A 57,671-nucleotide genomic window follows, 5' to 3' on the forward strand; every position below is an offset into this window, starting at 1 on the left:
TGTGAAAATAAAGGTTAATATCACTTTCGACAAAGGAGGGCTTTTATGGCAATCATTAAAGTGTCTACCTCTATCTTTTCAGCAATCAAGACAATTGAGCGTGCAATGACAAAGGCAAAACGGGGCGATGAAATTCATTTAGCGTCCGGTCAATATAAAGAGTCCATTCAGTTCCATGAAACGGTTGCGATGAAGGGGAAAAATAATAGAGATACAATAATAGAAGGGCTTTTTATCGTTCCAGAGCATACAACTATAACATTCGAGCAGCTGACGATTATCCCGACTGCCCAGTTTTTTATTGAAGGAAGGGCTGTTTTTAAAAACTGTCTTTTTCAAGGTGCCCAAACAAACGTAATTCTCTCCGTAAGCAATGGAGAAGTCGAGCTTGAAGACTGTACCATTGAGCAGGCAAAGGATGTCGGCTTGGCGTTATTTAATAAAAGTGAGGCAACGATTACAAACTGTTTGTTTAACGGAAACGGGAAATCCCATCTCTTGCTAGAAAATTCACATTTGACGATAGAGAACAGCGAACTGACAGATGCTGTACACAGTATGTGGCTGAAGGATGAGGCGACGATAAAAAGTGTCGGAAATCACATTCATCATCACAGCGGAACGCAAATTGTCGTACAGGAACGTTCAGCATGGATAGATTCTTCCAGCACCCTTTCCCATGGCAAAGGCAACGGCGTTTACGCAACAGGGGAATCGACCGTAACATTGCTTGGCTCATACATGCACCACCAGCAGCTGCCACAGATCTGGATGCAGGAAAGTGAGTTACATGCCAAAAATTGCACGATTGAAGATGGTGAGGAGTCGGCTATTATGCTGCGGGAGCATGCTTCTGCTGAAATTGTCAAATGCACCATTGGCAATCACAAAATTGCGAATGTGCAGGCAACGAAGGAATCTCGCCTGAATATTGAATCCTCACAGCTGCATAGCTGCGAAGGAGTCGGTGTGCAGCTGAGGGAAAAATCGATCGCGAATTTCTTGGATACAACTTTTAAAGACCATGTACTGTCACAGCTTTTTATTACAGAACAATCGATCGCCTCTATTAAGGGGTGTAAATTCACGGATGGAAAGCAAGTAGGTATCCTGATGGAAAAAGGCAGCAGCTGCACAATTGCAGATAGCTCCCTTGCCGGTCATCAGAATACGGCGATCACGGTAATGGAGGGAGAGCTGACAGCGCTGGATTGCGAGCTGGCGTATAATGACGGGAACGGTATATTAGCTGTTACAAATGCAAAGGTACAGGTAGAGGGCTGCCGGATGTATGAAAATGAGATGCCGCATATTGCAGGTAAAGCGAATGCTTCGATCACTATCCATCAAACGGAATTCTATAAAGGAAAAAGTCTGTATATAATTGACCAGTCCACCCTTACTGCCTCCGATTGCAAAATACACCAAAGTGACGGAGTGCAGATAGAGATCAGTGATCAGACAGAGGCAAACTTAACACGATGTGCCATTTCAAATGGTAAGACAAATGGCTTCAAAGTGTTACGCAATTCACATTTAGAGCTAAATGACTGTCAAATTTCAAACCACGCCTTACCGCAAATTGTATTAAATGATAGTTCCCTTACGATGAAAAACAGCGAGCTATTAAATGGCGAGCGCAATGGATTGATTGTCGAAAATAACAGCGAAGCATATATCCAGGATTCTTTCATTACAAAGCATATTTTCCCTCAAATATGGATTGATCTTGCATCCTCGGTTGAACTAAAAGATACCCAGCTTACTGAAGGCGCTGAATCAGATATATACGTCCAGAATAAATCATCCCTTCATGCATCTAACTGCATTATCCGGAACGACCGGTTCCAGTACAATGTGCAGGCAGTGAATTATTCAAACATTACATTAGAAGATACACTTGTAGAAAACTCTTTCGGAAAAATATTTTACAGTGAAAATAATAGTGTCATCACCCACTCTTTAGATGAGGTGAACGACTAGTTGGTGAACGGATTTAGGACTGCCTGTAAAAGGAACAGTTTGCTAAATCCGTTTTTCTAATTTTGCGACTAATGGAAAGCTATAGTCGCCCACATAAATTTATGAGAAAATAGATTGTATGAAAGGAAGATTACAATGATAACAATGCCTCAAATCACTCCAAGTTATGATCCGTGGGAAGCTTATTTAGATGTAGAAAAGCACGGTGGACTAACTTTATCCAATATTGAATTTACAACAACAACACTCTGTAATATGCGCTGCGCCCATTGTGCAGTCGGCTATACACTACAAACAAAGGACCCCGATGCCTTACCGATCGAACTGATGTTAAAACGATTGGACGAAATACCAAACTTGAAAACCCTCTCTATTACAGGGGGTGAGCCGATGATGTCGAAGAAATCGGTGCGCGGCTATGTGCTGCCTATTTTGAAATACGCGCACGAACGCGGCGTACGGACACAAATCAATTCAAACCTGACAATCGATGGGGACCGTTATATGGAAATTGCCCCGTATTTAGATGTTTTACATATTTCACATAACTGGGGAACAATCGAGGAATTCGTTGAAACTGGCTTTGCGATGATGGAACGTAAACCGACGTTCGAACAGCGTGCTGCCCTCTTTCAGCGCATGATCGATAATTCCCGGATGCTTGCGGAAAATGGTGTCATGGTATCGGCCGAGACGATGCTGAATAAAAAAACGCTGCCGTATTTGGAACATATCCATCATCAAATCGTACATGAAATGAAATGTGCACGGCACGAGATTCACCCTATGTACCCATCAGATTTTGCCAGTGCGCTTACTTCACTTTCACTACAGGAAACACGTGAGGCAATCCATCATCTGCTCGATATTCGACACAAGGATACTTGGATGCTGTTTGGTACATTACCATTTTACCCTTGCAGTATGAATGAAGAGGATCAGCAACTTTTAAAACGTCTCCGTGAAACGGAAAAGGTGACATTACGTAATGATCCGGACGGCCGCTCCCGACTAAATATTAATATTTTCTCCGGGGAAGTGATCGTTACGGATTTTGGCGATGCACCGCCTCTTGGCAATATTCAAACAGATACCCTGCCTGATGTGTTCGATCGATGGCTTGAGAGCGATCTGGCGAAAAGCTTGAACTGCCACTGCCCTGCCGTGAAATGCCTCGGCCCAAATGTACTCGTGAAAGACATGTATTATAAGGACGAGAAATTTATTAGCGGTTCTGTAAAATAATTTGAAACTTTTTCCTATGCCCTCCGTATCTATAAGTAATTAGATAAGGAGGGCATATAATATGTCTATTTTTAACAAAGTACTTGCAAGCGTCGGGATCGGGGCTGCAACCGTTGATACAAAACTGGATAGTTCACGCTACACGGCAGGTGATGTGATCCGTGGAAATGTGGAAATCATGGGTGGCAATGTTGAGCAAAACATCGACGCGATTTACCTGACACTTTACACTACCTATATCCGGGAAGCGGATGATAAAAAATATACTGACCATGCAGCCATTACGAAATTTAAGGTAAATGAGCCTTTTGTAATCGGTGCAGGTGAACGAAAATCCATTCCATTTTCCTTTAACCTTCCGTATACGACACCCGTTACATCCGGAAAAACACGCGTCTGGGTACAAACAGGTCTTGATATAAAAATGGCAGTCGACCCATCGGATAAAGACTATATTGAAGTAAAGGCAGCACCACTTGCTAACGAAGTATTACGTGCTGTGGAGGCACTTGGCTTCCGCCTGAAAAAGGTAGATTGCGAGACAGCACCAAAACGCTTCCACACACCGCACGTATTTATCCAGGAGTTTGAATTCGCAGCGACAAACCCGGCATATAGAAGCCGCCTCGATGAATTGGAAGTCACATTCCTGAACCAATCATCCGGCAGCGTCGAAGTCCTGCTTCAAATCGACCGCCGTGCACGCGGGCTGGCAAGCTTCCTGTCAGAGGCACTTGAAATGGATGAAAGCTTTGTCCGCCTTACATTTACAGACCGGGACATTCCGATGATGCAATCGACAATCAAACAGGCGATTGAGCGGAATATATAATATTTGAAAAGCAGCTTCTAACTTGCATCATCTTTTCATCAAAAACATAACAAGCCTTCTACTGCTTATACGAAGCGGCAGAAGGCTTTAATTTCATGGATTGTGCAGCATTGAATTTCCCAACTTTCTATTTATGTCTGTTAACCTCTCACTTTTTCGTTGACGATGGAAAACAAGATGATTACTTACCTATTGCGGAGGTATTGATATGTCAAAACTATTCGGTAATCCATGAAAAAATACGATAACATTTAGCGAGGTGCTGATCTATGAAGAAAATATATCTATATCTTCCCCTCTTTTTCACGCTGGCCGCCTGCGGGGAAGAAAATGCTAATCCGCCAAAGACATTTTTATCCTCATTCTTTACGCCTTCTGAACAGGATGTTGTAAATAAACATGGGAAGATTACAAATTTAACACGCTTCGAGGAATTCTTCGAAAATGTGCAGTACTCGAGGAAGGATGCTGTCCGAATCGTCGCTTATACAATTGAAGGGGATGCTATTATTACAGAACTCCAATTTGACGGCAGCACAATAGAATATATCCTTGATACAACACGGGATGCATATGGTCAACAGGAAGTAATCACAACGAATTGTACGTCTATCGAAAAGCTTGAGACCGAAGAAACAATCGAATATCAAATAGCCGGCTGTGAAAATGAAACAGATGGAACTCTGCTAATTGTGGATCAATAACTTGCATTAAAGGATATAAAAAAGGAGGCGCAGCTTTACTAGACATTCCCTCCACTTAATTTTCCCCTCTTTTTTCCATTTTTCGATTGCTTTTTCATAGCCTGTAGGTTTCTTGTCACGATGGAAAAATACTATGGGCTAGTTTCAATGGAGATTGTTTATTCAGGTAATAGTCTTCAGCAACCCAATATCTCTCTTCATATTTTTTCACTCTCTCTGGTATATTTCCTATATACGTATCCCTCTGAAGCACACGGTCGTATCTAATCTCCTTCGGGCAATCTAAAAAAATAATATAATCATAATAATTTTTCCATTCCTCTCTCAATAGAAAAACCCCTTCGATTATTACGATCTGATCAGGGCGTAGATGAATTGTTTTATTCACACAAGTATCTAGATCTTTTCTATAGAACGGTAAACGTAACTGCCGTTCATTTTCATGAATCCTCTTGTAAAGGTGTTCTTCCAAAAAAATAGTATCCCACTGTAACTGATAATATTCATACCATTGGGCATGCCCTGTACCATACCGCTTTTGACGCTCAACAATATGATCGTCTATATGTATAACCACTATATTCTCCAGCTTATCCTTTAATTGATTGACAAAAGTCGTTTTACCCGCCCCGCTTAAGCCATCAATCGCAATGATGAAAGGCCTGTTTACATAATGTTTATTATGTAAAGTTAATATGTGCTGTTTTATATGCTCAAGATCGTGTTGTTCCACTTTGCTATGTCCTCCTTTCATTTAATAGAGTGATGCCTCGTTACTCAGCAGTTCTTGCAGCATTTCAGCATCTTCCGGATAAAGAAGCTCTATAGTATGAAGTTGTTCTTTACTTTTCCAGTCTACTTCCTCAATCAAACCGTCTGGATCATGATACCGTATCGTCCCGCCTATATATGTACACATAAAATAATAGGTCGTCACATCATAATTTTCTTTTACTGCCTTTTTAACAAATAATGAACTTTCTACTTTTACACGATAGCCGGTTTCTTCCCATACTTCCCGACAACACGCAGCCTTTGCGGTTTCGTTATCTTCTATGCCGCCGGAAGGAATCGACCAGGCAGAGCTGCCCTTTGCTCTCACCATCAGCAACCTTCCCTCTTTTATGACAACGGCTGCCGATCCATCCCATTTTTTCAAAGTGGTCTCCCCTTTTCTTTTCTATCTTGTTTTTACTCTTCCAATTACCGAATAACAATATTCCCAACATATTGGGCGCTTCCATTATGATTTGTATCAATGTCAACCACTAGTATATATTCACCTTTTTCTTTCGGTAAGTAGAAGTCCTGGCTGCTTTTTTGGTATTCTAAATCAATCTTTTTTTCTCCTTGCCAAAGGGAAACATGTATCCCATCCGGGTGATAATCTCCATCCTCAAAGTTTATAGCAACCAGCTCTCCTGCATTAAAATATATAACGTTTTGTTTTATTGCTAATGACTGAATATCCTTCGTTTCTTTATTGTATTTTTCATCATAACTCCAATCGATGTTTGCTTCTGTTAAAGTTTCGTCGTTGTTAGTACCGTTTGGAGTAAAGACGGTAACAGTAGGTGGAGAAAAATCATAATCTTCTCCTATACATCCGGTTAATAAAAAGACGAATAGTAACGCTATACACCGCTTAAAAAATGTGTCCATATCTCTTCGCTCCTTCACATATGCTGTTTCATTAATTTTGATGCTTCAAGCACGCTTGTTCTGCCAAAGCCCGGGTAATAGTTCTTTCTAAAATATTTAATGGGCTCTTTGAAGCGGGCTGCTTTTATAATCATTATAAACTTTTATAAGGAGAAAATAGGTAAAAATGTTAGTTAAGTAGCCGGCCGGAAAGCGGTTTTTCCCTAAAGGAACGGATATGATTGGGATGGATTACTGCAGAGGGTTTAATAACTTAATGTTAAAGGATTGATAATAAATAAACAAAGCCCGATTTTCTCGGTTTAGCAAGGGAGAAATCAGGCTTCTTCATTTAAATGGCAGGCGTTGTTTGGTATATTCTATCATTGGTTACAGTCTAATTTTCACCTCGGTACCGTCCTTCGCCTTTACATCTACGAGCACGATTCCTTTATAATTTTTCAGTTCCTTGACGATTGGCTTAAGCATTTTTTTATCTATGTGCGGAAAGGCAAAATCGATATTATTTTTTTCGAAGTGTTCCTTTGTCCATTTGTTTGCATTTTGCTGTATAAATTTTGATGTCAAAATGGAGATTGCAATATTTAAAATAGCGTATGGAATAGGGATTGTAAAACGAACATCTTTCGCTTTCACTTTTACATTCATCATAGGCAGATCACTACTCAATGAAGACTGAAACGATATCGCCGTTTGCCGATTTAATATCAACAATTTGGCCGTCTAATTCGTTTTCAATGGCTTCCATAATAAGGCTGATGTCTATATCCTTTACGTACTTTTCGGATTGGGGAATACTCGCTGCGATGCTGTGGCCCGCCATTAAGACTACCTTAACAAGCTTTATCGGCAAATTCACCGTAACGTTATCGTTTTCGGCGGAGATGACCCGGATTTTCAATGTCTTATCCAAATATTTAACAGGTTTTTCTAAAAACTTATTACTTGTTTCTTCTTTATCCTTTAAAATTTGAATCAACTCTGAACCTTTATCTGCATCAATTTTCCCTTCCTGCACCATCGTCAAGACTTTTGTGATTTCCTCTTTCATAAATAAACTCCTCCCTATTCCTCTTTTAAAAGCTTAATCGCTTCTTCGGGCGTAATTTCACCATTCTCCAGCATCGTCACAACTTTTTTCTCATCTACTTCATTTTTCTTCTTCTCTTCATATCCTAACGATGAAATGATGTCTGCCAGCTTGCCTCGCACCGTTGGATACGAAATACCAAGCTCCTTTTCAACATCTTTAATATTCCCTCTGCAAAGTAAAAATACCTCCACGAAATGAAGCTGTTCTTGAGATAAGGAGGCCAGCTTAGAAAATTCAAACTCATTTTCAATCGTAGTGTGGCAATGGGAGCAATGCAGCTTTGTAATTTTTAATTTATCATTGCAGACAGGACAATTTGTGATTACTTTATAGGCCATATTGAAATTCCTTTCTTTAGGTTAACTTAATTATACAATAAACAATTTTAAAAAGTAAATAACAAAAATTAATTTTATTTAAATTAAAAATTAATTATTTTAATTATACGTTTGTTATTATTAATTTAATCATCTAATCGTTCATTACCTGGGCCAACCTTCTTTCGAAAAGTACATACTTACATAATGGATACCACCCTTGACACTTTAGACGACTGATTATTTTTACGTTGCTTCACGGACATACTCTTTTATAGACCGAAGTAAACAGCCATATGTTTTAACCCCGCTCTAAATGCAGAGCGGGGTTATGTCTGTTTTACGTATGAAATTTAATTACTTGATCGTTTACGTTGCCCGGTCATTTTCAAGCTGAATTCTCGTGGCTTTCATTGCTTCCTGACTTTTAGAAATATGGTATACGGCAACAATATCTAATAAAATTCATCATACTCTGAGCAGAACCTTTCTATCTTCCTATCGGATAGCTTAAAGAACGTATTGTGGGCTACCTCTAAAACTAAGGATTGTTCTTTTGGTAAACCTAGATATACTCCTCTAATTATTCTACCTGTTAGTCCATGTGACATCACAATTACTTTTTCCTTATGGCGTATAGAATGCAGCCATTCTGATACCCTTTTTACAACTGAATCATAGCTTTCTCCATCAGGAGATTGAAAATACCAATTGTAGCCATTCGCGTTTTTCATAAGTTCCGGCCAAGATTTTTCGATTTCTTTTATAGTCAAACCTGCCCATTTACCGACAGAAACTTCCTTTAATCGATCATCCGTTATTACGTTGCCTTTATCAAAACCGTTCACCTGGCACATTATCTCAGTGCTTTGCTGCGCTCTTCCTAATGGGCTTGAAAATAACTCCCACTCTCCGGGTTTGTCTATAAGCATTTTCAGCAATCTTGCATTATGTTCTACCTGTTCAATACCATTAGCCGTTAATGGTGAATCAAGCTCTCCTTGATACCGGTCCTCTGTATTAAATTCAGTTTCTCCATGTCTAAGTAAATAAATGGTTTGTTTCAAATCCATAGCCTCCAATAGGGGTTCGTCTTGCGTATTCACATTCCCGTCAAATACGAAGTGATTACGTAGTACCATGAACGTTAATACCGAAAAATCATACTACGCTAAACTCATCTGGCACTTTTTCTTTCTTTGACAATCTATTTTTTCAACACCTGCTCAATTATTATATGTATCTGCTGACATATTTATATAATACTGAAAACGCTCTAGCTTTATCTGATATCCGCCCTTTACGTTTCTCTATTCAATACGTACTCTTTTCGATTATTTTCTTCATCCCACACTACTTACTATAGCACGTTATTTTCCCGTTTTTTTCTATTCAATTTCACTAAACTTTGCTTTTCTGAGTAAAAAGAAATTCATGAGTACCGCTAATGCGGAGATGATGAAAATAAATGGCACAGGCCATACTTCCGCCCACATACCGCCGATCATCAAGCCGAGTGGAATAACTAATTTCATAAGCATGGAGGAGGTACCGGCTACTCTTCCAAGTAAATGATTCGGCGTCGTTTCCTGTCTGATTGCTAAATAGATGATGTTTGTCATCACGCTTATACATGTTCTGAGTGCAAGCAGGATACCGAGCAGCCACCAGCTGTGAGCGAAGAAGAATACGGTAAGCACGATTGCTTCGATAAGAACTAGAGAACAGTAAATCTGTCCGCGCCTGAAGCGGTTGCGCAGCGGTTTCATCAGCTTGGCCCCGAATATGCCTCCGATAGCTGCAATTGTATACATCAGGCCGAGCTGTTCCTTTGTATTTCCTAAAATATCAATCACATAAAATGTCATCACACCAATAATTAAGCTGGATGCAAAATTACTGATGAGAATCGTGATTGTCGGTGTGAACAACTGCTTGTTACCGACAAGCTCCGTTACTCCTTCTTTTATATCTGCCCATATCGATTGCTGCTGCGGGTGTACGGGGGTCTCTGTCTTTTCAATCCTACAGGCAATCAGCCAGCTGCCTCCCATACAAATGACATACAGCCATAAAAAAGCATCATAGTTGAACCAGACTAGCAGCATTCCGGCAATGGAAGGGCCGACAATGGAGCTGATCGTAAATATAAGCGAGAATTTCGCTTGAATATCTGTCATCAATGACTTTTCAAATAACTGCGGGGTAATGGCGTTTGAAGCATTCCCTACTGTATAGCCGAGCGTCGAAAGCAAAAAGCCGAGAACATATAAATGCCAGACTGTCGTTTGTTCAGCAGAAATTGAAAGAAGTAAGCATATCGAAAGAACAAATCGAATGAAGCCCCCGTAGATAAGCATAATATTACGGTTTAACCTGTCGACGATGACTCCTACAATCATCCCCAATAAGACATTTGGCAAAAATTCCATCATTCGCATCGTACTCATTGCTAGGGCTGATTTCGTCAGATCATATAGCACGAGTGGAATGATGAATGTATAAATCGTGGAGCTTACAGCTGCGAGTATATTCATGCTGTATAGCTGGCGGAATGTCTTATTTGTGTAAAAATTCATCTTGAATCACCTCTTTTTCAAGGGTACAGTAGAAAAAAGAGAACAAAAAGTGTTCACTTCTAAATATTGTGTTCACCTTTTTAGAAAAGGAGCCCGCTATGCATTATGAATTAGCGCTTTATTCACATTTTCCTGAACAGCAGCCAACGTATACCTCCATCGAGGAACTTGCTGCTATTTGGTCCTGTTCGACCCGTTATGCAAAAACCATTATCCAGCGTCTGGCCAATGAAAAGGCCGTATCATGGGAGGCTTTCCGCGGCAGAGGAAAAAAACCGATTCTAACGTTGAAACGGACAAAGCTTGAGGCTATTCACCATGTGTTTGATTCTCTTTGGCAACAGGAGCATTTTCACGAGGCTTATACATTATTGATGTCCCAGCAGCTATTACATCACCCCGTTGCTGAAAAATGGCTAATGGATCGGTATGGTGTCCAGCAGCTTCCGACAAACGAGCATATTTTCCGGCAGCCCTTTTACAAAGTTGATGTGAATTTTGATCCATTAAACGGACTGTCGCGTCATGACCGACACTTTGCAAAGCAGCTGCATGAAACGCTTTTTTCCTACAATCCAGCATCGAAAACGGCAGAGGCCAACCTTTTATTTCATTATGAAACAGAAGATAACCGGACTTGGCGGTTCATCGTAAGGAAGGGTGTCTATTTCCACAACAATCAGCAGCTTACAGCACATGATATCAAATGGTCCCTTGAAAGAGCAGCCTCCTTTACGGATTCCTTTTTTACATATGAGCAGATAGACGTCCTGCATGATTATGAGTGTATTATCACCCTTACGAAAGCTTTTCCATTGTTGCCGAGATGTCTGGCCAGCTACCGGACGGCTATTCTCCCGCGCTTTCAGGAGCAAGGGAAAATCGGCTGCGGTCCTTTTAAGTTTGTAACGGAGACAGATGAGAAACTGCGGCTGAACGTCTTTCCAAACTATTTTAAGCAGCGTCCATGGATTGACGGAATTGAAATTCTCTACACTGATTCAGATGCCGGGTTTGGTATTTCGTTTACACCTTTTCACGAAGCAACACCATCAACTGAACTCGTTTTTAACGAAGACGGAGCTGACTTCATTTCCCTCAATATGAGAACAGGTCCTCTAGCCGATCCACTGTATCGTGAAACGATTTACGCCCTTATTGACGAGCATGAATATCTTATTAAAGAACGGCGGGAAATTCCTGCCTATAGTTGGGAATACGGAAAAATTCTAAAAACAAAGGCAGCAAAGGTACGTATCCCCGCCGAACAGTTCCCTCCATTAAAAATCGGCTTCCAGCAAATTCGTGACGGTGTCAATCATGAACGGGAAGCGCGAATTTTTCAAAAGGTACTTGAAAACTATGGCATTGAAAGCACATTGGAGCTTGTCGATCTCAGACTGCCTTTAACCGATGTATCTTTCTGCTATGATGTATTCGTTGGGGGCTATGCGCTCGGTCCAGATGTTTTGCTAGCGTTAATCGCCCTTTATACAGGTTCATCTACAACCATACTTGATATGGCAACAGATGAACTGCAGGAAATGATAACAGAGCTCAGCGAGAAAGTAGCACATCAGGACGAGACTAACGAAATGATGGACAGCATCTGTTCTATTGAAGCAGAACTGCGAAATGCGTATTGCCTGAAATTATTGAATCACCGTTCACACCGCCAATACATTCGTCGGAACCTTCATTACGAGAATATCCAATTTGACTCCCATGGGCGGATTGATTACAAGCGAATCTGGATGTAGCAGGTTTTTCGATAAAAGAAGACTATCTTAATGAGTTTATAAAATTTATGTATAAAAGATAATTACCGAACTAGAAGCAATAATTATCCAAATTTATTTGAAACTTTATATATTTCCACTCGTAAGTAATAATAAACAATCCACTTTAGGAGGTTTTTGGTAATGAATAAACTTAAGAAAAATTCAATGTATTTATTGTTTCTCAGTTTGATTCTTTTATTAGCAGCATGCACCAGCAAACCTACACCTGAAAATGAAGCCTATATCGCTAAAGCTAGTGATTTTGAAGACAACGTTTTTACCAGCAGCCAAAACCAAAGCATAGGGTTATTTGGTAATGACTTGAGGATTACAGGTATCTATGATAAAGAAGCTAAAAGAAAATCCAGCCTTGATAGTATCATTTCCTCGATAAGCGGCGGAACCGGTAAACAGATTGAAAAAATTTTCACTAATGCAAAAGTAAAAACAGAAGGCGCTAAATATTATATTACGGCTGATGAAGGAGTTTCACTTACTTTCACAAAAGTCGGAGAACGAATAATTAAAGATGAAGAAGGAATTGAATATAGTACCCCTGTTCACTCTAAATAACTACTAAAAACGACTCAGATATCTGAGTCGTTTTTACGTTTCATTGAGAATGTTAGATGCCTTTTAGCTCTTCTATTTTTCATATTCCATTGCCAACTTTGCCGTCTCCTCTTCAATCAACTGGACATCCAAACGTTCATAAAGGGGATATACAGCGTTCAACCGCTGAGGAAGCTGTTCCTGAATGACCCAAGAGTATTCATTTACTTGAAGCATTTGCTTTACATTCCCTACAGCAAAAGGAAGAAATGGCTGCAACAGCTGTGCGAGGTTACAGATAATAAATGTACATGCAGCCATTGTCTGCTCGCAGCCTTTACTGTCTTCCTTTATTTGAATCCACGGCTGGCGTTCGTCGAAATAGCGGTTGGCAGCCCTCACATATTCAAAGATAGATTCCAACGCCTGCTTGAAATGCCCTTTTTCAATGAAGTCCCCCGCTGTTTGATACAGAGCGCGGGTACTATGCAATATGTTTTCATCAATGTCTGCCTGGGGTACTGTACTGTTGAAAGATTTTTCGATAAACTTCAATGTACGGTTTACAAAGTTGCCAAACGCCCCAAGAAGCTCGCTATTATGGCTGTAGATGAATTCCCGCCAGGAAAAATCGGTATCCCGGTTTTCCGGAGCGTTCATAATAAGAAAATAACGAACCGTATCCGGATTGTAGCGTTCCAGCAGTTCAGGTACCCAAACCGCCCAGTTTCTGCTCGTCGAAATTTTTTTCTTTTCCAATGTCATATATTCATTGGAAATAATACGGGACGGTAGGGCTGGAGTACCAATGCCCATTAAAATGGCCGGCCAGATAACCGTATGGAACGGGATATTATCCTTTCCGTGTACATAATAGGAAGCGGCGTCTTTTCCCCACCACTGTTTGATATCTTCCCCGTGCTGTCTTGCCCATTCTACGCTCGCTGTATAATAACCGGCGACTGCCTCAATCCACACATAGATTTTCTTTCCTTCAAAGCCCGGCACCGGAACATCTACTCCGTTTGGCAAGTCTCTTGTGACGGCCCTGTCCGGGATGCCTTCTGCCAAATAGCGCTTCGTAAGCAGCAAGGCATTTTCCCGCCATCGTTTTTCCGATTCTGCTTTTGCTACATATTGCTCAAGCCTTTTCTGGAACGCACTAAAGGAGAAATAAAAATGCTCTGTCTCCCGGATTTCCGGTGTACTTCCACAGATTTTACAACGCTTGTCTAGCAAATCAAGCGGATCGAGGATTTTTGAGCATTGATCACACTGGTCTCCCCTCGCTGTTGCCCCGCAGTTCGGGCAGATTCCTTCGACAAAACGGTCCGGTAAAAACTGCTGATCATTCGGACAATACGCCTGTTCTATCTTTTTCTTGTAGAGATAGCCCTGTTCTAAAAGTATTAAAAACATTTCCTGTACCGTTTTGTGATGATGGGTTTCATCGGTCCTTGTATACAGGTCATAGGTGAACCCTAACTTCTCAAACGTTTCGGTGAATTCCCGGTGGTATTTATCAGCAATTGCCTTCACTGTCGTATGCTCCTCATTTGCCCGAATCGATATCGGCGTCCCATTACAGTCACTGCCCGAAACATACAGAACCTGCTCCCCTTTCTGCCGGTAATACCTTGCTAAAATATCGCCCGGCAATAACGCCGCAATATGGCCGATATGTAATGATCCATTCGCATATGGCCATGCTCCTCCAATAAAAATACTCATAGTTTCCCCCCCTAAAAATAAAAAACGCCCTAACCGTATCATTACGATTAGGACGAATAGTTTCGTGTTACCACCTAAATTCACAAATAGCTCACACTATTTGCCTCTGTCAGTACGTGTTCATACTGCCGCTGTTGTAACGAGTGCCTTTCTCGTCGCAGCCTACACCAATTGGTTCGGTACGCAGCTCCAAGGTCATTTTCGGTAAGGTTCATCTGCTTCATTTCCACCATCAGAAGCTCTCTATCAAACTACCTCTTACGTACTTTCCTTTTCAACGCCTTTAGAATGTATTGGGTATAACTTTATCACTTTTTTTATTAGCTGACAATTATGTATTCACAAAATATTACAGAAAATTCGGTAGCGATCAGAGACTTTGATTGTTTTACTGGGATCTTGTTCGGTTCTTTCATTGGTCGGTATGAGGCATTCAGCCCTTTTAATCTATCCGATATTGAAAAAAATATATTTTCACTATAGGAATTTATAATTTTATAATAAGTCTGAAAAGTTGAAACCTTCTAAGATGATCCTACGTAACAGTATAATAGGAAGGGAGCGTTATACGATGAAATACGTGGCTGCCATATTTATATTTCTGTTATGTACAGCTGTGGGACTATTCATCTGGCAAATCAACAAGTCGAATCCCGCTTTAATTTATGAACATGTTAAAAAACAGGAAGAGAGCGGCCAGGCCGCTTTGGTCATAAAACGAAATGGTGAAGTAATCGTTGAAGTAAATCCAACAAAAACCTTACCGCTCGCTAGTACAGTTAAATTTATCGTAGCGATTGCCTATGCGGAAGCAGTCGCTGATGGATTACTGGATGCAGGGGAAAGCGTGCCCATTGCCAAACTACAGAATTTTTATATTCCCAAAACAGATGGCGGGGCACATCAAGCCTGGCTGGACAGCCTAGGTAAAGTCAACAGTATTCCGTTAAAAGAAGTTGCTAACGGCATGATGCTGTATAGCTCAAATGCCAATACGGATTATTTGATTTATAAAATCGGTTTGGAGAATATAAACAATCTTATAAAAAAACTTGGCCTTTCGCAGCATGAGGAACTTTACCCTCTTGTCAGCGCCCTTTATATTCCGGTACAGCTCATACAAGAACGCGGTATAGAAAAAAAGCAGCTGGCAGCAGCACTGGAGAAGATGGACATGGAAGAATACAGGAAACGTGCTATGGACATTCATACAAATTGGCTTACCCAGTCTCCAAGCAAGGAGGATATTAAGCACATCCAGCAATACTTAACAGCTGACGTACAAAAGGTATGGTCGGATCGTTTACCCCGTGCGACAGCTGCAGAGTATGCTTCTTTAATGGCCAAATTAAATAGCAAAGATTATTTCCCTCCGAAAGTACATGCCAATTTAGACCCGATTACCGAACAGCTTATGCAAAATCCGCAAAACCAATCATGGCTTCGACACGCCGGTCAAAAGGGTGGTTCCACCAAGTTTGTTTTGACGAAGGCAATGTATGCGACAGACAAGCAGGAAAATCAAACAGAGATCGTTTTATTACTGAATGAATTATCTTTCTTTGAGCAAATTATACTGTCCCGTAATCTGAACGCATTTCAGCTAAAGGTGCTAAGTGATCCGGCATTTATCAAGAAAATGAAGAAGACTATTGAAAACCGCCCTCCTTCAGACTGAGGGCGGTTTTTTAATCCGGCATTATTCTCCAGCAGTACGGCTAACGAGCATCGCCAACCATATTCCTATACCTAAAAGAACGATACTTCCCATAAGAACAACAGGTCTTAGTCCAACTTGTTCAGCTGCTGCCCCGAATACCAGTACGAGCAAAAGAGCACCTACTGATTCTAAAAAACTAAAGCTACTCGTAAACCTTCCAAGAAGCGCCGTCGGTACTGCCCGCTGGATATATGTTAAAAAACCGATATTTACATAACAATGGGCAAATGTGAGGATGAAAAAACCAATGGCTGCAGTAGAAAATTGCCGTGATCCTGCGTACGTCAAATAACCTATTGCTATGAAGATCGCCCCATATTTCATTGACAAACGCGGACTACACGTCCATTTCGCATTGATAAGAGAACCTACTATAAACCCAACACCAGCCATACTTACTAACAGCCCATATTTTGGCTCCGTCAAGCCTACTTCTGTTTGAGCAAATGCTGCTTCAATGGAATCTAAGGCAGTCATACACACAATCATAAGGCTGACTAAACTATAAATACTGCCAACAAACCAGTTCGCTTTAGTGTAATGAAATACACTCTTCCAATCTTGGAAGATTACCTGTATCGTAACCTTCTCGTATATGGCATGCTCCCCTTTTCCTTTTGGCAGGCGACATAGCACCACCGCTGATATAATTAGAGCTATTGCATTCACTACGATTGCCAGCTGAGGAATGCCGGTTAAAAATAATAGACCTGCTATACTAGGGCCGAGGATAAATCCCGAGGATTGAACAAAATTTTTCCAAGCATTAAAACGCTGCTGCTCGGAAGGTGGAATTAAGTGCGTCATGTATACAAAAGAAGCAGTTGTAAAAAAGGCGTTTTGCATTTGCAGAATAAATGAAATCCCGTAAATCAGCGGTAGATTTGCAGTAGTAGATAAAAGGAGAACAAAAATAGCCCTGCTTATATTGAGAAAAACCAATATTTTTTTTGTATCAATCCTGTCAATAAGTGTACCAGCCCAGCTGTTGGTCATCAGAGCCGCCATTGGTGTAAGCATGTATAAAATACTGACGGCAAACGGCGAATCGGTAAGGCGCAGGACAATCATATTCAGGGCAATAAAGTAAACCCATTCACCAACATTGGATATCCACATACTTAATAGCAGCAATATTTTTACACGTGTCATCATTCAAGCCCCTTTCTTAATTTGAGCAATAAAAAATCCACCCCCAAGATTCTCATCTTAGGGACGGATTCGAATAATCGACACGTGTTGCCACCCTATTTCACCAGGATATTACTATCCATAGCCTCAATCAGTACGGCCGTTACGGGCTTATACTGCTTCTCTATAACGGGAGAGCCCGTCGCATGATCACTCTTTCGAAATCCCATGCGCTACTCCAAGACTTGCTTCACACTGGTCCGCCCTGCCCGCTTTCACCTAACCGGGCTCTCTGCAAGAACATTACAATGCTACTCTTCTCTTCCTTGTATTTATTCGATTCTATAATAACAAGGAATTTTTTACAATAAAATGTATGTTCTTTCATCACTTTTTTTACTGGTATGAAGACTATAGCTGCCTATTATTTTATTTAATATCATCAGCTCTATTTATTGAGCAGATCATCAATTGCCTGAACAGCCCGTTCCAATGATTTTATTCTTCTTTCTAGAAGTGTTCTTTGAGGACTGCCTGCCTTTGATTTAGCATAAATGTTCTGAATTGACGGGAATAAACCAGTAAGAATCTTGCGGGCCTCTGCAATCTCTTCTCGTGAATATTGGTGAGGTTTTTCGTTCCAAATGTTTTCCAGCAATGCCAAGCCTATATAAAGGGCATTGAGCCGTTTTGTTAACAGCGTAGTATTGGCTCCTTTTTGAGTCATCTGAGCTAAGGCATTTTCGCATTTCCGTATTGTTGAATCGAGGGATGTTATTGATTCTGCTTTTTCTGCATTTGATATGTGATCCATTATGGGGCTGTCCTTTCTTTGTTTATGAATTATTGGCTTGATTATCCGTAACACCATTAAATCTCTCATTATTTTATCATAGAACACCAGCTTTCACTGCAGGAGCATAAGCATTTCAATCCTGCATCGAATCCCATACTGAACTATGTACAATAATTAACCTCTCCAAACACAAAAACGGCACAAACCACGTTTAGGGTTTGCACCGTTTTCTTATACGTGCAGTGGTACTGGCGGTTCCGGAATATCTGATACGACATCCGCCTCTGTTAAACTTAATGGGTATACCGTAATGCCAGCATCGAATTCCTCGGAAAGCGTTAAATCTTCTGCTTGACCAGGCGGTAGCTTGACTTCTTCCTGTGATAGATCGACTGCTAGAATTTTATCCACCATATGTTCAATCATTACTTCCTGCTTTCCAGACAGGCCAAGCGTCCCATTCAGTAAATAGGGCTTGATTGCTTCAGCGATAAAGCGCTGAGCATCCTCCAAACAACTGAATTCCAACACCTTTTCAATTGAGGATCTTATTTCTTTCTTTTCACGCTTGCGCTGTCCGTTCAAATCCTCCACTTGGCGGAGAATACCGGAAAGCCTTTTTTGTGCGAGCTCAACTAAATGGTTTTGAGTACTGTATAAATTCTCCAGCACAATTGCCTCATGCCTTTTTATTGTGTTATAAAGCGCCGCGCACTTTGTTTGCAGCTCATCTAGCAGGCGTTTCTCCCGCATCACCGAAATATTGTCGCTATACTGGGCGGGGCTCCCCTTTTCAATGCCTTTGCCGAATGCTTTCCGGTGCTGTGTGTCAAGCACTCCATATGCCTGCATATACTCCACATGAAGCTTTCGGTATTCACGGACGGACTGCTGATAGTGGAGCGCATAATATTCGAATTCTTCAATCTTCTCATCGCGCAAATAAAGTTCGCTCGTCAGCTTTTGCAACAGCTGATAGAGCGTTTCGACAGATTTAAATACATTGCACACCTGCTGGCATTCCTGCTTATAGGCGCTTAATAAAGCAATATCGCGCTGCTGCCGGGTATATTCAAATTCTTCGTCGCCAGCATACTGCTTTAAGCTGGCTATAGCGGACTGGAATGGCTCTCTTTCTTTGATGCATTCGATTTCCTTATAAAAATACCCGAGCCAATTAATGAACCGGTCGATTATATGCTCTATCTTTTTCCCTTTATTTTCTGATAAAGCTGCAATCAATTCCATGAGCTCCAAATAGCCTGACTCCTCAAGCAGCTTTGAATCCTGCGTCAGTCCGGCCAGCAATGCCCTTTTCGCAGAAACAGGATACATATAACCTGCTTGATCACCATAGCGGATCTTTTCAGATGCAACAAAATCATCCGCATCCCCGTTATCGATTGCATTAATAATGAAATGAGGCTTTATCTGGCGCTGGTTGTATTTTTCTAACAGCGCGAGCTCTGCATAGGTAGCCTCCTCCCCATTCCGAATGACCCAAAAGATTTCATCTGTCCGTTCAACAAGGGTCTCCGAAAAATAAGCGGAATGCTCAGTTGGCATTTCTAAAGGAACGGAATCTATAAACGTGACATTTTTTAAAAATTCATGATCAATATAAACCTCGACATAATCAATATATTCACGGATTATTTGGGCAACTTCTGCATCCGAAGTAGTTAATAACTCCATTCTATCAATATCAAACGTAGCTACCATGCCATCGAGAAATACCGCTTTGATACATTCTTCCTTTCCGTATCTGATAAACGTATTTGCACTTGTAGACAGCTCATTATGTACGGATAGAACTTCCCGGCCTAATAGCCCGTTAATTATCGTAGATTTTCCTGCCCTCTCTTTTCCGATCACTAGGAACGTAGTAGGAGTGTTTGCATCATCAATAATTCTTTTTAAGCGTTGTGATGTATCTTTAATATACGTATTTTGGCTTATGAGGCCATGTAACGATTTGATTCTTTCAATTAATTGCTGCAAGGGAATAGATGAAGTGATTGATTCGGCTTCTACCTCTTTAATTTGTCCTATCATGCAATCAACTCCTTTCCTCATTCTATTTCTATTATAAGGCAAGCGTTTTCCTCCATAAATATGGAAATGGCTGAAACGACAAATTCGGTTCTTGTTGCTTATAAAAATTATCCAAAATTAGGCATAAGAACACAGGACTTAAGAACGCCTCTCTTCAAATCCTCCACTTTTGGACTACATACAGATCAATAAATTAACAGTTTACATGGAAGAGAAGCATGACATAAAAAGTGGCACCTCCCCGAAGACATGGCTGAATCTCGGGCTAATCGTTTTTTGTCACAAAATATAATAAACCTCTTTTTAGTTATCCAATGAGGCGCATATACGAAAATTATTTGCTTCCGGTAATCGTCTGCGCAATTTATATACACTTGTAAGGATTTTTACTATATCGCCTGCCTTTGCCGATAATGTTTTTCCCCCCGCTGAACATCCAAAAAGAAATAAAACCGGAATTTTCATGCTTATAATCGAATATGTATGTTGTATTGTAGAGAGTCCAGACAAGCTGTGCGGTGCATCCGTACTCCTAAACACAATACAACAAAGGGGATCGGTATGAAATTTTGTACAAACTGTGGTACCGGCTTGAAACATACAGTCCGCTACTGTTTAACTTGCGGAATTGAAATTATGGACGAACAGCCTAAACAGCCGCAACCATCGTCTGCCTGGCAAAAATTGCGGACAAAGCAAGGTTATATGCTGTTGAGCCTTGTAGTACTCTGTGCTGTCATCGGGCATCTTGTTCTCTCCACTTTGGCAGATCCCGAAAAGAAGATTCGGTCATTTGAGCAGGTGCTGCAAAAAAAGGATGCAGATGCATTATATGAACTGCTCGTAAAAGAGCCGGATATACAAGGTTCGCCCGAACAGCTGCTCCGATTTCTTAGCTCTGAGGATATCCCGGCATCCATCGATGATCTGTTAAACACTGCAGAACGTGTCGCTAAAACAAAAACTGATGAGCTTTGGGGCAGCAGTCAGTTTGCATCAGGCGATTTATTGGTACTTAAGCATACGAAGCTGCTGTTCTATAACTCGGTTGACATCGCTCCGCTGCTAGTGGAAACTGAGATCTCCCTGCCTAAAGATGCGGCTATTACGGTGGCTGGCAAAGAATACTCAGCATCTAAAGAACAGCTTGTGAAAGTGGGTACCTTCATTCCCGGCGACTATCCTATTTCATATGATGCACAATTTACCATTCTGCCTGTACAAGGTGAAGGAACTTTCACTGTCCCTTCTTCAATGGGAAAAAAACAGTCGGTGAAATTAGAAGAAATTATACAAGGTGAAACAGTAAAACTCCGATCAGATTACGATGGACTGCTTTATATTAACGGAAAATCAACAAATCAGTATATTTCGCAGATTGAGTCGTTATCCCCGGTGTCATTTAATGAAAAGCTGAAGCTGAAAATTGTAGCGAAAGATGAAAACGGTAATGAACTGCATTCAAACGAACTCCCACTAACGAGCAATGAGCTTGTATTTGAATTTCCTGGGGTTAAAGAGCGTAAAAAAGGTCAATGGAATATACACACGTTAAAGGATCAGGTAGATGCTGTATGGAGTCAATTACAGGAAGATTATCAAAAGGTTCTAAAGACCATCGATTTCTTTATTCCTTAAATCCGCTCCTGCCAGTGCTCTATGAAAAAATGTAGAAAGAGGTTGAAAGAATGCAAAATTGCCAGGCTTGCGGCTATGAACAGCAGCAAGGTAACTTTTGTGGAGGCTGCGGCACCGCTTTACTTGTCGGCATTGACCAGAATATGAACTCTTCTCCGGTTCCTGCTACAGAATCAGCCACAAGATATCAGCCGAAAAGACGGTCCAGCAGGCAGCAGATTGACTCACAGCCAAACAGATTCCAAGTGGAGGTGCAGGACTATATCGCATATTTCAAGACAACATTAAAAAATCCGACAGAATCACTTGCCGCACCACCTGCTACGAAAACTTTTATCATTACACTCATTCTTTTGCTGCTTTCTGCTGTCCTTGCTGCCTATGCCATTACCGAAGATGTACTTGGGGTATTGGTGAATAAAGGAACCTTCCTCCTTTCGATGAGTCTGCTTTACAGCTTGTTTATCGTCATGAGCTTCGCTGCTGCTTTTTTAGTTATGTATTTCTTTTCCGAAACGAAAGGAATTCTAGGAACATGTAAAACGATATCAGGCTTTTATCCTGCTGTTGTGATGCTGAATGTAACATCCTTACTGTTAGGAATTGTCGGTGCTACAAAATTGGCTATTTTCTTCTTTGGTATGGCTGTTATGCTTGTCTGCCTATTGATCGGCGCCTTTGTAATAGTCGATGCAGTGCGGCAATTTTCCCGATCCGTCAACGGCTTTTACGCCTACATAGTCTACTTCATACTTTCATTTATGATGCTATTCTATGTTTCCTCCACACTTGCACGCTCTATTCTAGATCACTTCCTCACAAGTGTTGCCTTTTGGTAATAGAACGGAATTAACTCAATAGATAATTTGCCAGCCTTTTGCGGGAGGCTGGCTTTCCCGTATTTTCACTTCAATAGGCAAAGCATGATTTTGCACTAAAATTGAAATACAGCTCTGAGGATTCCTTATAATAGCGAAAGTAAAATAGCTCGATTTTTCCTGTTCTGTTATTAGGAATGCTTTTCCAGCTATTCGTAAAATACAATCTCTTCTATATCGGAAAGCCATTCCGTTGCCTCTGTACCATCCGAATTGGCCTTCCAAAGATTTCTCTTCGTCTCAATGAATGAGGAACCCCTTAGCCAAACGAGCTTCTGAATGGTTGAGACAAACTGTGGGGCATAATCCCCATACCCTTTTGGAGGATTGGTTATTTTTGTTTGTTTATTCGTGTCAATATCAATGGAATATAACACGGGAAGCGGATGCTTACTGAAGTCGTTTGTCCAATCCTGTTCTTTTATTCTCGAGGCTACGAGTAATTTATCAGTAATCCAATTAAAATCAAGATCTGCGAAATTGTCAGGCGTATATGTCCCTGAAACAGGCATCTCCTTTACCTTTAAGTCCTTGTTTTTAAAACCAAAAACAATTCTTCCGCCCCCAGCGATATACGCCAGCGTATCAGTTGACGGTGCCCACTTAGGCTGGCCTACCTGTAAAATCATCTCGTCTAATACTTCGAAATTTTCCCCTTCCTTATCAATGATGCAAACCATATCGCTATCCATAGACCATGAGGCAGTTGGGGTCACTACAAAGGAAATCCAATTGCCGCTCGGGGAGTAGTTTAGCTGCTCGGCATATACGGCAATTAGTTTGTTCTTTTCGGTTGTCCCGATTTCCCTTGGCAATGTAAAGAAAGGTTCCACTCCGCCAAAAAGAACAATGTCTTCATAATTATCGCCGACTTTTTTTGTGAACAAAGCAGCGCTTGACCATCCATCGGGGCGAAGAGTGCCGGATGAAGAAAGGAGAAAACCGCTACCGTCCGGAAGCCACGTAAAATCATTGACTCCGGTTGCGATATTATAGAAGCGCTTGAAATCTGATATATCCAATATCCCTCGGTCATTATAAGCGATGACGTTTTTATGGGGTGCCCATTTTGGCGAAGAGCCATCATAAAAAATTTTCTTCTTCTCCCCCGTTTTCATATTGTAGGTCCATAATTCGGACTGTGATTCACCCTTATAAATTATAGAAGGTGCTTCAACTTGATACACCAGCAGGTTTCCATCTTTCGACCATTGCGGTTTGGCGAACACCTTACCCGAATCTGTCACCTGTTTTTCTTGATTACCTATTAAGGTCCACAAATTCCCCTCCCTAATAAAGGCAGCTTTTACCTGTTTTTCCAGATCCGCTGATGGGACTGAAGGAAATAGAATAACAAGAAGTATTATGAAAAGAAAAGTCCGTTTCATGTCCCTTTCTCCTTTCATGGATTGTGTTCTTATTATCTTTCCAAACAGCTTTTTTATGTGAACAAGGCCGCCTTTACTAATGAAGAGTAAGAAAGAAATTCATTATTGCACCCCTAACGAAAAGACGCACTGTTCGGGCGTTTTACATAGCCAATCTGCATTTCTCTCTTGCGATGACAGCCCTCATTGTTTTTTGAAGTAATATTGTTTCTATACAAAAACTGTACTTCTTAGAAAGAGATGTTTAATTTTTTTAGAGCAAAATAAAGGAGAGGCTACTAAAAATGCGGCCTCTCCTTTCATTGTTATTGAAAACTATTTATTTCGTAAAGAGCTATTTACTGTTCTGACTCATCTATTTGTGTAACCAGTAAGGAGATCATCTACATAAAAGCGATTGCTTCATACTTTTAATGATTCCCATATGCAGGTTTTCATGGTTCATATGAAAAATGACCATATCCCCTAATGTTCTCATACCTAAAAAAGATGCTGTAAGTGGTTCATCAAGGTGTCCCCTGCACGCCTGCTCAATAAGGGCAGGCTGTTCTTCCAGCTTCTTTATTAGTTCCTTCATCGATGGCGGCTGCTCTGACCAATCTCCTGGTTTACTCCCACTGGGAAATAGTAAATGGTAGGAAAGAGGCAATTGTCTTTCCATATTAACAGCCCGGAACATCGTATTATCCCACCCTACCAAGATATGACCAGTGTTCCAGCGGATGCTGTTTTGGTGACCAGGCGGAATTTCATCTGCTAACTCCACGGGTATAGTGCGAAGAAATTCCACAGTCCATTTACGCCACATTTTCATTTGTTCAAATAATTGTTCTTCCCTCATCCTCATCCCCCTATTTCCCTAATTTTTTGTATAAAACCATTTAATACCGTCACAATATTCTTGTGTAAAGCGATCCATCTATAGCAATAGAAATCAGCTTACCAGGTGATTTAACTAATGATAAAAGAGTAATCAAGATGACCTACAAAGAATTTTGCCCCTTTATTAGCATCATACCAAAATCAGCGTATAGATCAATGGCGGAAAGTCTATTCTATCATCAAGGAAGGAGCTAGGACTGTACATGTTTGGAAAGAAAAAACAGAATGATCACATACCGTCCGATGATGACAAAGGATTAGATATAAATGGTACCTTTTCTCCGATAAAACAGGAATTTATTGATGAAATAAAGAAAATTACCCATTCTCCTGCTGATTTAATTATTAAAGAAGTGACAGAAAGTATTGTGATTGCTTTTATAGAAAATTTAGTGGACAAAAGGATATTGGAGGAACACCTCATTACGGTAGTAGAACATACAGAGCCTATTACGCCTACAGAGCTGCAACGAATTTTGCCCATTCCAAGGCTTAAGCTGACAGAGCAAAAAAAAGAGATTATATATGATATGCTAGCCGGCACTGTCATCATTTATATAGACGGATATTGTGAAGTTGGACTGGCAAATATCGCCAGCATCCAAAATCGTTCATTATCTGCACCGGAAAATGAGTCACAGGTAATTGGTTCCCAAGTAGGGTTTAACGAAAGTCTGGGCACGAATGTATCACTTGTCCGTAGCTTTATCCGAAACCCCAATCTTTGTATAGAAGAGTTTTCGGTAGGGAAGCAGACAAATACGGTATTTTCGATGATTTATGTAAATTCCATTGCCTCAGAGCAAAATATCCGAATTGTACGTGAAAGAATAAACAACCTTAATATTAATGATTTAATCGATAGTGCTATGCTGGCTGAATTAATTGAGGATAATTCCTACTCTATTTTCCCTCAAATGCTTTTAACAGAACGGCCCGACCGTTTTTGCGACGGCCTGCTGAACGGAAAAATCGGGATTATTGTAAATGGGAGTTCGATGGCTATTCTATGCCCTACCTCCTTTTTAGAATTTTTCCATAGTAGAGAAGAGCAAAACCTTCGGTGGCAGCTGGCTACGTTTATCCGGTTATTGAGATTTAACGCGGTTTTTTTATCGATCTATTTAACGCCTTTATATGTCGCGTCATTAACATTTCACTATGAAATCATACCTCAGCCCCTTCTAGTACCGTTAAGTGAATCAAGAGCCATTGTTCCCTTTCCGCCGATTATCGAGGCTCTTATTTTGGAATTGATTATTGAGCTGCTAAGGGAAGCAGGAGCAAGGTTACCGACAAAGGTAGGTCAAACAATCGGGATTGTAGGCGGGATTGTAATCGGCACAGCAGCAGTTCAGGCGGGGATTACGAGTAACATCCTCATCATTATTATTGCGCTTTGTGCTTTAGCATCGTTTACAACACCAAATTACATGATGGGTAATGTCATTAGGCTCTTAAGATTTCCGATCATTTTTTTAGCAGGCTTCTGGGGATATTACGGGATTATGTTATCTCTTTGCTTGTTGATCATTCACCTATTAAGACAATCCAGCTTAGGTGCGCCTTATTTATCACCTTTATATCCACCGCGGATTCTTGATTGGGGAACGGCAATTATCCGATTGCCAATCGGATTATTAAAAACAAGAGCTACGAGCAATGGAACATTTAACCGAGAAGTGATGCAAGAAAAAGACAAGCCACAAAGAGATGATGTGATGAAAGAATGAAAAGTAAAGCCTCTATTAGTCCGCCCCAACAAATCAATGCCTTTTTGATTGTAGCTGTCATTTGTTCCAATCAGGTTGGTGTGGGTGTCATGGGATTCCAGCAGCAACTATACCTCCATGCAAAGCAGGATGCCTGGATTTCGGTGCTCGTTAGCTTTATACTTGCACATTTATCGGCCATTATTATGATCAAAACTCTGGAGCTATACCAAACTAAAGATCTTTATGAAATCAATCAAGATGTATTCGGAAAATTGATCGGCAATTTCCTTACTATATTATACATTTCCTATAGTGGTTCTATATTTTTTCTTATATTGAAAATGTACATTGAAGTAATCAATACATGGGTTTTCTATAATTTAAGCCCTTGGTTTTTAGCAGCTACGTTACTGTTGCTTCTTGTATATGCCTTTTTAGGGGATTTTAGAGTAATTGTCGGTGTTAGCTTTTTTAGCTTTGTGCTGACATTTTTCTGGCTGTTCTCGCTCATCCCCCCGCTTAAATATGCTAATATCGATTATTTACTGCCTGTTTTTCAAAGCGATATTTTAAGCATATTGAAAGGCACTTACTCCATGACATTTACAATTGTGGGGTTTGAGATCATTAATATCATTTACCCTTTTATAAAAGATAAAAAGAACGTAAAACGCTATACCCATTTAAGTTTATTCGCCACATTGCTCATTTATTTTCCAATTTTACTCGTGTCATTAGTCTATTTCAGCGGGGAGCAACTTTCAAAAACACTCTGGGCTACGCTGACAATGCTGAGTGTAGTACGTTTACCGTTTGTTGAGCGTATAGATATCTTTATGATCTGTTTTGGCGTGATCATTATCTTACCAAATCTTTGCTTATATGCATGGGCTGTCTACCGGGGAATAAACAGTATTGTTAAAATACGTTTGGCTACATTCATTTGGCCTTTTAGCGGGTTAATGTTTATCCTTTCATTCTTTGCCAAAACAGTTACGCAGTTAGATGAAGTTAACAGAATTTTTATGCATGTCGGCTTTATTGCGGTCTTTATCTATCCTATTCTTTTATATTTCCTCGCCCTGCTCAGAAGGAAATTTAGGAAAACACAGGTGATCCAATAATGAAAAAGAGAAAAAGTTGGCTTCTCATTTTAAGCTTTCTCGTCATATTAGCAGGATGTGCAGAGCAAAAGATTCTTGAAAGATTAAGCTTAACAACACTTATTGGCTATGATTTTGGAGATGATGATGAGGTTAATTCTACTGTTATCGTTAGGCAGATCAACCCTGAATTCCAAAGTAATGTAGTAACGATTTCAGCACACGCGAAAACGAGTAAAGGAACACGAGAAGAAATCGGTTTGCAGGCCTCAAAAAAAGTAGCTTCAGGACAGTTAAGGGTCGTCCTCTTCGGAGAAGAATTAGCAGAAGCCGGTATTGGACAATATCTCTATAATTTATTGATGAATCCGGAGATCAGTAATGGCGCTTATTTAAGCATTGTCGAAGAGAAAGCAAAAGACTTTCTTGAATATCAATATCAAAACATCCCGGATATAAGCCAGCACGTTTTCAATTTACTGAAGCATAATATTGAACAGGAAAAATCAACATCCTCCACTCTTCACGAGACAGCACGGGATTATTATTCACCCAACCATGAGCTTGTGCTGCCAATCATTAAAAGAAAAGAGGAAGTAATAGAAATGTCAGGCATTGCTTTTTTTAAAAAGGATGTCATGGTTGGACGCCTTCCGGCTGAGGATATTTTTTATGTAAAAATGATTAGAGATGATTACGATAAAGGTACCTTTGAACTTGCGTTGGACGGGGAAAATCTAACTTCTGTCTCTAAGGGGGATTTACCAGAAGAAGTACCAATCGCGCTTGATGCGATAAATTCTAAACATAAAATTTCATTAGCTGATAAAACTACACCTGAATTTGATTTAACTATTAAATTAAATGTTCGCTTGACTGAGATTGATCAGGCTGTTCAAATTGAGAAAAAAGAAGCATTACAATTGCTTGAAAAAGAAATAAGCAAAAAAATAGAGAAAGAACTTTCCCGTATTATTTCATATACCCAAGATATAAATTCAGATATTTTCGGGTTTAGGGAGTATTATGATAATCATGTTAGAAATGCTGCTACTGATGGTGAAGATCGAGAAACAATGTATCCTAGTGTAAAAGTGAATGTTCATGTCACGAGCAAAATCATCCGCGATGGTGTATTTGGGCAATAATGGATTTTCTAAAGAATAATGCTGATTCATCCCTTAATTCTACGAGATGAATCAGCATTTTGCTGTCGTTACACTTCGGACATCTTCAATTAAAGCAATGCTTATAAAAACTGTTTTACCCTATGGCCGAAATTTTGTTTCAGTGCATTCGTATCGTTCTCATACAGAGAGAATGCTGCTGCCGAAATAGTACTATATTCTTTTTTAGCCCACATCGAAGCCTCCTTTTCCACTTCTTTTTCAAATACAAGACGTGACAGGTTATTTAGTATCCGGTATGACGCAAAAGGATGAGGAAACTGCGGATCATTTTTTGCCTCCAGCAAAAATTTATTCAGCACTTGATGATCGGCGGAATAAATAAGTTCCACTAACTTAGCGCGGTATTCAAGATCTGCCGGCGTTAGATGGGGAAAATGTAAAAAGTCATCCATATGCTGAGCTTCATGCTTTAAATAGGAAATTTGAAATTCCGCCGCCTGCAAATCCTTATAGCATATGGCGTTGCAGAACAATGCATTATCCTTTGCCCAGCCGCCGACATGTTTGTTTTCACACGTTGCAAAACCGATCCAGCTTTCAAGCAGGAAATCAGACATCATATGTACAGTAACGGACCGTTTAGCAAAAGGTAATTCCACTTCAAATTCCAGTACTCTTTCCTCCCGCCAAATATAAGGGCCCCTGAAAGGAGGAGTAACCCCTCCCAGAAAATGATAGCCTCTTTCTTTAAACGCAGCTGCAAGTGCTTCTTCTAATGAATCGATTGTCGCAGATGAAGGAGCATGCAGAATCCGGCTGATTTTATTAACCAGTTCCATTTCAGCTTCTTCTGCTGTTGTCTGATTAGTTAATACCGCTCGAAAATAATCGTGATAACAATAAATAACATTTCTAACAAAATCATCGCTAGCTGAAATTTCCACGTGAGGCGGTGAGAAAAACCGACTAGCAAAACGGGCTTCTAACGCTTCCATTTCTTCAGTTTTTGATGGAACAGAGCGCAAAAAAGCAACCGCACTATTGACATCTCCTTGAAGGCATAACGAATAAAATTGTGCTAATTCTTTACTCATCCCTGCATTCCCTCTCTACTTAACAAGTTTTTCTACAACTTCTAACGGTACAACTGGATGATTGCCAAGCTCAGGTATGTGAACCCATACAAGCTCATACGTCCCCTCACCTGTTGTAAATTCTTCAGCTGTCCCCGTTCCGAGCACTCCGCCTGTAATGGAGGCAAGATAATAAAATTGCCTTACACCATTAAAATCAAGCTCAAAAAAGCAAGTCTCGAGCTCGACCTGTACACCGAGCTCTTCATATGCCTCACGTATTGCGGTCATCTCGGGCGTTTCTCCTGCTTCTGCTTTGCCGCCAGGGAATACATAATAAACTTGTTCCTTTTTTGTCCGTTTGATCAGTAAAACATGGTCGTTTTCAAGTATGATGACTCTCCCTGAATGTTTCATTTCTTTCCTCCTACTTATCTAAAAGCCGCTCATCCACCTTAATGGACGGATTTCTTTCGGTAAGCACCCGGACAAACATCTGCCTGTCCTGCGGTGAGATAAGGGCGATTCCCATTCCCTTGTTATATAGCACCTCTATCCGATTCAAAGATAGTGCCGGTGCTGAAGCAGGATTATAGGTTTTCGTCAGCTTATAAATCGAAGCAATCGGTATAACTGCTTTAGTAAAGCCGGTTTTCACAATGAGCTCCTCCTCCGTCACCTCATAGCCTGTCTTACACCAGGCCCAGCCAAAAAATGCTCCTAGGATTGCTGTAATGAGTAAAGCGGTGAAACTGCCCTCCATAAAAAAAGGAAGTGAGCATGCCACAACTGCTCCCCATACAATCATTCCCACCAAAACATCCTTTTTTGAAGTAAAGTACATGGTAACCCCCTGTTTATCCAATTTCTACTAACTATACTATATCGCAAACACCCGATATTTGACATGGCAAGATGAAAATCGCTACTGTTAATATAGTAGGAGGTAATTCAAATGAAAATTGCAATTATCGGCGCAGGCATTGGCGGATTATCTGCTGCTCTTGCCTTACATGGCCATGAACTATATATATTCGAGAAACGATCTACATTTGAACCGCTTGGTACAGGAATTGGGATTGGTTCAAATGCCATGCAAGCACTTGACAGCATTGGGCTGGCTGATTGGGTCCAGGAGTACGGACACCCGCTTGCCCTTCAGAAATTTCTAGACACAAAAGGCAGAGTTTTAAAAACAATTGATTTCGGCGAATTCAAACGCCGCTATGGCCAGGAAAATATTACAATCCACCGTGGGGATCTACATCAAGTATTATATGATGCCTGCCCGAAAATCAATCTGACTTTCAATAAGAAATGCATTTCCGTCCATCAGCAAAACAATAAAGTCCACGTCTGTTTTGATGACGGCTCGTCAGACCATTTTGATCTGTTAATTGCAGCAGATGGCATTTACTCGAAAATACGGCAAACCATTTACCCTCATATAACACCTAAATATGCCGGCTATACGTGCTGGCGCGGCATTGCCAAACAACCGGCCGGCTTAAAACAGCATACGTCTGTTGAAGTTTGGGGTACGGGAAAACGCTTTGGCTATGCTCCGCTCACAAACGGTTCATTTTATTGGTTTGCCTGCATCAATGCACGGCAGAATGATATTTTTTATCAAAACTTGTCTCAGCGGGAAGTTGCCTATTTATTTTCTGACTTCCCTACCGAAGTGCAGGATCTAGTACATTCCACACCAGATGGGGCATTTCTTCATCATGATTTGTATGATATTTCCCCACCAAACAGCTATGTCGATGGGCATATCGTGCTGCTTGGTGATGCTGCGCACGCGACAACACCCAATATGGGCCAGGGAGCCGGGCAGGCAATCGAGGACGCAGTGACACTCGGTTCTCTCATCAATACCTATCCACTTGACGAAGCGCTGGAACATTATAACAAAGCACGCGTATCCCATACGAAAAAAGTCGTCCGAGTATCAAGGCAGATCGGCAAGCTCTCGCAGCTTACATCCCCGCTGCTTTCAAATGGACGCAATGTCTTGACTCCCTTTATTCCTTCTCGTCTCTTGTTCTGGAGACTGAAGTTTCTGTTTGAAAAATGAAGAGATGCTGCTAGGTGTTCAGAAAAATATAAAAACGCTTGGATGGAAATTTCCAAGCGTTTTTTAGTATTTATTTCTGTTACCGGCATTCCGTCAATAACAACTTCCAGTACATTACTGCTTACAGTGTCATGTTTAAAAAAAGTCACAGTGTACAGCCCACTCCTGTGTTGCCTCATTAAAGAAGAAATAAAAACTGCCGCTATCCACTATGTTAAACTGTGCTTTTTCATCAGAGCTTATTTGAAAAACAAAGTGATAGTCTTCGCCGAATGAAACGCCGCTCTGTACATAAGATGCATATCCACCGATCTTATGCATCGGATATACCTCCTCCACGACATCTTCATGGTAGTCGAGCACGTTTTCCGACTCAAGGCGCACGATTTCATCTTCAATCTCCGGATCAAAATCAGCTGAATCCCACGCAGGCGCATCATTATCAACAAGGGAAGGTATTAACGGAAACGGTTTAATCCTGATAGATTGGTCATTTACTTTATGTAATCCGTCTAGCGTCGTATAACAATTTATTTTGAAAAACGGTGCTAGATTTTCCCTCGTCAGCTCGTTAAATACATTGTAATCCATATAAACTGTTATCAGTTGATAGCTCTCCAGTTCTTTCGGACAGTAGGGCGATTTTTCCAGAAACAATGTACAGAGCGGCTCGAAATTTGAAGGTACCTCTATCTTTTCCTGTCCCCATAGCACCTTCCCAATCCAGCTCTCCCCTAACTCTTCAGTCGGTCTAATACCGCCTGTCTTAAAGATTGTCGCATGCTTAAAAACTGCTTTTTTAATTTCACTGCTATTCACCAGTAACCCCTCCTTATGTCTATAATACTTAATATTTCCTCTATTCGATTTAGCACGACAATCCTCATAACTACCGTTTTTACAGCCTTATAACAAATAAGGTAATTTATGATAAAATATAGAGGCCATGCAAACCTATTCCTATTTTATTATCAGAGAATAAAGATTGAAAAGATTACTAAAGATATATTTATCCGATTGGAGATGAAACACGAGTGATCGTAATGATAAACGGCGCTTTTGGCGTGGGCAAAACTACAATTTCCAATGAACTTGTACAAGTTGTGGAGAACAGCATGTTATTTGACCCGGAAGAAGTAGGTTATATGTTAAGGAATGTGTTGCCTGATAAAGTGAAACAATCTGAAGCAAAGGCAGGAGATTTCCAGGATTTTCAGTTATGGAAAACGTTAACTGTTGATATAGCAAAGCATATCAGATCTACGTATCATGTGAACTTAATTGTCCCTATGACCATTCGAAAACCCGAGTATTTTCACTATATTTTTGATGGGTTTAGCAGCATTGATCAACATACATACCACTTCTGTTTAACGGCAAGTAAAGATACTATTTACAAAAGGCTGCGGGAACGTGGAGAGGAAGACGGAAATTGGTGCTTCCAGCAAACCGATAAATGTCTGCAAGCATATGAGGAAAATAATTTCGGTGAGTATATAGATACCGATAATGTTCCTATTGATAAGATTGTCGAGACAATTAAGGATAAACTAATTTCCTTTTAAGAGATTTATACGTTTCATTATTAATAAATTCTTCTATCAAAAAGCTCCGGGCAATTTACATACCCGGAGCTTTTCCTATAAAAAACGTTCCAGCAAAAGCTGGAACGCAGAATAATTATTCAAATACTAGCCGTTTTTCCTCATAAGCTTTAATGTGGTCCTCATACTGGAATGTAAGCGAAATTTCATCCCAGCCGTTCAGCAGCATTTTTTTATAATACGGATCGATGTTGAATGTGTACGTTTTGCCGTAACCTGTCGTTACTGTTTGTGCTTCCAGGTTCACTTCGATTTCCTGCGCCTGCTCGATTCCTTTTGCAAGCAGCTCATCACATTCTGCTTCTGTCAAACGAATCGGTAAGATTCCATTTTTAAAGCAGTTGTTATGGAAAATGTCCGCAAAAGACGGGGCAATGACAACCCGAAAACCGTAGTCTAAAATAGCCCATGGCGCATGCTCACGGGAAGAGCCGCAGCCGAAGTTGTCCTGTGCCACTAAAATCTCCGCCCCGCTGTACGCTGGCTTGTTCAACACAAAATCCTCATTGGGCTGACCATTTTCGTTAAAACGCCAGTGATAGAAGACAAACTGGCCAAAGCCTGTACGCTCGATTCGCTTTAAAAATTCCTTTGAAATAATTTGATCCGTATCTACGTTTTTTCGGTCAAGCGGTGCATAGACGCTCTTGACAATATTAATTGGTTCCATATAGTTCTCTCCCTTACGCTTGTTGCTTTGCAAATTCCCGAACGTCTACGAAACGGCCGTGGATAGCTGCAGCCGCAGCCATTGCCGGTGATACAAGATGTGTCCGTGCCCCGGCTCCCTGCCGTCCTTCAAAGTTCCTGTTGGATGTGGATGCGCAGCGTTCGCCTGATGGAATGACATCCTCGTTCATACCGAGACATGCAGAACATCCTGACTCACGCCATTCAAAGCCTGCATCCAGGAAGATTTGATGTAGGCCTTCCTCTTCCGCCGCTCTTTTTGTCGACCACGAACCAGGTACAACAATCCCCTGCACACCCGGTGCCAGCTTTTGCCCGCGTACAATCTCTGCTGCTGTACGAAGGTCCGAGATACGGGAATTCGTACAGGAACCAATGAATACATGCTGGATTTCAATATCCGTAATCTTTTGACCTTCTTTAAGATCCATATATTGTAACGCCTTTTCCAATGCACCACGATCTGCCTCATTGTCATAATCAGTTTTTGTCGGTACTGTTTTCGATACACCAACACCCATAGCAGGATTTGTACCCCATGTGACGATTGGCTCGATTTCTGCTGCATCAATTTCCAGTACAACGTCATACGCACAATCGGCATCTGATGTCAGGCTCAGCCAGTATTCGGCAGCTTCGTCAAATTGCTTCTGTGGTGCAAAGCGGCGTCCGCGAAGGAATTCCACCGTTTTTTCATCGGGAGAGATCAACCCCGCTTTTGCTCCTGCCTCTACGGACATATTACAAACAGTCATGCGCTCTTCCATGGACAGTGCACGAATGGCTTCTCCCGTATATTCAACAATATGCCCTGTCCCGACACCGATTCCCCATTTGGCAATGATAGCAAGGATAATATCTTTCGCAGCCACCCCGACGCCTAATTGGCCGTTCACACGGATTTCCATAGTCGGCGGCTTTGTTTGCCAAAGCGTTTGCGTGCTCATAACGTGCTCCACTTCCGATGTACCGATTCCGAATGCTAATGCACCGAATGCACCGTGTGTGGATGTATGGGAATCCCCGCAGACAATTGTTTTTCCTGGCTGTGTCAAGCCAAGCTCAGGACCGATCACATGGACAATCCCTTGATCCGGATGCCCGATATCAGCAAGCTGGATGCCGAATTCCTTCGCGTTGTCCGCAAGTGTGGTAATCTGTTTTTTTGCGATCGGGTCATTGATGGTCGGCAGATTTTTTGTCGGCACATTATGATCCATTGTCGCAAAGCAAAGGTCTGTACGGCGGACTTGGCGTCCAGCAAGGCGGAGTCCCTCAAACGCCTGCGGACTTGTTACTTCATGTATTAAATGAAGGTCAATATACAATAAATCCGGCTTGCCTTCTTCACGATATACGACATGCTGCTCCCAAATTTTCTCGATTATGTTTTTCCCCATTTTCTTCACCAATCCTTAATTATATGAAATCATAATGCTGTCAGAAACGAAGCTTGCATCGATTTCGTTTAAGACTTTATCTGTCCATTCATCTGTCGTTAAGACACGGTCGTGGTGGCGGGCTAAATCAGCCGTGTAGTAGCCATCCTCGAATACAGCGTTTACTGCTCGCTCAATTTCGGCCGCTTCCTCTTTCAGCCCGAATGAGTATTGCAGCATCATCGCAACGGATAAAATTGTTGCTGCCGGGTTTGCAGCACCTTGGCCTGCAATTTCAGGAGCTGAACCATGCACCGGCTCATAAAGACCGAACTGGTCACCACGAATGGAGGCAGAAGGCAATACGCCAAGTGATCCTGTAATAACGGATGCTTCATCACTTAAAATGTCACCAAACATGTTTTCCGTCACGACGACATCATACTGCCCCGGATTTGTGATAAGTTTCATTGCGACCGAATCAACCAAATTATGTTCAACTTCCACATCCGGATACTGGAACTTTTTCTCCTCTACAATCTCACGCCATAAACGGGACGTATCAAGCACATTTGCTTTATCAACCGAACATAATTTGCCTCGGCGCAGACGAGCCAGTTCAAATGCATTCTCGACAATACGCTCGATTTCTCTACGGGAATATACACATGTATCAACTGCCGCCTCATTCGTCTTTTTGCGCGGCTCTCCGAAATAGATACCTCCTGTCAATTCCCGTACAATCATCAAATCGACATTTTCTGCAACTTCACGCTTTAACGGAGAAGATGCGAGCAGGCTAGGAAACGCTTTGACAGGACGGAGGTTCGCGAATAAATCAAAATGCTTACGGATCTTTAATAAGCCTTTTTCAGGACGTAACTCGGGTGGATTGTTATCCCATTTCGGGCCACCTACTGCACCTAACAGTACAGCATCACTTTCTTCACACATAGCAATTGTTTCATCCGGTAATGGATTATTAAATTGGTCGATCGCCGCGCCGCCGATCGCTGCATAGCCAAGATGGAATGTATGATTGTATCGTTTGCCAATCACTTGTAATACTTTTACCGCCGAAGCGACTACTTCAGGGCCAATGCCGTCTCCAGGCAAAACTGTAATTTTCTTTTCCATGGTAAACACCTTTCCTTCTCGCACATTCGCGTTGTTAAAAATAACGAGTCCTATGACTCTTCCTGTCCATTTTGTCGTTTTGAGAAACGCCACCAAACAACATATTTGATGGCGCCCGTAGTTAATTGATGATTGGCTGACGAGCCCGAATACTTTGTTGAATTAATTGGCGGTTCACTGCATTCAAGTAAGCTTTTGCTGAAGCTTCCAAAACGTCCTGTGCAGCGTCACGGCCCGTTACTTGATAGCCGTTGTAGCTTAAATTGATAACTGCCTCACCAAGGGCATCGCGTCCTTTGCCGACTGATGTTACACGGTAGTCAAGAATATTGACTGTACCATTTACAAGCTGTTCTAGCGTATTGAAGATCGCTTCCACAGAGCCTGATCCAGTGGATGCCAGCATTTTCAGGTCTCCTTCAGGCGTAATGACCGATACAGTGGCAGTCGGGATATTTTCTGTACCGTACTGCACTTGTACGCTCTTTAGCTCAAATAGCGGTACATCCTCTACTAACACTTGCTGTTCTGTCAGAAGTGTGACAAGATCCTCCTCTGTCACTTCCTTTTTGCGGTCTGCTAGCTTTTTGAATTCCTGGAAAGCCTTATTGATTTTCTCTTCCGATAGCTCATAGCCCATTTTCACGGCACGGTCACGGAAAGCAGCACGGCCGGAGTGTTTCCCTAACACTAGCGGTACTTCGCCTTCCCCTACTAATGCAGGTGAAATGATTTCATATGTTTCCGGATTTTTCAGTACGCCATCCTGGTGAATGCCTGATTCGTGGGCAAAGGCATTCTTTCCGACAACTGCTTTGTTCGGCTGGATGACAACCCCTGTCAGGCGACTCACTAGTTGGGAAGAGCGCTTAATCTCTTTTAAATTCAAACCTGTTTCCATTTGGTAGATGTCTTTTCGGATATGCAGTGCTACGCCGATTTCCTCTAAAGCTGCATTTCCTGCACGTTCCCCGATTCCGTTAATGGTACATTCCACTTGATCTGCCCCGTTTTGGACAGCTGCAATGGAATTTGCTACCGCCATCCCTAAATCATCATGGCAGTGAGCGGAGAATTTCACACGATCTGCGCCGATACAATTTTCCTTTAGGAAGCGGAATAGTGCACCATACTCTTCAGGTGAAGCATATCCTACTGTATCTGGTACGTTGATTGTTGTCGCACCTGCCTTAATCGCTTCACTTATGATGCGAACAAGGAACTCACGGTCTGAACGGAACCCATCTTCGCAGGAGAACTCTACTAGTGAGAACTTTTGCTTCGCGTATTTGACAGCTTCCACTGCCTGCTCTACTACTTGATCCGGTGATTTTTTCAGCTTATATACCATATGGATCGGACTTGTTGCGATGAATGTATGAACATGCGGCTGTTCAGCGACTCGTACTGCATCCCAAACGGCATCAATATCGCTTTTCACCGCACGCGCCAAACCTGTCACAATTGAATTTTTAACGGTTTTGGCAATTTGGTGCACCGCCTCGAAATCGCCGGGGCTTGAAGCAGGAAAACCTGCTTCAATAATTGTGACCCCTAGACGCTCCAGCTGCTTTGCAATTTCGATTTTTTCAGCTGTATTTAAATTAATACCTGCCGACTGCTCTCCATCACGTAATGTCGTATCAAAAATATCGATTTTCCGCACTATTTCACCACTACTTTCTCTTTACCTTCGCTGATGAACGGCATCATCGAACGAAGTTTTTTTCCAACTTCTTCGATTTGGTGGTTGGCACCATCTTCTTTATATTTTGTATAGCGCGGACGATTCGTTTCATTTTCCTTGATCCAGTCGTTTGCGAATGTACCGTTTTGAATATCAGCAAGTACGTCCTTCATACGATCTTTTACAGAATCATCAATGATACGCGGACCTGATACATAATCGCCCCACTCGGCTGTATCCGACACAGAATAACGCATTGTTTCCATACCGCCTTCAAACATTAGGTCAACGATTAATTTCAGTTCGTGCAACGTTTCAAAGTAGGCAAGCTCTGGCTGGTAGCCGGCTTCTACTAATGTTTCAAAACCAGCTTTTACTAAAGCTGTGGCACCGCCGCAAAGTACTGCCTGCTCACCGAACAGATCCGTTACTGTCTCTTCGGCAAATGTTGTTTCCAGTAAGCCGCCGCGTGCTGAACCGATCCCTTTTCCGTAAGCAAGTGCTAAGTCACGTGCTTGGCCTGTTGCATCTTGATGGATGGCAAATAATCCAGGAACGCCGGCACCCTGCTGGAATTGACGTCGTACTAAATGACCTGGACCTTTTGGCGCCACTAGGAATACGTCAACATTTTCCGGTGGTGTAATTTGGCCGAAGTGTACGTTAAAGCCGTGTGCGAACATCAATGCTTGCCCTTCCGTAAGATGCGGCAGAATTTCTGCTTCATATACTGCTTTTTGACGCTCATCAGGAAGCAGGATTTGGATCACGTCTGCGATAGCTGCTGCATCTTCAACAGACATCACAGCTACACCATCTTCACGTGCTTGATCGAATGATTTTCCTGGGCGAACACCTACTACTACATCAAAGCCGGATTCTTTTAAATTCAATGCATGTGCATGGCCTTGTGAGCCGTACCCGATGATTGCGATTTTTTTCCCTCTTAATACTTGATCGTTGATTTCGTTTTCATAAAACATTGTTGCCATTTTGATAGCCTCCTAAGGTTTCTTTGTATTTTTATTTATGAATCGGAAGAGTTGTATTCTTTCCGGTTCTCTCTTTTGTGAAGCTGGCCGTCATAGACTTTCGCTGTACAACGGAAGGCGCAGCATTTGTCTTGTAACATTGCAAGCTATGTCATTATTTTAAGATTGATAGCAATGGCTGATCGGATTTTTGCGTTTCCCGCACAGAAGCTGTAGCCCCAGTACGTGTCAGCTCTTTTATGCCGTATGGACGGATGAGCTCGATGAATGCGTCGATTTTCTCGGGGTGTCCAACTACTTGGTATGTCACCACATTTTTAGCTGTATCAATAACCTGCGGCCTGAACGGTTCTATAATAGCGTTCATTTCGAGCCGGGTATTCGGCGGTGAAATGACCTTCACTAATGCAAGTTCGCGCAGGACGATTGATTTATCTGTAATATCATTTACCTTCAATACATCAATCTGTTTTGATAACTGCTTGATGAGCTGTTCAATTTTATTCTCATCCTCAACATGCACGACAAATGTCATTTTTGAGAAGTTCGGCTGCTCTGTATGTCCTACAGTAATCGATTCAATGTTGAATTGACGTTTCATCAGCAAGCCTGTTACGCGGTTCAACACCCCGCTTTGATTAATTACGATAACTGTAATTACTCGTTTCACAGCTTTTTCACCCCAATCATTTCATGTAATCCTTTGCCAGGTGCTACCATCGGATAAACGCTTGTTAATTGTTTTATACGAAGGTCGATCAGCACCGGCTCGTCAGAAAGGATAGCTTCTGTTAATGTCGCTTCCATTTCTTCCGGCTTTTCGATTAAATAGCCTTTGATGCCGTATGCATCCGCCAATTTGACAAAGTCCGGCTGGATCGGCATCAGGGAAGAGGAATACCGTTCTTCATAGAATGTTTCCTGCCACTGGCGCACCATCCCAAGACAGCTGTTGTTCAGGATGATAATTTTTACTGGAAGGTTGAATTCCTTCAGTAACGACAGCTCCTGTGCTGTCATTTGGAATCCGGCATCCCCGCAAATCGAAATAACTTTTTTATCTGGCTTCGCAAATTGCACTCCGATTGCCGCCGGGAAACCGAAGCCCATCGTACCAAGTCCACCAGATGTCACCCAACTATGCGAGTTGTTCAGGCGATAGTACTGGGCTGCAAACATTTGGTGCTGCCCTACATCCGTCGTGACAATTGCCTCGCCTTCTGTAATGCGGTGGATAGCTTCAAGTGCCTGCTGCGGCATGATTTCATGCGGATCTTCGTCATACCATAATGGGAATTCTTCATCCTGTGCATTCAAGTATTCGATCCATGACGCTGTATCCGGCCCTTCAAAATCCTTCTTTAGCAGCGCCTGCAAAGCTTCCTTCGCATCCGCCACGATAGGAATGTCGGTCGGTACGTTTTTACCGATTTCCGCCGGGTCGATATCGATATGGACGATTGTCGCATTCGGTGCGAAAGCATCCAGGTTACCTGTCAGACGGTCATCAAATCGAGCCCCGATATTGATGAGAAGATCACATTGTGTAATCGCGTCATTTGCTGTGACGGTACCGTGCATTCCTGCCATTCCGTAAAACAATTCATGATCGCCATGAATGCTGCCAAGTCCGAGGAGGGTATTGATAATCGGCAATTTGTACTTTTCAACAAATTCAGTCAATTCATTTTGTGCCTCTGCAAACATTACACCTGCACCTGCTAACACTAATGGTTTTTTTGCTAATGTAAGCGCCTGGATTGCCTTTTGGACTTGCAGGTAGTTCGGCTTGCAGTTTGGCTGGTAGCCCGGCAGATAAATTTCATCCGGTGTTTCCGGCATATCCCCTTCTGTGAAAAGTGCCTGAGAAACGTTTTTTGGGAAGTCAATAACAACCGGCCCCTTGCGCCCTGTGTTGGCAATATGGAAGGCTTCCTGTACGATGCGCGGAATATCACGAACATCCTGCACTTGATAATTGTGTTTTGTAATCGGTGTCGTGATCCCCATAATATCAGCCTCCTGGAAGGCGTCTGTGCCGATGACAGATGTTGCTACCTGGCCGGTAAAAATAACGAGTGGAATCGAATCGATCATGGCATCTGCAATTCCTGTTACGAGATTCGTAGCGCCGGGCCCGCTTGTCGCAATCACAACTCCCGGTTTATTTGTCACACGGGCATATCCCTCTGCAGCATGGATCGCCCCTTGTTCATGGCGTGTTAGAATATGACGGATCGGATTACGGTACATCGCATCATAAATTTGAAGCACAGCACCACCCGGATAGCCAAAGATGATATCAACATCCTGGTCATGTAGTGCCTGCACTAAAATATCAGCACCATCTTTCGGTTTTTTTACTTCCTCCTGCAGTGGCATCTCCTGCTGCTGCAGCTCTTTCGCTGAAACGTTTGACATTTCGTTTACTCCTCCTTACTAAACTGATTATAGAAAGTTCATCCGCCCATCTATCTGGCTGGGTGGAAACTTATGAAACCTCACTTAATAAAATCCCATTAAAATTTATGAAAAGAAAAAGCCTCTTTCTCCGCACGCAAAAGAATTCCTCTTACGTAGGGATGAAAAAGACTTTTCATGGTACCACCCTTATTCACAGCACAAATAGCTGCCTCATGAATAGTGTAGACAACCAATCTTCGCAGAATATTTTAAATATTGAAAATATTTAGTGTGCAACTAAGATCAGTTTACTATTCATTTATAACGAGCACTGATTATATGCCCGGAGCTATCTAATGGCGTTACGCGTTTAATAGCCCACTCCGAGGGGATGTCGGGTTCAGTTGCATCACCGGCTTCCAGCAATACCGGCTCTCTGGTAGATGCAAGGCTCTGTACCCTTTAACCTCATCAACGTTTTCACAATATTAAATTTTCATAATCCCGCCCTGTGAGGCATTTGTTACAAGTTTTGAATAACGGGCTAACCAGCCGCGTTTAATTTTTGGTTCAAACGGTGTTAATTTCGACCGTCTTTCAGCTAATACTTCCTCTGAAACTTCCAGATTGATTGTACGGCTTGGTAGATCGATTGTGATATGATCACCGTTTTCTACTAGAGCGATTGGACCGCCCTCTGCTGCTTCCGGTGAAATATGGCCGATTGAAATTCCTCTTGAAGCACCGGAGAAGCGCCCATCTGTAATAAGAGCCACTTTCGTTCCTAAACCTCGTCCTTGAATAGCGGATGTTGGTGCAAGCATTTCCGGCATACCCGGGCCGCCTTTTGGACCTTCATAGCGAATGACGACGACATGCCCTTCACGAACCTTGCCTTCATCAATAGCTGTCTGTGCTTCCTCCTGGGAGTCAAACACGATCGCCTCACCTGTAAATACTTTGATGGATGGATCGACAGCTCCGACTTTAATGACTGATCCTTCTGGTGCAATATTGCCGAATAGCACTGATAATCCACCAACCGGTGAATACGGATTATCTTTCGTTCGAATTACCTGATCATTAGTAATCTTGTAATCCTTGACCAGCTCTCCCATTGAAACACCGGCAATTGTTTGCCGCTCCGGATGGATTGCTCCTGGAATTTTTGTCAGCTCGTTAATGATGGATGATACGCCGCCAGCCTTTTCGATGTCATCCATTGAAATATCGGATGCCGGCATAATTTTTGCCAAGTACGGTACTCTCTCAGCTACTTTATTAATATCTTCGATGTTATATTCAATTTCCGCTTCATTTGCGATTGCTAATGTATGTAGAACGGTATTCGTCGATCCACCCATTGCCATATCAAGTGCAAATGCATCGTCAATTGCTTCTTTTGTAATAATATCGCGAGGCTTAATATCCTCTTTAATCATCCGGACTAAATGTTTGGCCGCTTCTTTAATCAAACGGTGGCGTTCATCGCTTGTTGCAACGATTGTACCATTGCCCGGAAGTGCTACACCTAACATTTCCATGAGGCAGTTCATGGAGTTCGCTGTGAACATCCCTGAACAGGAACCGCATGTCGGACATGCATTATGTTCAATATCATGTAATTCTTCAGCTGTCATCTTGCCCGATTTTAACGCGCCGACACCTTCGAACACACTTGTTAAGGAAAGCTGCTTGCCTGTTGATGAAGTGCCTGCCTCCATCGGACCGCCTGATACAAACACAGATGGTACATTTGTACGGACAGCAGCCATCAGCATGCCCGGTGTAATTTTGTCACAGTTCGGAATGTAGAACACTCCGTCGAACCAGTGGGCATTAATGACTGTCTCAGCAGCATCGGCAATGATTTCCCGAGATGGCAATGAATAGCGCATCCCTATATGTCCCATCGCAATTCCATCGTCTACACCAATCGTGTTGAATTCAAATGGAATGCCTCCAGCCTCGATGATCGCTTCCTTGACGACATCTGCAAACTGCCGCAGGTGTACATGTCCCGGAATAATGTCAATATATGAGTTACATACGCCGATGAAGGGTTTATCTAGATCTTTTGCCTTCACTTTCCCCGTAGCATATAAAAGACTACGGTGAGGAGCTCGGTCTACTCCTAGCTTAATCATGTCACTTCTCATTTAGAACGCCCCTCACGTCTATACCTGTCAGGTGGAATCTTTTTTTCTCCACCGTTTAGTTACATATTGACGTCCGTTTTCAAGAACGAACGTGTTAAATTGTTGCTATCATAGTACGAAACAAAGAGGTACGTCAACACTAATTTTTAAATTTTTAAACAATTCAAAACATTCGTTTTTTATAGAAAACGCTTTCTTCATTGCTATTGTTTCATTTTCGCTCGTTTGGTTAAATTTTTGAAATTTGGACAAATTTTTGTCCACGTCCTTTATTACTCATCACTCATTTCCTGTAGCGGCCATTATGAATGAAAAATATGTTTAAAGTAAGGTGTCATAAAAATATTTTCAGGATCAAATAATTGGCGGATTTCATTAAACTTTTTTGCCTCCGGATAGAACGCCGTGATGTCCGTTTCGTGGTACTGATTGACCTTCCCCCAATGAGCTCTCCCGTCGTATTTTTTCATCATGTCAAATACCCATCGGAAATAGGCTGACTCATCCATCCCTTTATACATATGGAAGGCAAAAAAAGCGCTTTCGCGTCCTCTCGTTGGACTTAAAAAACCATGTTCCCCCGCTGTTGTGCGGATTTCTATCGGAAAATGCACAGAAAAGCTTCGTTTCTTCATGACAGAATGAATTTCTTCCATGCATGCTTCGAACTGTTCGAGCGGAATAGCAAATTCCGTCTCCGTAAATTTCACCCTACGCGAAGTTGGATATACTTTATAGCAGATGTCCGTTTTCTTTCCTTCCGATATCATGTGAGAAGAAATCATACTCGCTGCTCCCGTGAATTTAGGGTTCCATTTACATAGTTTTGATACGCCTTCAAATAGATTATTTTCAATTAAATCGAGTTTGCGCTGCTCTCTTTTCCGCTCTTTTTCAGAGGCATAGGCTACAGGTACCATATTCATCCGTTTTACTTGAATTTTTTCAGACCCCGGGAAGTAGTACCATTCCACGTGGCGATTCCTCCGGATGTCTCCCCTGAAATGTTGGAGCGCTTCCGTTAGATTTTCCCTTGTTGCCGTATACGCCAGGCTATAAAGCGGCAAAACACGAATCGTGACGGCAATAAGCACTCCGAGTAATCCTAAAGATAAATGAAGTGCCGCTGAAAGATCATCCTCATCCCGCTCATAGGTGATGATATTTCCTTTTCCATTGACAAACGTCCACTTTACTACCATGGAGGAAAATGAACCGAGTGTTACGCCCGTTCCGTGTGTTCCTGTGGAAACGACCCCCGCCAGCGTCTGTACATCTATATCACCCATATTGATGACAGCAAGTCCATGCTCCTCCAGAAGCGGACCGATCTCATGAAGATACGTGCCTGCATAAAAAGTTGCCTCCATTTTTTCCGGATCGACCGACTGCAGCCCTCGCAGATGGTGCAAAGAAAGAGCGGAGTGCTCCGGTAATGCTACGGGGCTGAATGAATGGGCCGCTCCTGTTGTACGAATGGTCATTCCATTCTTCATATGGGCTTTAATAATGTCACTTAGCTGCTCGATAGATGCCGGCGCATAATAGGCCGGATAGCTGACGAAGCTTTCTGACCAATTTGTCCAAGGCTTTCCTTTTGTGAAATTTTTCAGAGAAAACATTGTCCATCACCTCGATATGTTGTATAAGTACCGATTCGCACGTCCCCGCGTACAGCATGAAGCATTGGGAACCGCTCACATAACTCTCCTGCTTTTGCATGTCTGAAATAAACCGTATCTCCAATGTGTAACGCTTTTTGACTGTCTACAATCGGTGTCTGTACTTCTCCCGCTCCCTCTAAAGATAAGTAACGAAAGCGACCTGCCTCATAAAAAGCTGGCAGCCTGTCTACCCCCGGTGTTCCTGAAGCAATATAGCCTCCGCCATGGCAGACAAAGGTTTCCTCATCAAACTGCCTGACGACCGCAAGTGCAAACCCACTCGCTTTTTGCAATGCTAGGCTGTCATAGCGGTCAAATAAAGCAGGCGCAAGAAAAGCGGAACCGATCGTCATTTCTGTCACTTCCAGCCGGTTAGTTGACTCAATGCTGCCTGATCCGCCTGCATTTATAAAAATAGGGTCTTCCAAGTGTCGGATAATATTTATTGTATCATGATGAGCCTGCTCCACCTGCATGACTGACCGCTTTTTTAATTGGCTGATGAGCTTGCTTTTTATACGGGATACAACTGTTTCATCAGGTAAATCAGGAACACCTGCCACCTGTGCCTCATATGCCATCACACCGCGTACTTGCACCTGCTTGTCTGCTATTGCATACAAAAAATTCGCCACTTTTTCAAAGCTGTTCAGCGGCGACCTCTTTGTGCCAAAATACAATACACGGTAATCGTCGGATACATTTACATCGATACAGATCGGTATAACAACATCCAATCCAGAAGCCATCCTCTCCAAAAACTCCACCTGTTCGATATGATCCACCATAAAGGTTATATCCTTGCCGGCCTTAATTTGAAAAAGAAGTTTTTTAACAGCATTTTCTTCCATAACGGGATAGCCGATAAGTAACTGGTTAAAGCCCTGCTCTAATAGATATAGCGTTTCTGCAGCCGTAAAGGTCATAAAGCCTGCTGTTTCTGGCAGCCGTTCTGCTATGTAGCGAAGAAGCTGTGTCGAACGAATGGATTTTGTTGCGATGCGGACCGGTTTTTTTGTTTTTGCGGCGATAAATTCAATATTGGCATCGAGCGCATCCAGATCCACCCAAGCAAATGGTCGTTCCAATCCTATAAATGCTTTGTCAAATGTTTGCATTCTTCTCCCCCTCACATCCTGACTAATAAAAAATTTATAGCGTTCCTACACTTTTTACTGCTCCGCTTACGGCACATGTTCCATTTTGGCGCTGCTCCTTTTTTGAGGAAAATCCCCAAATTATATGAAAGACAGCGTAAAAAAATCCTAGCATTGCTGCTAGGAGATAAAGAAAAATTCCGCTGCGAAGTTCAGCAAAACCAAAGTATGCAACACAACAAATAAAAGCCCTTGCTTGTCAATCTTTTTCATGTAGTCAGTATCCATGAAGTCCACCTCTCATTCTCTTTAAAAATCATTATAATGCAAGTCTATTCATTTTACAAAATTTTTCGAATATTTTTATAATGTTTTTTTTGGCACATATTGCTGGCATAATAAATACATACTGTTTAGGAGGCGAATATATTGGAGAAAGCATTAATTGTTATTGATTACACGTATGATTTTGTTGCGGATGATGGCCGGTTGACATGCGGCAAGCCCGGACAGGATATAGCACCCAAAATCACTTCCCTTATCGAAGAAACGATAGAAGCCGGTGAGCTTGTTGTTTTTACAAATGACATTCATTTTGAGGGAGACTCGTATCATCCGGAAACAAAGCTGTTCCCACCCCATAATATTGCCGGAACAGCCGGTCGTGAATTATACGGCTCTGTAAAGGATGCTTATGAAAAATATGCATCTGTTTGTTTGTCGCTTGATAAGACGAGATATTCAGCATTTGCCGGTACGAACCTTCATCAGTTGCTGCAGGAACGCGGCATTCGTGAAATTGCACTTGTCGGTGTATGTACGGATATTTGTGTGCTGCATACGGCAGTGGATGCTTACAACCTGGGTTATAAGCTTCTAATCTATAAGGATGGAGTAGCGAGTTTCAATGAGGCAGGCCACGAATGGGCACTTGGACATTTTACGGGAACCCTTGGTGCAGAAGTAATTTAAACCCGTTGGTATATTGTCTGTGAACGAAAATGTTTAACTTTATGTACTATCGGTAATAATTAAGTAGACGCTATCATATTTCACAAACTAATTTAAAGGAGTTGAAAGCATTATGATTAGCTTTATTTGGTATTTGATTATCGGTGGTATTTTAGGTTGGTTAGCAGGTGTAATTTTAGGTAAGGATGTACCCGGTGGTGTCATCGGTAACATTATTGCCGGGATTATCGGTTCATGGATCGGTAGCATGATTTTAGGAGACTGGGGTTGGAGAGTATCTGACTTCTATGTATTCCCTGCTTTAATCGGTGCAATCGTACTGATCTTCATTGTAAGCTTTATCATGCGTTCAATGCGAAAAACAACATAATGGTTGAATAAAATTGGTGATAGCTAAAAGGACCGCATTTTGCGGTCCTTTTCCATTGTTTCTATCATTCATTTAAAGCGAGCACCAACTCCATTTTTTCCCTATAGGTGCTGTAAAGATTAAAGTAATGCAGTACATCCTTTACATATTTGTCGCTATGATTATACTGATAAACTGCCTTTTCGATATTCCCTTTTGAAGCACCGGCAATCGATAAAAAATTCGCTGCCGAATATATAGCATCTTCTATATTAAAGGGATCTGCCACACCATCCCCGTTTGCATCTACCCCGTAACCGCCGTATTTGGCAATCACAGCAGGATCTGTTTTCTCTTTTTCAGAAATACTTCCTTCACCAAGCCCCGAGCATGACGGATGTTTCCAGCCGACAAACGTACACGGCATAAATTGGAGGTGCCCTTCTGCGCCTACTGGTGAGACAAGCTTTTTCATCGTCGAAAAGCGCGTTTCTATTCGGTGATGGGCTGCCAGCAATGTCCAAGGCACATTATATTTTTCACCAGCCTCCATATAAATGGGAATATATTCAACAGGTATTTTCATATCAAAATTTGCCTGGATACTATCCATTTCCGATTGCTGCGTAAATTCCTGAAAAAACGGCAGCTCCTGCAGTTCCTGCCATGCGACATAAACGAGTGTATACATACCAATTATGGCGGGTATCAGCACTAATATAAGGAATACCTTTACTATTGGCGGAAGCAATACCTTCTTTTTCTTTTGTTTTTTCTTTTTTTGAACCATCTTACCACCGAACCTTTAAAAATTGTTAATGTTGGACCGCTTGAAAGAAAACTATAAAGCAAATTCAAACCTTCCAATACATTGGCGTCTTCTACCCATGTCGACTGTGCCTTTTAGATCATTTTGGCATTGGTCATATAATAATAACGCCGTCCTCATTGTGATGGGAGCACCTCAGCATGTATTTTCAGGTGCTCCCATTATTGAATTTTATGTGCAAAACTATTAAAATGAATAACTTCTATAGTTACAGTATATATCATGTAAGGGAGTTGTCGTCAAAATGTGGAAAGAATTTAAAGAATTTATTATGCGGGGCAATGTGCTGGATCTTGCCATTGCCGTTGTAATCGGAGCCGCCTTCAATTCAATCGTTTCATCACTCGTTGAAAATATTATCACACCAATCATCGGTGTGCTAACCGGAGGCATCGACTTTACAAATGATTTCGTCTGGAAATATGGTGATGCATCAGTTAAATTCGGTGCCTTTGTCCAGTCAATCATCGACTTTCTAATTATCTCCTTTTCTATCTTTATCGCATTAAAAGTGGTGAATACATACATTCTGCGTAAGAAAAAGGAAGTTATCGAGGAACCTCCTGCCAAGGTACTGGATCCAAAGGAAGAACTCCTGAAAGAAATCCGTGACTTATTGAAAAAGGAAAACGGCTAGTTTAGCTGGTATAGTTATACGGAGTTAAGAGTCTATCACAATTGATAGACTTTTTTCATTCCTACTGTTGTTCCTTTCAATCTAACATGGTAAATTGGTTTAATAATCGATTCATTCTAAATGTTTCGTACATTTCATTTTGGTAGAAAGAGTGATAATATGACTGAACACAAAATCGAGACAAAGCTAGTACAATTAGGTAACTTAAGTGACGCTGCAACCGGTGCGGTCAATCCGCCTGTTTATTTTTCCACTGCTTATAAACATGCAGGTATTGGAGAATCGACAGGCTATGATTATACGCGCACAAAAAATCCGACTAGAACGATTTTAGAAGAAGGAATTGCTGCGTTAGAGGGTGGAGATATGGGCTTTGCCTGTAGTTCAGGAATGGCTGCTGTCCAGCTTGTCCTGTCCTTGTTTGCCCCTGGTGACGAACTGATTGTACCGGAGGATTTATATGGAGGTACTTATCGTCTGTTCAAAGTATATGGCGATACATATCATATTAAGCCGCGTTACTCGCCTTTTACATCGGTTGAAGAAGTCGAAGGGCTGATCAATGAAAACACAAAGGCACTGTTTATTGAAACACCGACAAACCCTCTTATGCAGGAAATCGACCTTGTAGCTTATAATGAACTGGCGAAAAAACATAATCTTTTATTAATCGTGGACAATACATTCTATACACCATACTTCCAGCGTCCGATTGAGCTTGGGGCTGATATCGTCCTACATAGCGCGACAAAATACATTGGCGGTCATAATGATGTATTGGCAGGCCTAGTCGTTGCAAAAGGTTCAGAACTTTGCGAAAAACTAGGCTATATTCATAACGGTGCAGGTGCTGTCCTTTCGCCAATGGATGCCTGGTTAATTATCCGCGGGTTAAAAACACTTCACCTGCGCCTGAAGCAGCATGATGCGAATGCCAAACAAATCGCCGCTTATTTAGAAGGTGAAGAGCTTGTGACAGATGTGCTGTATACAGGAAAAGGCGGTATGCTGTCATTCCGCGTGAAGGATGCCAAGCTTGTAGATCCGTTCCTGCGGAATTTAAAGCTCATTACGTTTGCAGAAAGCCTAGGCGGAGTGGAGAGCTTTATTACGTACCCGGCGACACAGACACATGCGGATATGCCGTTTGAAGAGCGTGTGGCACGCGGCGTATGCGACCGACTGCTGCGCTTTTCTGTCGGTATCGAGGAAGCAGACGATTTAATTGCTGATTTGAAACAGGTGTTTGATGTACTGCGTTCGGAGGTGCAATAGATGAGCCGCATTGAAACCGCGTTCGTCCACGGGGCAGTCAGAGAAGGCTATGCCGATAAAAAAGGTGCGGTCAATGTACCGATGTACCTTTCCTCAACATTTCATCAGGAATCAATGGATGAATTCGGCGAATATGATTATGCACGTTCAGGCAATCCGACACGTGCTGCGCTTGAAAAAGCAATTGCCGAATTAGAAGGAGGCCACCGCGGTTTCGCTTTTGCTACAGGGATGGCTGCGGTATCCGCCTGCTTTATGACACTCTCAAAGGGCGATCATATTGTGATTACTGAAGATGTGTACGGAGGGACATACCGTTTTGTGACAAAGGTGCTGCCGCGTTTTGGCATTACCCACACATTTGCCGATTTTACGGACCTGGACGCAGTACGTGCTGCCGTCACATCTGAGACAAAGCTGCTTTATATGGAGACACCATCGAATCCGACACTTGGCATTACCGATATCGAAGGCATTGTTGCCATCGCAGCAGAAATCGGTGCCCTCACATTCCTTGATAATACATTTATGACGCCGATCCATCAGCGGCCGATTGAGCTTGGGGTCGATGCTGTCATTCATAGTGCGACAAAATTTTTATCGGGCCATTCCGATATCGTAGCAGGCCTCGTGGTAACAAAGGATGCGGAACTAAGTGATCAAGTATATTTTATCCAAAATTCCTTCGGTTCCTGTCTTGGCGTACAGGATTCCTATACGTTGATCCAGAATATGAAGACAACAGCGGTGCGGTTTAATGAGTCAGCACGAGTAGCCAGTGTACTTGCTGCCTTTTTAGATAACCATCCGTTAGTCGAAAAAGTATACTATCCGGGACTTGCGAGCCACCCGGGAGCACATATCCACGAGAAGCAATCAACATCCGGCGGTGCTGTGCTTTCCTTTACACTCCCTTCCTATGAGGTGGCAAAAGCCTTTGTCGAAGCAATGCAAATTCCGGTATTTGCCGTTAGTCTCGGTGGAGTAGAATCGATCCTGTCGTACCCTGCCAAGATGAGCCATGCCGCGATGGAGCCGGAAGAACGTTTAAAACGCGGTATTACAGACGGTCTCCTCCGCTTTTCGGTAGGTTTGGAAAATGAATTTGACTTAATAGAAGATTTTACACAAGCCTTGGAGAAAGCATCCAAGCTGTAGTAGTTGGCAGCCCCCTGCTTTAGGTGCGGCTGCTTTTTTATTTATTGCGCGATTTTTGAGGGTTGATTGCGCGATTTTGGCTTTGTATTGCGCGATTTTTGAGGTCTATTGCGCGATTTTGGCTCCCTATTGCGCGATTTGTACCTTTATGCCTACCACAATACTAATTTTTATCCTCTTTTACATAAAAAAAGCTGCCACCTAGGTGACAGCTCCATTCCTTAATGAGATCCTTCTTCGATTAATGTTTCCATATCAATGGCGATCGTATCATATGAGACACCATCTTCTTCTTCAGAGTAGCCTGTATAGTTTTTAACCACAATTCCATTTTCATCTACAAGAGAAAACGTACTAGCATGCATTACCTGGTCTTGCTCTGGATCACTGGACTTTTTCACCGCGGATTTAAACGAGTCCCAGGCCAATTGCTCAATGAATTTCTGGTCATAGCCTGTGACAAGATTCCATTTCGACTCATCAGGCACATCATAAAAGCTTAAATATTTAGCCAATACTTCAGGCGTATCTGTTGCCGGGTCAACCGAGAAAGCGACGATATTGTAGTCTTCGACGCCCCGCTCCTTCAATGAAGCCTGTATTTCTGTCATGTTATACGTCATAGGAGAACAGATTGTTGTACAATTCGTAAAGATAAACATCGCGAGCCACGGTTTACCTTTCAAGTCTTCTAACGATATTTCTTCTCCACGATGATTTGTTGCAGTGAAATTCTGGACTTCGTAATTTGTTGTTGCCTTAAATTTATAATTGCTGCATCCACTTACAACGGCTGCGACGAGCAGCAGTATAGCCGCTAGAACATATTTCTTTTTCATCTATCTCTCTCCACTTCTACCATCATTGTTTTCATCTTAACGAATTGTGTAAGAGAATACAATATGCCAGTCGTGAAGGCTTTCGGACAAATATGTGAAACTTTATTTCACAATCAGGACCGATTATCCAGCAGCGCGGTATGAATCGCATCAAGTTTATTTTCTATCCGGTATAGCAAATAAAACGACACGACGATAGGAAAACCGATTTCCTGGATGAATGTGATCCATTGTTCCATTTTTCTCACCTGCCTTTAAAAAGCCGGCGGGCAACCCCACCGGCTTTCATATTAGTTCATATCAAATTCCGTTACCTCACGTTCGACGATGCGGGCGGATTTCCTTGCCGCTATAACTGCGCCTTCACGTGAAAAAGCATTTGCTGCGACGATTGCCTGCATGGCACTGTTGACTTCAGCAGCTGTTAAGCCGGCTTTCGGACTCGGAACCGAAAGCGTCAATGACTTGCCATCCGCTAGTTCAAATACCAGTTCCAACACTTGATTCATGACGTCACCTCCTCTCTAGTAAAGCGATCATTAGACGATAATCTGCTTTTCTGTTTTTTCCACATCAGCTGGTGTATAGCTTGTCAATCCGCTGATTGCCTGTGCTACTTGCTGCAGCTGCTCTGCTGTTGCCTGATCGGTTACATTGCGGTACGTCACTCTCTTGAAGATTGATTTACCCTCTGCATCTACCCCTGTAAAGAAATTTACAGTTAATGCAGCCTGTTGAAATTGAAATGCTGGCATCCTTCCTCCCCCCTTTCACTAACTACTATCGAAATTCGTCACATAAAAAGGGACATTGCTAATGAAAAAAGTGTTCAAAACTCTTATAATAATTTCTAGAGATAGTAAAGAGGTGAAGATATTGGCTTTAACTGGATGGTTTTTATGGTTTATCTTATTTTGGGTTGTCATCTTGATTACCCTTATGGGAATCGGCGGCTTTTTCATGTTCCGAAAATTCCTGAAAGCATTGCCGAAAGCGGACGGAAAATCGGATTTGGACTGGCAGGAGTTTTATTTGGACAAGACGATCCACCTGTGGGGTGAAGATTCGAAGGCACTGCTTGCGGAATTGACAGCACCGGTTCCGGAGCTTTTCCGACAGGTCGCTAAAGAAAAAATCGCAGGCAAAATCGGAGAGCTGGCACTAGAAGAACGTGCTTCCTCCATTACGCAGGATTTGATAATACGCGGCTATATTCAGGCAACACCAAAACGTGATCATAAATTTTTACGAAAAAAATTAGATCAGATGCAAATTGACATTTCCTCTTATGAACATTTGTTTGAGTAGAACGTTGCACAGTGAGAAATAGCTTACAGAAAGACTCAGCCAAGATCGGTCGGGGCTGGAAGAATAATAATGCATCTCGCTAAAAGGCACATTCCACACAGTAATCAGTGGTGAATGTGCCTTTTTTATTGTCTAATTTTTCAGGCTGTCTGCTTGCCTTCCTTACAGCCTCTTTACAAGCTGCAGCTCATCTTGCAGTGGTATCCCGTATTCGCCGATCAGCGGGATAGACGGCTTGACTTTCCGTGCGTCTGTTACAGCATTCGGGAAAATCAAGCACAGCCTATAGCCTCTTTTTTGATAAAATTTCAGGGCGTTCAAATTATCATTCGTTGTCAGTAACGTAATTTGTTTTATATTCTCAGCTTGTGCCAGCTGTTCTGTGCGTTCAAGGAGCATACTTCCGATTCCTTGTCCCTCAAGGAGACTATCGAGTGAAATGATTTCAACCTCTGTTTCTTTTCTATCAAATGTAATTAACCCGATTATCTCCCCTTTTTCATCCAATGCCGCAAACCCGTCCAGCGCTGCGCAATTATACACTCCGCTTGATACAACCATTTCGCTGCTTCCCCACTGTTCAATGAAAAAACGATTAACCGTGTCTGCCTGTTTTTCCTCTATCCTGATAATTTGCATCCATCTCTTCCTTTCTGTATGTAAGATTTCCAATATTGAAACTTTTCATTATAGAGCTCGCATCTATAATAGTATTATATTGGAAAAAGTTTACGGGGAGGAAATGAAATGTTAGAAGCATTTAAGGAAATCGTAAAAACGATGCACAATGATTACGCAGGGTATGTCGACAAAAAGGGCTGTGACCGGCCTGATGTATTTGTTGAACAGCTAACAAGCCTTCAAGAGAATGGTGAGTTGACTGACGAAGCGTTTATTGCCATTGTAGAGGACTATTTATTGGATTTTAACGACAAGCATATTTTCTTTTTCCACCCTGATTTACAGCAAAATACCCTTTCCTATTGAGGGTTTCAAGTTAGAAGATATGAGGACAAGCTTTATGTGACAAAGGTAGATGAGGAACAGCGGCTGGAGCTTGGCAGCGTTTTTACTGGCATTGGCGGACTGTCTATCCCTGATCTGAAAAACAAACACGCCATGCTTCTTAATGAAAGCCATCCGGAACGTGAAAACTGGACAGCCATTTTCTCTTATTATGAATTTGTTGAGTTAGAAGGCAGCGATGATAAAATGTTTCCACTGCATTTTTATAAAAAACCGCCTTATGTACCGGTATACACCATCAATCAACGAGACGAATCGACGGTGTGCCTGACGATGACCGATTTTAACAATCCGGATGCGATTGTTTCATTAATAAATGAACATAAAAACCTGCTGGAAAAAGCAGAAAACTGGATTATTGACGTGCGGCTGAATAACGGCGGCAGTGATACGAGCTTTTTCCCCCTTCTGCCGTATATCGCTCCTCTCGAAGGAATGGATGTTTCACCTGAGGACTCCATGCTGTTTCTTTGCACGGAGGCAAATACCGAAAGAAGGCTAGCAGAATTTGAAGAAATGATGCAACAAATTGAGGACGAAGAAACACAAAGGGTGTTACAGATCTTCCAAAGGGAGATGGTAAAAAATAAAGGAAAAGGGTTTGCGGAATTTGATTTTTTGGATATACAGCCTGATTCCTTTATGAAAGGGAATGCTTTCCCTAAACGAGTCATCGTTTTATCTGATACGTTTTGCGGCAGCTCAGGTGACTCCTTTGTGGAAATCTGCAAAAAGTCATCAAAAGTAACGGTGATTGGCCGTGCAACGATGGGCGTAAATGATTATGCAAACCTTGCGACACAGACATGGGATAGCGGCTTCGTTTTGAAATACCCTACCTCCAGACTTTCAAGAATCGATGAAGGGAATGGTATGACAGGTGTAGGGATTCTCCCCCATATTCATATACCGTGGACACCAGATCATTTGCGGGAAGATATCGATATGGAGCATGCTTTAAATCTCCTGAAATTACCGGTCATTTAGAGAGAAAGTTATCATCCCTGCAGGCCTAAAGTTTGGATTCGCACAATAGATCCTCTAATTCGCGTAATACAACTTAAAATTCGCGCAAACCATATAAGTATTGCATAAAAATGAGCAGCCCCTTCTAAAAAAGAGAGGCCGCTCATTTTCCATATCGAAAAAGGCTTCTAGTGAATTAAAGAATCGTAGAAAAATACCCTTTTTTATTCGCATGCAGAGGTTTTATCATGTTCCTGCTGCTTTTTAATATGGTCTGAGTGGAACGGGGAACCCTCTTCCTCATTCACGACACTGAACGGGTTACCGTCCGGGTCATAAAAATCAAAGCCTTTCATGTCGCCGAATTCCTCAATTTCAGTCGTTACAACTCCATTTGCATTCAATTGCCGATGGACCGCTTCAATATCCTGCACGACAAAATTATAATACACATTTCTTCTTTTTCCCTTTATGACAAACTCCGTTGGCTGCGGTGTGTCCACTTGAACAAGTGCCAGCTGCGCAGAGCCGCTCGGAAAATAAAATCCTGCCCCCTCCTCCCAGCTATCAATCTTTTTGACTCCGAGATTGCTTTCATACCAAACGGTTGATTTTTGAATGTCTGTCACAGGGATAAATATACTGCCAATTGTAAACATACGATCTCTCCTTCACATGGTATTCTTATGTATAACGGATTGCCGAGCAGGAAAGTTACATTTTTATAAATTTTTTGAAAGGTTGTGACCCGATGGCATGGGAAGTTACAGAAGCTGAGATGAAGAAGCTATACCGATATTGTTTAAAGCTGTCTCATTCGCCCTGGACAGCAGAGGACCTCGTACAGGAGACACTGCTGAAAGTGATCAAGTTACAAAGCGCCGAGCCTGACAGAACACTTACTTTCTCTTTTCTCTATACGATTGCCAAAAACCTTTTCATCGATGAAAAAAGAAAACAGCGGGATGTTTTCTCCGTTGAGGAGGATTTCTACGGTGAAGCGAGCAGTCTTATTGAATATGACAGCCTGATAGATATTCTTTTATCTACACTACCTTTAAAGCAGGCGATGCTTCTTACATTAAAGGACGTATTCGGATTCACTTCTAAAGAAATTGCGGCGATGCTACGGACAAGCGATGAGTCGGTTAAAACAGCGCTTCACAGAACTAGAAACAAATTAAAGACTGTACAGCTGGAAGAGGTACATGTAACGATTCCAAACAATCAGTTGATCACCTCTTTATCTACCGCAATAAAGAAAGCGAATCCGCAGCAAATATTTCTCTATTACCGCCAACTGGAAGCACGGCATTTTCAGGTTAGAAGAACAGAAGGAAGCGCTGTCTGTCATATTATCGACCCTGACGGAAATATATTGGAATTATATTGCTTTTAATGTAAAATGAAAATACTTACAGTTGAGAGGAAT

At 41.9% G+C, this 57,671-nt stretch carries 58 protein-coding genes and 2 other annotated features; of the genes, 23 read left to right on the plus strand and 35 right to left on the minus strand.

The features are described from left to right. Positions 1 to 45 precede the first annotated feature (45 nt). The 4 genes from BOD01S_RS00305 to BOD01S_RS00320 all read left to right on the plus strand — a co-directional run bounded on the left by BOD01S_RS00305 (position 46) and on the right by BOD01S_RS00320 (position 4,764). The gene (locus BOD01S_RS00305) at positions 46 to 1,983 is read left to right on the plus strand and encodes a right-handed parallel beta-helix repeat-containing protein (protein WP_036159375.1); all 1,938 of its coding nucleotides are present in this window, start codon (positions 46 to 48) and stop codon (positions 1,981 to 1,983) included. A gap of 135 nt (positions 1,984 to 2,118) precedes the next feature. Continuing rightward, complete coding sequence (yfkAB, locus tag BOD01S_RS00310; protein WP_036159376.1) at positions 2,119 to 3,228, plus strand: radical SAM/CxCxxxxC motif protein YfkAB; 1,110 nt, start codon at positions 2,119 to 2,121, stop codon at positions 3,226 to 3,228. 61 nt (positions 3,229 to 3,289) lie between these two features. Then, positions 3,290 to 4,060, plus strand: coding sequence for a sporulation protein (locus BOD01S_RS00315; protein WP_036159378.1), 771 nt, complete (start codon positions 3,290 to 3,292; stop codon positions 4,058 to 4,060). 269 nt (positions 4,061 to 4,329) lie between these two features. Beyond that, positions 4,330 to 4,764, plus strand: coding sequence for a DUF4362 domain-containing protein (locus BOD01S_RS00320; RefSeq protein ID WP_052125022.1), 435 nt, complete (start codon positions 4,330 to 4,332; stop codon positions 4,762 to 4,764). Positions 4,765 to 4,879: 115 nt separating this feature from the next. On the opposite strand, the gene BOD01S_RS00325 is transcribed toward BOD01S_RS00320, so the two are convergent. The 8 genes from BOD01S_RS00325 to BOD01S_RS00360 all read right to left on the minus strand — a co-directional run bounded on the left by BOD01S_RS00325 (position 4,880) and on the right by BOD01S_RS00360 (position 10,415). Next, entirely contained in the window at positions 4,880 to 5,497 is a 618-nt protein-coding gene (locus BOD01S_RS00325) for a kinase (RefSeq protein ID WP_233153059.1), read from the minus strand. A 21-nt stretch (positions 5,498 to 5,518) separates the two neighbouring features. Then, complete coding sequence (locus BOD01S_RS00330) at positions 5,519 to 5,923, minus strand: NUDIX domain-containing protein (RefSeq protein WP_036159380.1); 405 nt, start codon at positions 5,921 to 5,923, stop codon at positions 5,519 to 5,521. A gap of 44 nt (positions 5,924 to 5,967) precedes the next feature. Next, complete coding sequence (locus tag BOD01S_RS00335; protein WP_036159382.1) at positions 5,968 to 6,426, minus strand: hypothetical protein; 459 nt, start codon at positions 6,424 to 6,426, stop codon at positions 5,968 to 5,970. 369 nt (positions 6,427 to 6,795) lie between these two features. After that, positions 6,796 to 7,077, minus strand: a complete 282-nt coding sequence (locus BOD01S_RS00340; protein WP_036159383.1) for a hypothetical protein — start codon at positions 7,075 to 7,077, stop codon at positions 6,796 to 6,798. 10 nt (positions 7,078 to 7,087) lie between these two features. Continuing rightward, on the minus strand, positions 7,088 to 7,477 hold the full coding sequence (locus BOD01S_RS00345) for an SHOCT-like domain-containing protein (RefSeq protein WP_036159385.1): 390 nt from the start codon (positions 7,475 to 7,477) through the stop codon (positions 7,088 to 7,090). Between the two features lie 14 nt (positions 7,478 to 7,491). Then, on the minus strand, positions 7,492 to 7,857 hold the full coding sequence (locus BOD01S_RS00350; protein ID WP_036159387.1) for a DUF2089 domain-containing protein: 366 nt from the start codon (positions 7,855 to 7,857) through the stop codon (positions 7,492 to 7,494). 434 nt (positions 7,858 to 8,291) lie between these two features. Further along, positions 8,292 to 8,909 (minus strand): histidine phosphatase family protein, encoded by a 618-nt coding sequence (locus BOD01S_RS00355; RefSeq protein ID WP_233153060.1) that lies wholly within the window; start codon positions 8,907 to 8,909, stop codon positions 8,292 to 8,294. Between the two features lie 315 nt (positions 8,910 to 9,224). Beyond that, positions 9,225 to 10,415: an MFS transporter gene (locus BOD01S_RS00360; protein WP_036159391.1), complete on the minus strand. Its 1,191-nt coding sequence runs from the start codon at positions 10,413 to 10,415 to the stop codon at positions 9,225 to 9,227. A gap of 98 nt (positions 10,416 to 10,513) precedes the next feature. Here BOD01S_RS00360 and BOD01S_RS00365 point away from each other — a divergent pair, with 98 nt between their 5' ends. After that, positions 10,514 to 12,175: an ABC transporter substrate-binding protein gene (locus BOD01S_RS00365; RefSeq protein ID WP_036159393.1), complete on the plus strand. Its 1,662-nt coding sequence runs from the start codon at positions 10,514 to 10,516 to the stop codon at positions 12,173 to 12,175. 162 nt (positions 12,176 to 12,337) lie between these two features. Further along, entirely contained in the window at positions 12,338 to 12,769 is a 432-nt protein-coding gene (locus BOD01S_RS00370) for a hypothetical protein (RefSeq protein WP_036159396.1), read from the plus strand. 72 nt (positions 12,770 to 12,841) lie between these two features. Here BOD01S_RS00370 and metG read toward each other — a convergent pair whose 3' ends face one another. Next, positions 12,842 to 14,479, minus strand: coding sequence for a methionine--tRNA ligase (metG, locus tag BOD01S_RS00375; protein ID WP_036159398.1), 1,638 nt, complete (start codon positions 14,477 to 14,479; stop codon positions 12,842 to 12,844). Positions 14,480 to 14,524: 45 nt separating this feature from the next. Next, positions 14,525 to 14,766: a binding site (T-box leader), on the minus strand. 284 nt (positions 14,767 to 15,050) lie between these two features. On the opposite strand from metG, the gene BOD01S_RS00380 reads away from it, so the two are divergent. After that, complete coding sequence (locus tag BOD01S_RS00380) at positions 15,051 to 16,157, plus strand: serine hydrolase (protein WP_036159400.1); 1,107 nt, start codon at positions 15,051 to 15,053, stop codon at positions 16,155 to 16,157. A gap of 21 nt (positions 16,158 to 16,178) precedes the next feature. On the opposite strand, the gene BOD01S_RS00385 is transcribed toward BOD01S_RS00380, so the two are convergent. The 3 genes from BOD01S_RS00385 to BOD01S_RS00395 all read right to left on the minus strand — a co-directional run bounded on the left by BOD01S_RS00385 (position 16,179) and on the right by BOD01S_RS00395 (position 20,181). Then, complete coding sequence (locus tag BOD01S_RS00385; protein ID WP_036159402.1) at positions 16,179 to 17,351, minus strand: MFS transporter; 1,173 nt, start codon at positions 17,349 to 17,351, stop codon at positions 16,179 to 16,181. A gap of 56 nt (positions 17,352 to 17,407) precedes the next feature. Next, positions 17,408 to 17,666, minus strand: a binding site (T-box leader). Positions 17,667 to 17,778: 112 nt separating this feature from the next. Continuing rightward, positions 17,779 to 18,144, minus strand: coding sequence for a hypothetical protein (locus BOD01S_RS00390; protein WP_036159762.1), 366 nt, complete (start codon positions 18,142 to 18,144; stop codon positions 17,779 to 17,781). Positions 18,145 to 18,357: 213 nt separating this feature from the next. Continuing rightward, the gene (locus tag BOD01S_RS00395; protein ID WP_052125025.1) at positions 18,358 to 20,181 is read right to left on the minus strand and encodes a dynamin family protein; all 1,824 of its coding nucleotides are present in this window, start codon (positions 20,179 to 20,181) and stop codon (positions 18,358 to 18,360) included. A gap of 561 nt (positions 20,182 to 20,742) precedes the next feature. On the opposite strand from BOD01S_RS00395, the gene BOD01S_RS00400 reads away from it, so the two are divergent. After that, positions 20,743 to 21,819, plus strand: a complete 1,077-nt coding sequence (locus BOD01S_RS00400; RefSeq protein WP_036159404.1) for a TcaA 3rd/4th domain-containing protein — start codon at positions 20,743 to 20,745, stop codon at positions 21,817 to 21,819. Positions 21,820 to 21,869: 50 nt separating this feature from the next. Then, positions 21,870 to 22,658, plus strand: coding sequence for a hypothetical protein (locus BOD01S_RS00405; protein ID WP_036159406.1), 789 nt, complete (start codon positions 21,870 to 21,872; stop codon positions 22,656 to 22,658). Positions 22,659 to 22,846: 188 nt separating this feature from the next. Here BOD01S_RS00405 and BOD01S_RS00410 read toward each other — a convergent pair whose 3' ends face one another. Both BOD01S_RS00410 and BOD01S_RS00415 read right to left on the minus strand, forming a co-directional pair. Beyond that, positions 22,847 to 23,977 carry a TolB family protein gene (locus BOD01S_RS00410; protein WP_233153061.1) on the minus strand — a complete coding sequence of 377 codons (1,131 nt, stop codon included), beginning with the start codon at positions 23,975 to 23,977 and terminating at the stop codon, positions 22,847 to 22,849. A 487-nt stretch (positions 23,978 to 24,464) separates the two neighbouring features. Continuing rightward, positions 24,465 to 24,926 (minus strand): DinB family protein, encoded by a 462-nt coding sequence (locus BOD01S_RS00415; RefSeq protein ID WP_036159410.1) that lies wholly within the window; start codon positions 24,924 to 24,926, stop codon positions 24,465 to 24,467. A 244-nt stretch (positions 24,927 to 25,170) separates the two neighbouring features. Between BOD01S_RS00415 and BOD01S_RS00420 the strand changes: the two genes are divergently transcribed. Genes BOD01S_RS00420 through BOD01S_RS00430 form a run of 3 tightly spaced genes read left to right on the plus strand, consistent with a single transcriptional unit; the run spans position 25,171 to position 28,933 of the window. Continuing rightward, positions 25,171 to 26,700 carry a spore germination protein gene (locus tag BOD01S_RS00420; RefSeq protein ID WP_052125026.1) on the plus strand — a complete coding sequence of 510 codons (1,530 nt, stop codon included), beginning with the start codon at positions 25,171 to 25,173 and terminating at the stop codon, positions 26,698 to 26,700. Beyond that, complete coding sequence (locus BOD01S_RS00425; protein WP_036159412.1) at positions 26,697 to 27,806, plus strand: GerAB/ArcD/ProY family transporter; 1,110 nt, start codon at positions 26,697 to 26,699, stop codon at positions 27,804 to 27,806. The genes BOD01S_RS00420 and BOD01S_RS00425 overlap by 4 nt, the downstream gene beginning before the upstream one ends. After that, entirely contained in the window at positions 27,806 to 28,933 is a 1,128-nt protein-coding gene (locus tag BOD01S_RS00430; protein WP_036159414.1) for a Ger(x)C family spore germination protein, read from the plus strand. Before BOD01S_RS00425 ends, BOD01S_RS00430 begins: the two co-directional genes overlap by 1 nt. A gap of 101 nt (positions 28,934 to 29,034) precedes the next feature. On the opposite strand, the gene BOD01S_RS00435 is transcribed toward BOD01S_RS00430, so the two are convergent. From BOD01S_RS00435 to BOD01S_RS00445, 3 genes are read right to left on the minus strand one after another with little or no spacing between them, the layout of a single operon-like run. Further along, on the minus strand, positions 29,035 to 30,009 hold the full coding sequence (locus tag BOD01S_RS00435) for a hypothetical protein (RefSeq protein WP_036159416.1): 975 nt from the start codon (positions 30,007 to 30,009) through the stop codon (positions 29,035 to 29,037). A 15-nt stretch (positions 30,010 to 30,024) separates the two neighbouring features. Continuing rightward, on the minus strand, positions 30,025 to 30,405 hold the full coding sequence (locus tag BOD01S_RS00440; RefSeq protein ID WP_036159418.1) for an NUDIX hydrolase: 381 nt from the start codon (positions 30,403 to 30,405) through the stop codon (positions 30,025 to 30,027). A 10-nt stretch (positions 30,406 to 30,415) separates the two neighbouring features. Next, a complete protein-coding gene (locus tag BOD01S_RS00445) occupies positions 30,416 to 30,832 on the minus strand; it encodes a PH domain-containing protein (protein ID WP_036159420.1) in 417 nt (138 codons plus the stop codon). A gap of 111 nt (positions 30,833 to 30,943) precedes the next feature. Here BOD01S_RS00445 and BOD01S_RS00450 point away from each other — a divergent pair, with 111 nt between their 5' ends. Further along, entirely contained in the window at positions 30,944 to 32,068 is a 1,125-nt protein-coding gene (locus BOD01S_RS00450) for an FAD-dependent monooxygenase (RefSeq protein WP_036159422.1), read from the plus strand. Positions 32,069 to 32,203: 135 nt separating this feature from the next. Here the strand turns inward: BOD01S_RS00450 and BOD01S_RS00455 are convergent, their stop codons facing one another. Next, the gene (locus BOD01S_RS00455) at positions 32,204 to 32,887 is read right to left on the minus strand and encodes a DUF1963 domain-containing protein (protein WP_036159424.1); all 684 of its coding nucleotides are present in this window, start codon (positions 32,885 to 32,887) and stop codon (positions 32,204 to 32,206) included. Between the two features lie 224 nt (positions 32,888 to 33,111). On the opposite strand from BOD01S_RS00455, the gene BOD01S_RS00460 reads away from it, so the two are divergent. After that, entirely contained in the window at positions 33,112 to 33,633 is a 522-nt protein-coding gene (locus BOD01S_RS00460) for an AAA family ATPase (protein WP_233153068.1), read from the plus strand. Between the two features lie 115 nt (positions 33,634 to 33,748). On the opposite strand, the gene leuD is transcribed toward BOD01S_RS00460, so the two are convergent. The 10 genes from leuD to BOD01S_RS00510 all read right to left on the minus strand — a co-directional run bounded on the left by leuD (position 33,749) and on the right by BOD01S_RS00510 (position 46,901). Continuing rightward, positions 33,749 to 34,342 (minus strand): 3-isopropylmalate dehydratase small subunit, encoded by a 594-nt coding sequence (gene leuD / locus BOD01S_RS00465; RefSeq protein WP_036159428.1) that lies wholly within the window; start codon positions 34,340 to 34,342, stop codon positions 33,749 to 33,751. 13 nt (positions 34,343 to 34,355) lie between these two features. Continuing rightward, positions 34,356 to 35,762, minus strand: coding sequence for a 3-isopropylmalate dehydratase large subunit (leuC, locus tag BOD01S_RS00470; protein ID WP_036159430.1), 1,407 nt, complete (start codon positions 35,760 to 35,762; stop codon positions 34,356 to 34,358). Positions 35,763 to 35,777: 15 nt separating this feature from the next. After that, the gene (gene leuB, locus BOD01S_RS00475) at positions 35,778 to 36,878 is read right to left on the minus strand and encodes a 3-isopropylmalate dehydrogenase (protein WP_036159431.1); all 1,101 of its coding nucleotides are present in this window, start codon (positions 36,876 to 36,878) and stop codon (positions 35,778 to 35,780) included. A gap of 121 nt (positions 36,879 to 36,999) precedes the next feature. After that, positions 37,000 to 38,544 (minus strand): 2-isopropylmalate synthase, encoded by a 1,545-nt coding sequence (locus tag BOD01S_RS00480; RefSeq protein ID WP_036159433.1) that lies wholly within the window; start codon positions 38,542 to 38,544, stop codon positions 37,000 to 37,002. Beyond that, positions 38,544 to 39,557 carry a ketol-acid reductoisomerase gene (gene ilvC / locus BOD01S_RS00485; RefSeq protein WP_036159435.1) on the minus strand — a complete coding sequence of 338 codons (1,014 nt, stop codon included), beginning with the start codon at positions 39,555 to 39,557 and terminating at the stop codon, positions 38,544 to 38,546. Before ilvC ends, BOD01S_RS00480 begins: the two co-directional genes overlap by 1 nt. A gap of 154 nt (positions 39,558 to 39,711) precedes the next feature. Further along, on the minus strand, positions 39,712 to 40,227 hold the full coding sequence (gene ilvN / locus BOD01S_RS00490; protein WP_036159436.1) for an acetolactate synthase small subunit: 516 nt from the start codon (positions 40,225 to 40,227) through the stop codon (positions 39,712 to 39,714). Beyond that, positions 40,224 to 41,978 carry a biosynthetic-type acetolactate synthase large subunit gene (gene ilvB, locus BOD01S_RS00495; protein ID WP_052125027.1) on the minus strand — a complete coding sequence of 585 codons (1,755 nt, stop codon included), beginning with the start codon at positions 41,976 to 41,978 and terminating at the stop codon, positions 40,224 to 40,226. Before ilvB ends, ilvN begins: the two co-directional genes overlap by 4 nt. 470 nt (positions 41,979 to 42,448) lie before the next feature. Continuing rightward, a complete protein-coding gene (ilvD, locus tag BOD01S_RS00500; RefSeq protein WP_036159438.1) occupies positions 42,449 to 44,119 on the minus strand; it encodes a dihydroxy-acid dehydratase in 1,671 nt (556 codons plus the stop codon). Positions 44,120 to 44,421: 302 nt separating this feature from the next. After that, positions 44,422 to 45,741 (minus strand): D-arabinono-1,4-lactone oxidase, encoded by a 1,320-nt coding sequence (locus BOD01S_RS00505; protein ID WP_036159440.1) that lies wholly within the window; start codon positions 45,739 to 45,741, stop codon positions 44,422 to 44,424. After that, entirely contained in the window at positions 45,729 to 46,901 is a 1,173-nt protein-coding gene (locus tag BOD01S_RS00510; RefSeq protein ID WP_036159442.1) for an alanine racemase, read from the minus strand. The genes BOD01S_RS00505 and BOD01S_RS00510 overlap by 13 nt, the downstream gene beginning before the upstream one ends. Positions 46,902 to 47,309: 408 nt before the next feature. Here BOD01S_RS00510 and BOD01S_RS00515 point away from each other — a divergent pair, with 408 nt between their 5' ends. After that, positions 47,310 to 47,852: a cysteine hydrolase family protein gene (locus BOD01S_RS00515; RefSeq protein WP_036159444.1), complete on the plus strand. Its 543-nt coding sequence runs from the start codon at positions 47,310 to 47,312 to the stop codon at positions 47,850 to 47,852. A gap of 112 nt (positions 47,853 to 47,964) precedes the next feature. Further along, complete coding sequence (locus BOD01S_RS00520; protein WP_036159447.1) at positions 47,965 to 48,222, plus strand: GlsB/YeaQ/YmgE family stress response membrane protein; 258 nt, start codon at positions 47,965 to 47,967, stop codon at positions 48,220 to 48,222. Between the two features lie 64 nt (positions 48,223 to 48,286). Here BOD01S_RS00520 and BOD01S_RS00525 read toward each other — a convergent pair whose 3' ends face one another. After that, complete coding sequence (locus tag BOD01S_RS00525) at positions 48,287 to 48,991, minus strand: lytic transglycosylase domain-containing protein (protein WP_036159449.1); 705 nt, start codon at positions 48,989 to 48,991, stop codon at positions 48,287 to 48,289. A gap of 283 nt (positions 48,992 to 49,274) precedes the next feature. Between BOD01S_RS00525 and mscL the strand changes: the two genes are divergently transcribed. The 3 genes from mscL (at position 49,275) to BOD01S_RS00540 (ending at position 52,100) form a co-directional block, all read left to right on the plus strand. After that, positions 49,275 to 49,667, plus strand: coding sequence for a large conductance mechanosensitive channel protein MscL (gene mscL / locus BOD01S_RS00530; protein WP_036159451.1), 393 nt, complete (start codon positions 49,275 to 49,277; stop codon positions 49,665 to 49,667). 159 nt (positions 49,668 to 49,826) lie between these two features. Further along, the gene (locus tag BOD01S_RS00535) at positions 49,827 to 50,942 is read left to right on the plus strand and encodes a methionine biosynthesis PLP-dependent protein (RefSeq protein ID WP_036159454.1); all 1,116 of its coding nucleotides are present in this window, start codon (positions 49,827 to 49,829) and stop codon (positions 50,940 to 50,942) included. After that, positions 50,943 to 52,100: an aminotransferase class I/II-fold pyridoxal phosphate-dependent enzyme gene (locus BOD01S_RS00540; protein WP_036159456.1), complete on the plus strand. Its 1,158-nt coding sequence runs from the start codon at positions 50,943 to 50,945 to the stop codon at positions 52,098 to 52,100. It abuts the gene before it with no gap. Positions 52,101 to 52,321: 221 nt separating this feature from the next. Here the strand turns inward: BOD01S_RS00540 and BOD01S_RS00545 are convergent, their stop codons facing one another. From BOD01S_RS00545 to BOD01S_RS00555, 4 genes are all read right to left on the minus strand, one after another. Further along, positions 52,322 to 52,939 (minus strand): SCO family protein, encoded by a 618-nt coding sequence (locus BOD01S_RS00545; RefSeq protein ID WP_036159458.1) that lies wholly within the window; start codon positions 52,937 to 52,939, stop codon positions 52,322 to 52,324. A gap of 113 nt (positions 52,940 to 53,052) precedes the next feature. Then, positions 53,053 to 53,178 carry a YvrJ family protein gene (locus BOD01S_RS22375; RefSeq protein ID WP_081978074.1) on the minus strand — a complete coding sequence of 42 codons (126 nt, stop codon included), beginning with the start codon at positions 53,176 to 53,178 and terminating at the stop codon, positions 53,053 to 53,055. 51 nt (positions 53,179 to 53,229) lie between these two features. Further along, complete coding sequence (locus BOD01S_RS00550; protein WP_036159460.1) at positions 53,230 to 53,448, minus strand: DUF2922 domain-containing protein; 219 nt, start codon at positions 53,446 to 53,448, stop codon at positions 53,230 to 53,232. 30 nt (positions 53,449 to 53,478) lie between these two features. After that, positions 53,479 to 53,694 carry a DUF1659 domain-containing protein gene (locus BOD01S_RS00555; protein ID WP_036159463.1) on the minus strand — a complete coding sequence of 72 codons (216 nt, stop codon included), beginning with the start codon at positions 53,692 to 53,694 and terminating at the stop codon, positions 53,479 to 53,481. 121 nt (positions 53,695 to 53,815) lie between these two features. Here BOD01S_RS00555 and BOD01S_RS00560 point away from each other — a divergent pair, with 121 nt between their 5' ends. Further along, positions 53,816 to 54,247: a DUF2621 domain-containing protein gene (locus BOD01S_RS00560; protein ID WP_036159465.1), complete on the plus strand. Its 432-nt coding sequence runs from the start codon at positions 53,816 to 53,818 to the stop codon at positions 54,245 to 54,247. Between the two features lie 162 nt (positions 54,248 to 54,409). On the opposite strand, the gene BOD01S_RS00565 is transcribed toward BOD01S_RS00560, so the two are convergent. Then, positions 54,410 to 54,886, minus strand: coding sequence for a GNAT family N-acetyltransferase (locus BOD01S_RS00565; protein ID WP_036159467.1), 477 nt, complete (start codon positions 54,884 to 54,886; stop codon positions 54,410 to 54,412). Between the two features lie 108 nt (positions 54,887 to 54,994). On the opposite strand from BOD01S_RS00565, the gene BOD01S_RS00570 reads away from it, so the two are divergent. After that, positions 54,995 to 55,234: a hypothetical protein gene (locus BOD01S_RS00570; RefSeq protein WP_052125028.1), complete on the plus strand. Its 240-nt coding sequence runs from the start codon at positions 54,995 to 54,997 to the stop codon at positions 55,232 to 55,234. 36 nt (positions 55,235 to 55,270) lie between these two features. Then, the gene (locus tag BOD01S_RS00575) at positions 55,271 to 56,260 is read left to right on the plus strand and encodes a S41 family peptidase (protein WP_052125029.1); all 990 of its coding nucleotides are present in this window, start codon (positions 55,271 to 55,273) and stop codon (positions 56,258 to 56,260) included. 203 nt (positions 56,261 to 56,463) lie between these two features. Here the strand turns inward: BOD01S_RS00575 and BOD01S_RS00580 are convergent, their stop codons facing one another. Further along, on the minus strand, positions 56,464 to 56,898 hold the full coding sequence (locus BOD01S_RS00580; RefSeq protein ID WP_036159469.1) for a VOC family protein: 435 nt from the start codon (positions 56,896 to 56,898) through the stop codon (positions 56,464 to 56,466). A gap of 92 nt (positions 56,899 to 56,990) precedes the next feature. Here BOD01S_RS00580 and BOD01S_RS00585 point away from each other — a divergent pair, with 92 nt between their 5' ends. Beyond that, positions 56,991 to 57,638, plus strand: coding sequence for an RNA polymerase sigma factor (locus BOD01S_RS00585; protein WP_036159472.1), 648 nt, complete (start codon positions 56,991 to 56,993; stop codon positions 57,636 to 57,638). The last annotated feature ends 33 nt before the right edge of the window (positions 57,639 to 57,671 follow it).

Source organism: Lysinibacillus odysseyi 34hs-1 = NBRC 100172 (assembly GCF_001591965.1).
Classification (GTDB): domain Bacteria; phylum Bacillota; class Bacilli; order Bacillales_A; family Planococcaceae; genus Lysinibacillus_B; species Lysinibacillus_B odysseyi.

Excerpts from the sequence above, each read along its gene's own strand:
- BOD01S_RS00525 (WP_036159449.1), bottom strand. The coding sequence starts at position 48,991 with ATGGTTCAAAAAAAGAAAAAACAAAAGAAAAAGAAGGTATTGCTTCCG.
- BOD01S_RS00355 (WP_233153060.1), bottom strand. The coding sequence starts at position 8,909 with ATGGATTTGAAACAAACCATTTATTTACTTAGACATGGAGAAACTGAA.
- BOD01S_RS00315 (WP_036159378.1), top strand. The coding sequence starts at position 3,290 with ATGTCTATTTTTAACAAAGTACTTGCAAGCGTCGGGATCGGGGCTGCA.
- BOD01S_RS00335 (WP_036159382.1), bottom strand. The coding sequence starts at position 6,426 with ATGGACACATTTTTTAAGCGGTGTATAGCGTTACTATTCGTCTTTTTA.
- BOD01S_RS00535 (WP_036159454.1), top strand. The coding sequence starts at position 49,827 with ATGACTGAACACAAAATCGAGACAAAGCTAGTACAATTAGGTAACTTA.
- leuD (WP_036159428.1), bottom strand. The coding sequence starts at position 34,342 with ATGGAACCAATTAATATTGTCAAGAGCGTCTATGCACCGCTTGACCGA.
- BOD01S_RS00415 (WP_036159410.1), bottom strand. The coding sequence starts at position 24,926 with ATGAGGGAAGAACAATTATTTGAACAAATGAAAATGTGGCGTAAATGG.
- BOD01S_RS00430 (WP_036159414.1), top strand. The coding sequence starts at position 27,806 with ATGAAAAAGAGAAAAAGTTGGCTTCTCATTTTAAGCTTTCTCGTCATA.
- BOD01S_RS00445 (WP_036159420.1), bottom strand. The coding sequence starts at position 30,832 with ATGTACTTTACTTCAAAAAAGGATGTTTTGGTGGGAATGATTGTATGG.
- BOD01S_RS00555 (WP_036159463.1), bottom strand. The coding sequence starts at position 53,694 with ATGCCAGCATTTCAATTTCAACAGGCTGCATTAACTGTAAATTTCTTT.
- leuB (WP_036159431.1), bottom strand. The coding sequence starts at position 36,878 with ATGGAAAAGAAAATTACAGTTTTGCCTGGAGACGGCATTGGCCCTGAA.
- BOD01S_RS00425 (WP_036159412.1), top strand. The coding sequence starts at position 26,697 with ATGAAAAGTAAAGCCTCTATTAGTCCGCCCCAACAAATCAATGCCTTT.
- metG (WP_036159398.1), bottom strand. The coding sequence starts at position 14,479 with ATGAGTATTTTTATTGGAGGAGCATGGCCATATGCGAATGGATCATTA.
- BOD01S_RS00350 (WP_036159387.1), bottom strand. The coding sequence starts at position 7,857 with ATGGCCTATAAAGTAATCACAAATTGTCCTGTCTGCAATGATAAATTA.
- BOD01S_RS00405 (WP_036159406.1), top strand. The coding sequence starts at position 21,870 with ATGCAAAATTGCCAGGCTTGCGGCTATGAACAGCAGCAAGGTAACTTT.
- BOD01S_RS00390 (WP_036159762.1), bottom strand. The coding sequence starts at position 18,144 with ATGGATCACATATCAAATGCAGAAAAAGCAGAATCAATAACATCCCTC.
- BOD01S_RS00460 (WP_233153068.1), top strand. The coding sequence starts at position 33,112 with ATGATAAACGGCGCTTTTGGCGTGGGCAAAACTACAATTTCCAATGAA.
- BOD01S_RS22375 (WP_081978074.1), bottom strand. The coding sequence starts at position 53,178 with ATGGAACAATGGATCACATTCATCCAGGAAATCGGTTTTCCTATCGTC.
- BOD01S_RS00320 (WP_052125022.1), top strand. The coding sequence starts at position 4,330 with ATGAAGAAAATATATCTATATCTTCCCCTCTTTTTCACGCTGGCCGCC.
- leuC (WP_036159430.1), bottom strand. The coding sequence starts at position 35,762 with ATGGGGAAAAACATAATCGAGAAAATTTGGGAGCAGCATGTCGTATAT.
- BOD01S_RS00380 (WP_036159400.1), top strand. The coding sequence starts at position 15,051 with ATGAAATACGTGGCTGCCATATTTATATTTCTGTTATGTACAGCTGTG.
- BOD01S_RS00545 (WP_036159458.1), bottom strand. The coding sequence starts at position 52,939 with ATGAAAAAGAAATATGTTCTAGCGGCTATACTGCTGCTCGTCGCAGCC.
- ilvD (WP_036159438.1), bottom strand. The coding sequence starts at position 44,119 with ATGAGAAGTGACATGATTAAGCTAGGAGTAGACCGAGCTCCTCACCGT.
- BOD01S_RS00435 (WP_036159416.1), bottom strand. The coding sequence starts at position 30,009 with ATGAGTAAAGAATTAGCACAATTTTATTCGTTATGCCTTCAAGGAGAT.
- BOD01S_RS00360 (WP_036159391.1), bottom strand. The coding sequence starts at position 10,415 with ATGAATTTTTACACAAATAAGACATTCCGCCAGCTATACAGCATGAAT.
- BOD01S_RS00550 (WP_036159460.1), bottom strand. The coding sequence starts at position 53,448 with ATGAATCAAGTGTTGGAACTGGTATTTGAACTAGCGGATGGCAAGTCA.
- BOD01S_RS00440 (WP_036159418.1), bottom strand. The coding sequence starts at position 30,405 with ATGAAACATTCAGGGAGAGTCATCATACTTGAAAACGACCATGTTTTA.
- ilvB (WP_052125027.1), bottom strand. The coding sequence starts at position 41,978 with ATGTCAAACGTTTCAGCGAAAGAGCTGCAGCAGCAGGAGATGCCACTG.
- BOD01S_RS00585 (WP_036159472.1), top strand. The coding sequence starts at position 56,991 with ATGGCATGGGAAGTTACAGAAGCTGAGATGAAGAAGCTATACCGATAT.
- BOD01S_RS00570 (WP_052125028.1), top strand. The coding sequence starts at position 54,995 with ATGTTAGAAGCATTTAAGGAAATCGTAAAAACGATGCACAATGATTAC.
- BOD01S_RS00305 (WP_036159375.1), top strand. The coding sequence starts at position 46 with ATGGCAATCATTAAAGTGTCTACCTCTATCTTTTCAGCAATCAAGACA.
- BOD01S_RS00520 (WP_036159447.1), top strand. The coding sequence starts at position 47,965 with ATGATTAGCTTTATTTGGTATTTGATTATCGGTGGTATTTTAGGTTGG.
- mscL (WP_036159451.1), top strand. The coding sequence starts at position 49,275 with ATGTGGAAAGAATTTAAAGAATTTATTATGCGGGGCAATGTGCTGGAT.
- BOD01S_RS00395 (WP_052125025.1), bottom strand. The coding sequence starts at position 20,181 with ATGATAGGACAAATTAAAGAGGTAGAAGCCGAATCAATCACTTCATCT.
- BOD01S_RS00580 (WP_036159469.1), bottom strand. The coding sequence starts at position 56,898 with ATGTTTACAATTGGCAGTATATTTATCCCTGTGACAGACATTCAAAAA.
- BOD01S_RS00565 (WP_036159467.1), bottom strand. The coding sequence starts at position 54,886 with ATGCAAATTATCAGGATAGAGGAAAAACAGGCAGACACGGTTAATCGT.
- BOD01S_RS00370 (WP_036159396.1), top strand. The coding sequence starts at position 12,338 with ATGAATAAACTTAAGAAAAATTCAATGTATTTATTGTTTCTCAGTTTG.
- BOD01S_RS00385 (WP_036159402.1), bottom strand. The coding sequence starts at position 17,351 with ATGACACGTGTAAAAATATTGCTGCTATTAAGTATGTGGATATCCAAT.
- BOD01S_RS00450 (WP_036159422.1), top strand. The coding sequence starts at position 30,944 with ATGAAAATTGCAATTATCGGCGCAGGCATTGGCGGATTATCTGCTGCT.
- BOD01S_RS00400 (WP_036159404.1), top strand. The coding sequence starts at position 20,743 with ATGAAATTTTGTACAAACTGTGGTACCGGCTTGAAACATACAGTCCGC.
- BOD01S_RS00365 (WP_036159393.1), top strand. The coding sequence starts at position 10,514 with ATGCATTATGAATTAGCGCTTTATTCACATTTTCCTGAACAGCAGCCA.
- BOD01S_RS00340 (WP_036159383.1), bottom strand. The coding sequence starts at position 7,077 with ATGATGAATGTAAAAGTGAAAGCGAAAGATGTTCGTTTTACAATCCCT.
- BOD01S_RS00540 (WP_036159456.1), top strand. The coding sequence starts at position 50,943 with ATGAGCCGCATTGAAACCGCGTTCGTCCACGGGGCAGTCAGAGAAGGC.
- ilvC (WP_036159435.1), bottom strand. The coding sequence starts at position 39,557 with ATGGCAACAATGTTTTATGAAAACGAAATCAACGATCAAGTATTAAGA.
- BOD01S_RS00345 (WP_036159385.1), bottom strand. The coding sequence starts at position 7,477 with ATGAAAGAGGAAATCACAAAAGTCTTGACGATGGTGCAGGAAGGGAAA.
- BOD01S_RS00510 (WP_036159442.1), bottom strand. The coding sequence starts at position 46,901 with ATGCAAACATTTGACAAAGCATTTATAGGATTGGAACGACCATTTGCT.
- BOD01S_RS00505 (WP_036159440.1), bottom strand. The coding sequence starts at position 45,741 with ATGTTTTCTCTGAAAAATTTCACAAAAGGAAAGCCTTGGACAAATTGG.
- BOD01S_RS00420 (WP_052125026.1), top strand. The coding sequence starts at position 25,171 with ATGTTTGGAAAGAAAAAACAGAATGATCACATACCGTCCGATGATGAC.
- yfkAB (WP_036159376.1), top strand. The coding sequence starts at position 2,119 with ATGATAACAATGCCTCAAATCACTCCAAGTTATGATCCGTGGGAAGCT.